The sequence below is a fragment of the Stenotrophomonas sp. YJH_SMC_130 genome (genome assembly GCF_059369035.1).
Window position 1 is genome coordinate 391,853 of record NZ_JCAFSH010000001.1, and the last position, 57,671, is coordinate 449,523.

Consider the following 57,671-nt stretch of genomic DNA (forward strand, 5'->3'; position numbering starts at 1 on the left):
CCACCGCGCCGCGTCCCTGCCGCGCACCCTGCAGCCAACGCAATCCCTGCCCCTGCAATCCTTCGCAGGTCACCGCCGCCAGCTGGAAGCGGACCAGGCCGGGGGCGATCCGCGCCCCCGGCAGGGCCGCCAGCACGCCATGTGCCTGCAGCAGTGCATCCACTTCCAGCAGGGCCGGAATGCCCTGCTGTGCCCGTTGCCGCAATCCCTGGCGCCAGCCCATGGCGTGCTCCTTACTTCAGGTCCGCGCCGAGCGCGTACCAGTCGACCCGGCGGGTCACCCACATCGCCAGCGCCAGGATCACGAACAGCAGCAGCGACCCCATCAGCAGTGCGTTGTTCTCCGACACCAGCAGGCCATACAACGCGCCGTACAGCACGGTCAGCAGGGCCGCGAAGCCGAGGCCGCGCTTCCAATGGCCCAGCACGTTGGCCAGGTACACCGCCTGCAGGCCGATACAGGCCACCGCCGAAACCAGGTAGGCCTTCCAGAACGCGACGTGTTCGGACAGGCTGATCAGCAGCAGGAAGAAGATTGCCAGCGCCAGGCCGACCATCAGGTACTGCAGCGGGTGGATGCGCAGCGACTTGATCAGCTCGAACAGGATGAAGCCGACGAAGGTCAGCAGCACGAACAGCACGCCGTACTTGGACGCACGGTCGGCCTGGGTGTAGGTATCGACCGGATCGACCAGCGACACCGTCACTGCCTGCGAGTCGACCGAACCTTCATTGCGCAGCTGCCGCTGTGCGTCGGAGGCCAGCGAGGACACCGCCCAGCGCGCGTCGAATCCCTGTGCATCAACGCGCCGCTCGTTGGGCAGGAACGCACCGCTGAACGACGGATGCGGCCAGCTCGAACGCAGCGCGATGTGGGTGTCATCGCCCACCGGCACCACCGACAGCATGCGGCTGCCATCCAGGCGCAGCTCCAGTTCAACGGTGCTGGCCGCCAGCGTGCCGCCCTGATCCGCAGCGAAACCGGCCACCGGCGCATGCAGGCCACGGCCGACTTCGCTGGCCACGCCGACGCCCGGCAGCAGGCGCAGCTGCTTGCCATCCACGCGCAGGTTCGGTGTACCGACCAGGCCGCGCACATCGGAAATTCCCACCGCCACATACGGCTGGCCATACGTGCGCCCCGCCTTCACCGGATAATCGTCAGCGGCGAAGCTCGCCTTCATCTGGCCGTTCCAGCTGTACACCGGCACCTTGAACAGGCCGACTTCGCGCTGGCTCGGCAGCATCTCACCGCCCACCTCCAGCGACGCCGGCATCTGCAGCCAGTGCCCCTCGGTGACCTGCACCTCGGTCTTCTTGACGCCCAGCGGGTCAACCAGTTCAACCTGCTTGCGTTCCACCCACGGCACCACCCGCACCGGGCCCACCAGCTGCTGCGTGCCCGCGCGGCTGTCGGCCACCCGCGCAAAGGCCTCGTCGCGGTACTGGCTGCGTTCGGTGATCACCCCGCGGATCATCATCAGCGGCACCAGCAACAACAGGATCAGCCCGCCGACAATGGCGAACCGCAGCAGCATCTTCAGGGATTTCATGGTCCATCCTCGTTGGAGAGGGCTGCAGGATGGACCGCTGCGGTGAGCAGGGTTTGTGGCGAATTTGAAGCGAGTGTGAAGTCAGCGGCGCGGGCGCTGGCCCGCAGCACCCAACGGCAGCCACAGGCTTGCCACCGTGCCACCGCCATCGCGGGCGTCGAGGCTGGCGCGTCCGTCATGCAGGCGAGCCACTTCCTGCACGAACGGCAGGCCCAGGCCGGAACTGCGCCGGCCGCTGCCGGGGCGGGCCAGCGAATAGAAGCGTTCGAACACCCGTTCGCGCGCGTAGTCGGGAATGCCGGCACCGCGATCCGCTACCTGCAGGCGCACGCCCGGCCCGTCCACCTCGGCCTGCAGCGCGATGTCCGCGCCGGGCGGTGAGAAAGCAATGGCGTTGTCGATCAGGTTGTGCAACGCCTGCCGCAGCAGATAGGCATCACCCTGCACGCGCAGGTCGGGCACGCTGCCGATGCGCACCTGCACGCCGGCCGCCTGCGCACGCACCTGCGCGGCCGCCGCCGCATCGGCCAGCAGCGTGGGCAGCGCGATCGGATCGCGGGTCTGCAGCCAGCCGTGCTGTTCCACTTCGGCCAGCGCCAGCAGCTTGTCGATCGTCTCGGTCAGCCGCTCCTGTTGATCAACGATGCTGCGTGCGAAATGCACGCGGTCGGCCTCCGGCAGCGGCTCCTGCAGCAGCTCGGCGGCACCGCGGATCGCCGCCAACGGACTTTTCATTTCATGCGTCAGCGACTGCACATACTGCTCGACGTAGGCCTTGCCCTCCAGCTTGCGGCGCATCGTTTCCAGTGCCTGGCCCAGGTCGCCGATCTCGTCGCGGCGACGCCGCGGCGGTGGCACCGGTTCGCCGGCGCTGACCGCCCGTGCATAGCGGCTGAGCTGGCCAAGGCCCGTGGTGAGCCACATCGTCACCAGCACGCCGACCAGCGCCGACAATCCGATCAGCCAGGCGCCGCGCTCGATGATGGCGCGCTGGCTGGCCGCAATGAACGGATCGATGCTGCGGTTGGGCTGGGCCAGGCTGAGCACGCCGATCAGGGTGCGGCCATCGGCCGGGTCGTATACCGGCGCCGCCACATGCATCACCGTATCGCCTTCTTCGCCTGGCACTTCCGGGCTGGAGCGGGCGCCGTACTCGCCACGCAGGGTGCGGTAGACATCGTTCCAGCGCGAATTGTCACGCCCCAGGTCGCGGCCCAGCGAGTCGTAGATGACGATGCCCTTGGCATCGGTGATGGTCACCCGGTAGTCCAGTGAGCGCTTGGGAAAGCGCCAGACCATCGCCTTCAGGTCACGCTGCCGCGCCTTGGCCAGGTTGCGGGTGAAGCTGCCGCTGCGGATGGTGCCGTCCTTGACATCGGCCGCCGCCATCTCGGCCAGCACGTTGGCGGCATCGACCAGGGTCGATTCCATCGCCTGGCGCACACCCGGCTTCACTTCGTTGACGAACACGCGCATCACGAAGAACGCGGCGATGCCGGTGATCAGGAAGAAGCCGAGGAACAGCTTCAGGACCAGGCGCATCGGCTAGACCTCCAGCGCGTAGCCGAGGCCACGGTGGGTGCGGATCGGGTCGTCGCTGGCACCGGCTGCGCGCAGCTTGGCGCGCAACGTCTTTACATGGGTGTCGACGGTGCGGTCGGCACTGTCGGCGCTGCTGTCCCAGCCGCGATCCATCAACTGGGCGCGACTGAGAATGGCGCCCGGCCGCTGCAGCAGCGCTTCCAGCAACGCGTACTCGTAGCGGGTCAGGTCCAGCGCGTGGCCGCGGAAGCGGATGCGCCGGCCTTCGCGGTCGATGGCGAAGGCACCATGTTCCTGCCAGCCCGCATCGGCGCCGGGGGCTGCCGCGACCGGTGCAGCGCGACGCAGGCGCGCACGCACCCGCGCCACCAGCTCACGCGGCGAGAACGGCTTGGTCATGTAATCGTCGGCGCCCAGTTCCAGGCCCAGCACGCGGTCCACTTCATCGTTGCGGGCGGTCAGGAAGATCACCGGCAGCTGGGCCGCCGGCCCGGGCTGCGCGCGCAGCCGCCGGCACACCTCGAAGCCGCCCAGGTCGGGCAGGCCCACGTCCAGCACCACCACGTCGATATCCCCGGCCTGCAGGCGCTTCAGGGCCTCGCCACCGAGCAGGCAGTGGCTGGCGGCATAGCCCTCGCTGCGCAGCGCATAAAGCACGGTTTCGGCGATGGCGGCTTCGTCTTCGACGACCAGGACATGGGCAACAGGAGCTGTCATGGCGCGCAGCATAGCCGCTGCGGCCGCCGCCCCGTACACTGCCGCCCATGAACTATCGCCACGCCTTCCATGCCGGCAACCACGCCGATGTGCTCAAGCACATCGTGCAGCTGGCCCTGATCGACAGCTTCAAGCGCAAGGACAGCCCGTTCTTCGTGCTCGATACCCACGGCGGTGCCGGCCGTTACCTGCTGGCCAGCGAAGAGAGCCGCAAGACCCTCGAGGCCGAGTCCGGGATCATGCGGCTGATGGCCCAGCCCAGGCTGCCGGAGGTGGTCGAGCGCTACCTGAAGGCGGTGCAGGCCGACAATCCGGTGGGCGCACTGACCAACTACCCGGGCTCGCCGCTGCTGAGCGCACAGGCCATGCGTGCGCAGGACCGCATGGCGGTCTGCGAGCTGCAGGAAGCCGAAGCGGCCACGTTGAAGGACCTGTTTGCCCATGACAGCCGCGTCGACGTGCGCCCCGGCGATGGTTACGCCCTGCTGCGCTCGCTGCTGCCGCCCAGGTTCAACGGCAGCAAGATCGGCCGAGGCCTGGTGCTGATCGACCCCCCGTACGAGGCCCAGGACGCCGAATACCAGAACATCCTGGCCGCCCTGGCCGAGACCCTGGCACGCTGGCCGCAGGCCACCTGTGCGGTCTGGTTCCCGATCAAGCAGCGCCGCACCATCCTGCACTTCCTGCGCAAGGCCACCGCCCTGCCGGTGAAATCGGCGATGACGATCGAGTTCCTGGTGCGCCCGGACGACTCGCCGCTGCGCCTCAACGGCAGCGGCATGCTGCTGCTCAACCCGCCGTGGCAGTTCGACCGCGTGGTTGGTCCGGCCCTGCCGGCGCTGCGCCAGCACCTGGGCGAACCCGGGGCCAGCACCCGCCTGGACTGGCTCAAAGCGCCCGAATAACGGCCTTCACGAGGCTGTACCGCCGTGAGCCTTTCGTTCACGGAACGCAGCCCCGGTGATGCCACAATCGATGGACCACCAAGGAATCACCCGGTATGGCCACTCGCAACCGCATGCCGCCCTGGCATGAGATCTTCAAGGCTCCCAGCGGCCACGAGCTGCTGATCCGCCCCATCCGCCCGGAAGATGGCGCACCGCTGCAAGCGGCATTCAGCCTGTTCGGGCCGGAAGAAATCCGTGATCGTTTCCTGCAGGCGGTGACCGAGCTTTCGCCGGAAACCACCCAGCGCCTGACCCACCCCAACCCCAAGACCGAGATCACCCTGGTCGCAGCCGAGTCCCTGCCCGCTGGCGAAGCGGTGGTCGGCGCGGTCGCCCGGGCCTCGATCATCCCCGGCACCCGTGAAGCCGAGTACGCGATCCTGATCAGCCGCTTCCTGATCGGGCAAGGCCTGGGACGGCAGCTGATGCGCAAGCTGGTGAAGTGGGGCCGTGGCAAGTACCTGGACCGCCTGTACGGCGACGTTGCCGCCGAGAACGAACCGATGAAGCAGCTGGCCGCGTCGCTGGGCTTCAAGCCGGTGCCGCACCCGACCGGCGCCGAAGGCCTGGTCCGGATGGTGCTGGAGCTGGACAACTGACGGATGCGCCGGGCCCTGCCCGGCCACGTCTCCCGGTAGTGCCAGCCGCTGGCCGGCATTCCGCTCCGCCAACGGCACATGAGGCTGCCGGCAACCGGCGGCACGACGCACAGGAGCCGGATCGGGCTTCTGCTAAAATCCGGGGTCCATGTCGCGTACCTCATACCCCGCCCCGCCGCTGCCGCGCGCCGGCCAGCTCCGCGCCTGGTGGCGCGCCCCCGCCTCGCCCACCGCACTGGCCTGGTACCTGGCCCAGGCAGCGCGCGTGCACGACGCTCCGCTGCTGGTGATCGCCCGTGACAACCACGGCGCCAACCAGCTCGAAGCCGACCTGCAGACCCTGCTCGGTGGTGACCCGGCCCTGCCGGTGGTCGCCTTCCCGGACTGGGAAACCCTGCCCTACGACCGCTTCAGCCCGCATCCGGACATCATCTCGCAGCGCCTGGCTGCCCTGCACCGCCTGCCCACGCTGAAGCGTGGCCTGGTGATCGTGCCGGTGCAGACCCTGCTGCAGCAGCTGGCCCCGCGCAGCTACGTCATTGGTGGCAGCTTCGACCTGAAGGTCGGCCAGCGCCTGGATCTGGAAGCTGAGAAGCGCCGCCTGGAAAGCGCCGGCTACCGCAACGTGCCGCAGGTGATGGACCCGGGTGACTTCGCCGTGCGCGGTGGCCTGCTCGACGTGTTCCCGATGGGCGCCGGCGAGCCGCTGCGGGTGGAACTGCTGGACGAGGACATCGATTCGATCCGTGCCTTCGATCCGGAAAGCCAGCGTTCGCTGGACAAGGTCGAGGCCGTGCACATGCTGCCGGGCCGCGAAGTGCCCATGGACGAGGCCAGCATCGCCCGCGTGCTGGCCACGCTGCGCGAGCGCTTCGATGTCGATACCCGGCGCAGCGCGCTGTACCAGGATCTGAAATCCGGGCTGGCGCCGGCCGGCGTCGAGTACTACCTGCCGCTGTTCTTCGAGCGCACCGCAACCCTGTTCGACTACCTGCCCAGCGGCAGCCTGCCAGTGGTCTGTGCCGGTGCCGGCGAAGCCGCCGAGGCGTTCTGGGCGCAGACCGGCGAGCGTTATGAGCAGCGCCGCCACGATGTGGAACGGCCGCTGCTGCCGCCGTCGGCGCTGTACCTGTCGCCGGAGCTGCTGCGCGAGCGCCTGAATGATGCCCCGCGCATCGAGGTATGGGCCGCCGACCACGCACGCATCGCCGACGCGCACGCGCTGGGCGACCAGCCGCTGCCCCCGCTGCCGGTGGCCGCACGCGAAGCCCCCGCCGGCGATGCGCTGAAATCCTTCCTCGGCCATTATCCGGGCCGGGTACTGATCGCCGCCGATTCGCCCGGCCGCCGCGAGGCACTGCTGGAAGTGCTGCAGGCCGCCGAGCTGAAGCCGCCGGTGGTGGCCGACCTGCCCAGTTTCCTCGCTAGCGATGCGCGCTTCGCGATCGCGGTGGCGCCGCTGGAAGATGGCTTCGCGCTGGACGATCCGCGCATCGCGGTGCTGACCGAGCGCCAGCTGTTCCCCGAGCGCGCCGGCAGCACCCGCCGCACGCGCCGTGCCGGCCGCGAGCCGGAGGCGATCATCCGCGACCTCGGCGAGCTGACCGAGGGTGCGCCGATCGTGCACGAGGATCATGGCGTCGGCCGCTACCGTGGCCTGATCGCGATGGACGTCGGCGGCATGCCCGGCGAGTTCCTCGAGATCGAATATGCCAAGGGCGACCGCCTGTATGTACCGGTCGCCCAGCTGCACCTGATCAGCCGCTACTCCGGCGCTTCGGCCGAAACCGCACCGCTGCATTCGCTCGGTGGCGAGCAATGGAGCAAGGCCAAGCGCAAGGCCGCCGAGAAGGTGCGCGATGTGGCCGCCGAACTGCTGGAGATCCAGGCCCGCCGCCAGGCGCGTGCCGGCCTGGCACTGCAGGTCGACCGCGCGATGTACGAGCCGTTCGCCGCCGGATTCCCGTTCGAGGAAACCCCCGACCAGCTGGCCGCGATCGATGCCACCCTGCGCGACCTGGCCAGCAGCCAGCCGATGGACCGCGTGGTCTGCGGCGACGTCGGCTTCGGCAAGACCGAGGTGGCGGTGCGCGCTGCATTTGCTGCGGCCAGTGCCGGCAAGCAGGTGGCGGTGCTGGTGCCGACCACGCTGCTGGCCGAGCAGCATTACCGCAACTTCCGCGACCGTTTCGCCGATTACCCGCTGAAGGTTGAAGTGCTGTCGCGCTTCAAGACCAGCAAGGAAATCAAGGCCGAACTGGAGAAGGTGGCCGCTGGCACCATCGACGTCATCGTCGGCACCCATCGCCTGCTGCAGCCGGACGTGAAGTTCAAGGACCTGGGCATGGTCATCGTCGACGAGGAGCAGCGATTCGGCGTGCGCCAGAAGGAAGCGCTGAAGGCGCTGCGCGCCAATGTGCACCTGCTGACCCTGACCGCCACGCCGATCCCGCGCACCTTGAACATGGCCATGGCCGGCCTGCGTGACCTGTCGATCATCGCCACGCCACCGCCGAACCGGCTGGCGGTGCAGACCTTCATCACCCAGTGGGACAACGCGCTGCTGCGCGAAGCCTTCCAGCGCGAACTGGCGCGCGGTGGCCAGCTGTACTTCCTGCACAACGACGTGGAGAGCATCGGCCGCATGCAGCGCGAGCTGTCCGAGCTGGTGCCGGAGGCACGCATCGGCATCGCCCACGGGCAGATGCCCGAGCGCGAACTGGAAAAGGTGATGCTGGATTTCCAGAAGCAGCGCTTCAACGTGCTGCTGTCGACCACGATCATCGAATCGGGCATCGACATCCCCAACGCCAACACCATCATCATCAACCGTGCCGACCGTTTCGGCCTGGCCCAGCTGCACCAGCTGCGTGGCCGCGTCGGCCGTTCGCACCACCGTGCCTACGCCTACCTGATCACCCCCGACCGTCGCGCGATCACCCCCGACGCCGAGAAGCGCCTGGAAGCGATCGCCTCGATGGACGAGCTGGGCGCCGGCTTCACCCTGGCCACCCACGATCTGGAAATCCGCGGCGCCGGTGAACTGCTGGGCGAGGACCAGAGCGGGCAGATGGCCGAGGTCGGCTTCAGCCTGTATACCGAGCTGCTGGAACGCGCGGTACGCAGCATCAAGCAGGGCAAGCTGCCTGACCTGGATGCCGGTGAGGAAGTGCGCGGCGCCGAGGTCGAGCTGCATGTGCCGGCGCTGATCCCGGAAGACTACCTGCCGGACGTGCACACCCGCCTGACCCTGTACAAGCGCATTTCCAGCGCGCGCGACAGCGATGCGCTGCGCGAACTGCAGGTGGAGATGATCGACCGCTTCGGCCTGCTGCCGGATGCAGCCAAGCACCTGTTCGCCATCGCCGAGCTGAAGCTGAAAGCCAATACGCTGGGCATCCGCAAGCTCGACCTGGGCGAGAACGGCGGCCGCATCGTGTTCGAGTCCAAGCCGAACATCGATCCGATGGCGGTGATCCAGCTGATCCAGAAACAACCGAACCTCTATGCCATGGAAGGGCCCGACAAGCTGCGCATCAAGCACCCGCTGCCGTTGCCGGAAGACCGCTTCAATGCGGCCCGCGCCCTTCTGACCACCCTCGCCCCGGGTTGATCGCCCCCCGAACACCCCGCACCGGTCCCCACCCGGTGCGGGCGGATGACCATGTTCCCTGACGCCGTACCCGCCCCCGACCTGCTGCACGCGCAGGCCTGCCTGATCGATGCCCTCTCGATGTCGCTGCAGATGCGCGACGCCTACACCCGCCACCACTGCGACCGCGTCGGCCTGCTCGCGCAGCGCCTGGCCACGCACTGCGATCTTGATGACGAGGCCCGTGCGCAGATCGGCCTGGCCGCGCGCTTCCATGACATCGGCAAGATCGGCATACCCGATGACGTGCTGCTGGCACCCCGCCGGCATACCGACGAGGAGCGCGCGATCATGCGCGAGCATCCGGTACGCGGCGAACACATCTTCCTGGCCACCGGCCGCAGCGACGCCTTGCCGGTGGCGCGGCTGATCCGCGCCCATCACGAGGCCTTCGATGGCAGCGGCTACCCCGATGGGCTGCGCGGCGAATCCATCCCGCTGGGCGCGCGCATCGTCACCATCGCCGATGCCTACGATGCGATGACCAGCGTGCGCCCGTATCGCGACGCGATGGAGCATGAGGCCGCATTGCGGATCATCGACGAGCAGGCCGGCGGGCTGGTGGATCCGTACGTGCTGCAACGCTTCCATCGCATGCTGGAGCGGGAACCGGCGCTGGCCTGAGATCGGCCGGGCAAACGAAAGGCCCGGCGTTCGCCGGGCCTTTCGCTCCACGCGTCACGGGTGATCGATCACCAGATCACCACACGCTTGTCGTCGGCGCGCACCATCGCATCACCCGCCTTGCACTGGAATGCAGCAGCGAACGAGGGCATGTTCGACGGCGCACCGTTGGCACGGAAATTGGCCGGCGCGTGCGGATCGGTGTTCAGGCGCACGCGCAGCTCGCCATCGGTAAAGTTGCGGCGCCACACGGTGGCCCAGTTCATGAAGAAACGCTGATCCTGGCTATAGCCGTCAACTTCGACATTGGCCTTCGGGTCTTCCTTCAGCGCCATCTGCAGCGCGTCGTAGGCCACGGTCAGGCCGCCCAGGTCGCCGATGTTCTCGCCCAGGGTCAGCTTGCCCTTCACGAATACGCCCGGCACCGACTCGTAGCCGTCGAACTGCGCGACCAGCTGGTCGGTACGCTCGGTGAAGGCCTTGCGGTCGGCGTCGGTCCACCAGTTGTCGAAGTTGCCGTTGGCGGCGAACTGGCTGCCCGAGTCGTCGTAGCCGTGCATCATTTCGTGGCCGATGACCGCACCGATGCCGCCGTAGTTCAGCGCCGGATCGGCCTTGGCGTCGAAGAACGGCGCCTGCAGGATCGCCGCCGGGAACACGATCTCGTTCTTGGTGGCGTTGTAGTACGCGTTGACGGTCTGCGGGGTCATGCCCCACTCGGTCTTGTCCACCGGCTTGCCGATCTTGTCCAGCATGTAGCGGTAGTTGAACGCACGTGCTGCCTGCATGTTGCCCAGGTAGCTGTCGCCGTTGGTCTGCAGGCCCGACCAGTCACGCCACTTGTCCGGGTAGCCGATCTTCGGGGTGAAGCTGGCCCACTTTTCCAGTGCCTTCTTCCTGGTTTCCTCGCCCATCCACGGCAGCTGCTCCAGGCGCGCCTTCAATGCCTGCGACAGGTTCTCCACCAGGTGCTGCATGGCCACCTTCGACTCGGCCGGGAACACGGCGTCGACGTACAGCTGGCCCAGGGCCTCACCCATGCCACCGTTGACCGACTCCAGCACGCGCTTCCAGCGCGGCTGCATTTCCTTCTGGCCACGCAGGGTGGTGCCGTAGAAATCGAAGTTGGCCTTCTCGAACTGGCTGCTCAGGTACGGCGCGGCATCGTCGATGGTGTGGAAGCGCAGGTAGGCCTGCCAGGTGCTGGCCGGCACGTCGGCGAGCATCTTGTCCATTTCACCGAAGAAGCCCGGCTGGGCCAGCGAGAACTTCTGCGCGGCCGGTACCTTCAGGGTGTCGAACAGCGCGGTCCAGCTGAAGTTCGGGGTCAGCCTGTCGGCGTCGGCGGCGCTGAGCGGGTTGTAGCGCTTGGCCGGGTCACGCATTTCGATGCGCGACATCGAGGCCTTGGCCAGGCGGGTTTCGAAGGCCATCACGGCCTTGGCCTGCTCGGCGGCCTGCGCCGCGTCCACGCCGGACAGGGTCAGCACCTGTGCGATGTAGGCCACGTAGGCGTCGCGGATCTTGGCCTGCGCATCGTCGAAGTAGTAGCCCTTCTCCGGCAGGCCCAGGCCGCCCTGGCCGACATAGGCGATGACGTTGGCCGAATCCTTGTAGTCGGCATTGGCGAACAGCGAGAACAACACGCCCTTGCCTTCGGCCTGGCTGTCGCGCAGGTACTGGGTGATGGCGGCGGTGTCGTTCAGCGCGGTGATCTTGTCCAGCTGCGGCTGCAGCGGCGCCAGGCCGGCGGCTTCGATCTTGGCCTCGTCGTTGCCGGTCTTCCAGATGTCACCGATCTTGGCTTTCACCGAGCCGGCATTGGCCTGGCTGGCGGCGGCCTGCTGCACCAGCGCGTGCTGCACTTCCAGCGAGCGCTCGCGCAGGATCTCGAAGCTGCCCCAGGTGGTCTGGTCGCCCGGCACCGGGTTGGCCTTCAGCCACTTGCTGTTGACGAAGCCATTGAGGTCGGTACAGGCCGAAATGGCCGGATCCAGGTCGGCGCTGTTGAGCGAGATCAGCGGCGTCTTGATCTGCGACAGGTCGAAGGCCGGCTTGGCGTCGGCACTGGCCGCCGGCGCGGTTTCGTTCTTGCCACAGGCGGCCAGCGAGGCAGCGATGGCGATGGTCAGGCCCAGCGGGACCAGGTTGCGGACGTTCATGAGGCTCTCCTGCGGGTAATTTCACAGGGTAGCCGGGGGCGTGAGGTTGGGGACCGGCCAAAGGTCACAGAGCCCACGGCGTAGCTCCCGCCGCGCGCCGGTATGCTCTGGCCTCTGCGATCACTGGACCTCATGACCATGGACGAACCTGCGCTGCTGCTGGCCCTCGACACCTGTGAGTTTCTGTTTCTTGCTGAGATTGGCGAGCCGGAAGCGAATCGTCTGCGCCTGGTCGTCGAGGAGGGCCGGGTGGTCGGTAAGCCCTCCCGCGTGGAGCTCGGTCATGGACGTTCAATCGATGACGTGCGTGCGATAGAGGTGGTACCCCACTCGCAGCGGTTTGAACTGATCTGGGACCACTACATCAGCTACGCCGTGCACAACGAGTCCTACCAGAGCTGGGACGACTCCGAAGCCTGGAGCGGCAACCTGTTCCGCCGCTACAGCCATTCGAAGTTCCTTGAATATCTGGGCCGTGCCACCTTCGCTGATACCCGTTACCCGGGCCCATTCACGCATTACCAGGTGATATGCCAGGACCACGTCATCGACATTGCTGCGTTGCAGTCGCCGAAGGTGCGCCTGCTGGATCCGTCGTAGCCGGAACATGCAGCCACCATGAAGTGGCTCTACCGGGTTGCGACAGCGTCAGCCGAGCGTGGGCTCGGCTCTACAAAAAGAAAGGCCGGCTTGCGCCGGCCTTCTGCTTCTTATTTCGCCTTGCCCTGGTTGGCTACGGCTTCGGCGGCCTTGCGCGCCGCTTCCGGGTCGCCGAGGTAGCGGAACGACTGCACGGTCAGGTCATCGTTCAGTTCGAACAGCAGCGGGATGCCGGTCGGGATGTTCAGCTCGAGGATTTCCTCGCGCGAGACGTTGTTGAGGTACTTGTACAACGCACGCAGCGAGTTGCCGTGGGCGGTGACCAGCACGGTCTTGCCGTCCTTCAGCTGCGGCGCGATGGCGTCGTGCCAGTACGGCAGCACGCGGTCCAGGGTGGTGGCCAGCGATTCGGTGCCCGGCAGCGCGTTGCGGTCCAGCCCGGCGTAACGGCGGTCATGGATCGGGTGGCCCGGATCTTCCAGGTCCATCGGCGGCGGCGGGATGTCGTACGAACGACGCCACACCTTCACCTGCTCTTCGCCGTGCTTGGCAGCGGTCTCGGCCTTGTCCAGGCCCTGCAGGCCGCCGTAGTGGCGCTCGTTGAGGCGCCAGGACTTGTTCACCGGCAGCCAGTCCTGCTCCAGCTCGGCCAGCGCACCCTGCAGGGTGTGGATGGCGCGCTTCAGCACGGAGGTATGGGCGACGTCGAACTGCAGGCCTTCCTCGCGCATCAGGCGACCGGCGGCAGCCGCTTCCCGTCGCCCCTGCTCGGTCAGGTCGACATCGACCCAGCCGGTGAAGCGGTTGTCCAGGTTCCACTGGCTCTGGCCATGGCGCAACAGTACGAGTTTACGGGTCACTGCAGGGTCTCCAACGCGAGGAAAGGCAGGCCGCCATTGTAGCCCCGGTGGCCGCTCACCGTGCCGTGGCGCCGCGCATGCGATGCTGGAGCCAATGAATACGGTGATCGACCCCGGGCGCTGGGAAGGCAGCGTCACCGCTGCCCGCGCGCAACAGCTGCAACTGGCCGCCCGCGTGGAACGCCAGGACCGCCTGCCCCGTGACGTGCGCTGGCTGGCCGGGCTGGACGTCGGCTTCGAGGACAACGGTGCCATTACCCGCGCCGCGGCGGTGCTGCTGGATGCAAGGACGCTGCAGCCCGTGGCGCAGGAGATCGCGCGCATCCCCACGGTGATGCCCTATATCCCCGGCCTGCTCAGCTTCCGCGAGCTGCCGGCGCTGCTGGCCGCGCTGGCGCTGCTGCCGCGGGCACCGGACGTGGTGTTCGTCGATGGCCACGGCATCAGCCATCCGCGCCGGCTGGGCGTGGCCGCGCATCTGGGCGTGGTCACCGACCTGCCGAGCATCGGCGTGGCGAAATCGAAACTGGTGGGAAGGTTCGTCGAACCGGGCGCCGAGGCCGGCGCGCATACACCACTGCTGGACGGCGAAGAGCAGCTGGGCTGGGTGCTGCGCAGCAAGGTTCGCTGCAAGCCGCTGTTCGTGGCCGGTGGCCATCGGATCAGTGCCGATACCGCGCTGGGCTGGGTGCAGCACACCCTGCGTGGCTATCGGCTGCCGGAGCCAACCCGGCTGGCGGATCGGCTGGCCTCGCGGCGGGACGAATAGCTGCGCCGGGCGTCTCCCGGCGCGCGCGTCATCTTCGATCAACGATGCACATGGCCACGATGGCCCTGCGCGTCCTCGCCGTGGTCGTGGCCTTCATGGCCCTCGTGTCCGCCGCCCTTGGCCGGCGCCGGCCCGCCACAGGCTTCGCCGCAGTGGTCCGCTTCGATCTGCAGTGTCACGTGCTCGATACCGAAGTCATCATGCAGGCGTCCGCCCAGCTCACGGCGCAGCGCATCGGCATCGGTGCCCTCGCGCATCACGATGTGCGCGGTCAGCGCCGGGGTGCTGGAAGCCAGCGCCCACACGTGCAGGTCATGCACGTCCAGGACTGCGGCGTGGCCGGACAGGCTGTCGCGCACCCTGTCCACGTCCATGCCCTTGGGCACGCCTTCCAGCAGCACGTTGATCGCTTCACGCATCAGCACGTAGGTACGCGGCAGCACCCACAGGCCGATCAGCACGGCCAGGATCGGGTCGATCGGTTTCCATCCGGTCCACTTGATCAACAATGCGCCCGCAATCACAGCCACCGAGCCGAGCATGTCGGCCCACACTTCCAGGTAGGCGCCCTTCACGTTGAGGCTCTCGCCACTGCCCGCCTGCAGCAGGCGCATCGAGATCAGGTTGATGACCAGGCCCGCAGCCGCGATCACCAGCATGCCGGAGGAGGCGATCTCCTGCGGCTGGCGGAAGCGGCCGACCGCCTCCCACAGGATGTAGGCGGCGACCACGAACAGCATGGCACCGTTGATCATCGCGCCCAACGCTTCCAGCCGTGCATAGCCGTAGGTGCGGCGCGCATCCGGCGGGCGCCGGCTCAACCGTACCGCGACCAGCGCGATCATCAGCGCCAGCGCATCGGTGGCCATGTGCGCGGCGTCGGACAACAGCGCCAGGCTGTTGGTCCAGAACGCGCCCACCACTTCGACGACGAGGAAGGTGGTGGTCAGGCCGAGTGCCCACCACAAGGGTTTCTCGTGGCGGATCTGGGATGGCAGGTGATCGTGGTCGTGGCCCATGGCAACAGCTCCTTTGCGATGCGGTGCAGGCTACGCCGTGCTGGCGGGGGAGACTATTACGGTGTTTATAACATTGCAGGCCACACGAGCCCTCGTCGGGCATGGCCCGGCGAGGGCTGCAGACCGACGCCGGCCTGCGGTCAGAAGCCGAAGCGAAGGCTGGCCCAGTAGGCCCGGCCCGGTTCGTTGTAGGTCGCCGCACCGGCATCGCTGCTGTTGGCCTCGCGGAACAGGCGCTTGTCGGCCAGGTTGTTCACGCCGAAGCCGAAGCTGACCGTCTCGGTCACCTTGTAGCGCGCGCTCACGCCCCAGATGTTGTACGCGCCACGATCCTGCAGCGCGATCGATGCATCGCAGCTGCCGGTGCAGCGCGGGTCGTTGTTGATGTTGGTCGTGGCCGGTTCCTGCTTGCCGTAGAAGGTGCCGGTCAGCAGTACGGACAGCCTGTCGGTGGCTTGCCAGTCCAGCATGGTGTTGATCGTGTACTTCGGAATCACCGACAACGGCTGGTGCGTGGTCTTGTTCTCGTTTTCCACCATGTAGGTGAAGTTGTTGCTCCACTTCAGGCGGTTGCCCTGCTCGCCCAGCAGCGGAATGACCAGGTTGCCTTCCAGCCCCTGCACGATCGCCTTCGGCGCGTTCTCCCAGCGGAAGATGCGGCCCTTGGTGTCGGCGGTCAGCCCGATCTGGGTGTAGCCGGCCTGGATCTTGTCCTTGTAATCGTTGTGGAAGTAGGTCAACGACGCCTGCCAGCCGCTCTGCGGTGCCCATTCGATGCCCAGTTCCTTGTTCAGGCTGGTTTCCGCCTTCAGGTCCGCGTTGCCGCGCATGTAGCAACCGGCGCCCAGGCTCGGCAGCGCATTGGGGCAGCCGTTGCCGCGGGTGTAGTAGAGATAGTCCGGATTGGACTGATACAGGTTCGGCGCCTTGAACGCGCGGGCAATGCCGCCCTTCACCCCCCAGTCGCTGCTGATGCGGAACTGCGCGTTGAGGCTGGGGCTGGTGTTGTTGCCGAACTGGCTGTGGTGGTCGAAGCGCAGGCCCGGGGTAACGATCCAGCGCTCGCCCAGGTAGATGTTGTCTTCCACGAACACCGCCGTGGTCTGCGCATCGGCCTTGCCGCGCGCACGATCGGCCGACAGCCCCGGGATGCCACCGCCGCTGCTGCTGGACTGGCTCATCGAGTACGGGTCGGTCAGGCGGCTGTCCAGGTATTCAAAGCCCAGCGTCCAGATGTTCTCGGCGCCGCCCAGCGTGGTCGGAAAGCTCACTTCGCCATCCAGCTGGTAGTTGCGCAGGCGCGAGGTCGACCAGTCGGTGCCGTTGAAGCTGCCCTCCGGGCCACCGGCCAGGCCTTCATTGATGCGTGAGTTGTTCACCGCCTCCACCGCGGCGGTCACCCGCGAGGTCACATCGCCCCAGCGGCCACGATGGGTGACCGCGCCGGTGTTGCGGTACATGCGGTTGGTTTCCGCCTTGCCGTCGGCCAGCGCAGCCAGATCGATGCCGGTCGAAGTACCCGTGGTGCTGACCGCGCGGTCGCCGGCGTAGATGTTGCCCTGGCGGCTGGTGCCGGCTTCGAACTCGACCACCTGGTCGGCGGTCACGTCCCAGCGCAGCAGCGCGTTGATGTCGCGGTTCTTGACGCCCTCGCGGCCAGCCGGTGGCACTGCGTTCGGCTGGGTGGCGTACCGGCGGTTGAGATCGAGTGAATCGGCGTCGGTCTTGTTGAGGTTGCCGTACAGGCGGAACGACAGCGTGTCGGTCATCGGCCCACTCAGCTGCAGGCCGACGCGCTCGCTGCCACCTTCGGCGCTGTGTTCGGGCACCAGCCCGTACAGGTCGACGGCACCGGTCAGGTCGCCGGTCGGGCGCTTGGTGATGATGTTGACCACGCCACCGGAAGCACCGGAGCCATAGCGTGCCGCCGCCGGGCCGCGCAGCACTTCGATGCGCTCGATCATCTCCGCCGGCACCCAGTTGGTGTCGCCGCGCGTGTTGCGCTCGCCACTGCGGCCCATGCGCACGGCATCGCGCGCACCGATGCGCTTGCCGTCGACCAGGATCAGGGTGTTTTCCGGGCCCATGCCGCGCAGGTCGATCTGGCGGTTGTTGCCGTACTGGCCCGAGGCGCTGTTGCCGGTGAGGTTGACGCCCGGCATGGTGCGCAGCAGTTCGGCGATGTCGTTGGCCGGTGGGCGCCTGGCGATGTCCTCGGCGGTGATCGTCGAGGTACCCAACGCCTGGCGGGCAATCTGCGAGGCGGTGACGTGCACCGTGTCGATATCGGTGGCGTCGGCTTCAGCCTGGGCGGTCAGGGCGCTGCCCGCCAGCAGGGCGGCAACGGCGAGCGCCAGCGGGCGCGGCGAGAGGACAACGGCAGGAGACATGATCTGGACCTTCTGGCAGGGCAACGTGGCCTCTGGCAAAGGGCTTGAGGCAACGACGAGGGGGAGGCGGAGCGTCGCTGCAGTCGCCTGCGGCCCGATCCGTGCGCGCATTCTCCCATCAATGCGAGTGATTCTCAAATGCGTTCGCTCATTGATACCGCAGGCGTGATGTGGCCTGCGTGCCGGACGACCCTGCATCGCGCTTAAACTGGCCGGCTTGCCCACCATCAACCGCACGCCACCGCGGCCGATACCCGTGGTTTGCCGTACGCAGTCAGAGATCGACGTGGAACCACCCCAACTGGACGATGCCAGCCAGCCGCTGGCCGAGGCCTGGCAGCACTGCCTGCAACAGGCCGGCCCGGCCGCCACCGCGCTGCTGCACGCCGCCGCAACCGATGCCCCGCCGGCGCTGGCCCAACGCTTCTACGAAGTGCTGTTGCAGGACGGGCGTGCACGCCGCTTCCTGTCCCACGATCAGGTCAAGCAACGCCTGCAACCGGCCATGCAGCGCTGGCTGGTGCAGCTGCTGACCACTGATGCCGACGGCATTGCCGCCACCGTTGCCTCGCAACGCGTGATCGGTGATGTGCATGCCCGGGTCGGCATTCCGGTCGACCTGGTCACCCGCGGCGCGCGCGTACTCAAGCACGAGCTGTTCGTGCGCCTGCGCGACGACGCGCCCGACAGCGCCACCGCGTTCGCCGCCATCGACTGCCTCAGCGCGATCATGGACATCGCCATGGAAGGCATGACCCTGGCCTACACCCATGCACGCGAGCGCTCCACCCGTGCCGATGCTGCCTATCGGCTGTTCTCGCTGGTGCAGAATGTCGGTACTGAACGCGAGCGCCAGCGTGCACTGCTGCTGGACTGGGAGAACGCCCTGCTGTACGCACTCGCCGGCCACGTGCAGGCCAGCGAAAGCGCCAGCCTGGCGAGCTCGGAATTCGGCCTGTGGTTCACCCACAAGGGCATCCCCAGCTTCGGCGATAGCAGCGAAACCCAGCAGGTCGGCCAACTGATGGCCCGCATCGACGGCAACCTGCAGCGGGCAAGCCATGACACCCCGGCGCAACGACTGGCGGTGCTGCCGGCCATCCGCGAGGACCTGGCCGCCATCCGTACCCTGATGACGCTGTTGTTCGAACGCATCGGTGAACTGGATGCCGGCAGCGATGCCCTGACCAACCTGCTCAACCGCCGCTTCCTGCCTACCGTGCTGCGCAGGGAGATCGAGCTGGCCACGCGCAACCGCACGCCGTTCTCGCTGCTGCTGCTCGACCTGGATCACTTCAAGGCGATCAACGACGGCCACGGCCACGATGCCGGCGACCGCGCGTTGCAGCACGTCGCCGGCCTGCTCGGCCAGCTGACCCGCGGCAGCGACTACCTGTTCCGCTACGGCGGCGAGGAGTTCGTGGTGGTGCTGGTTGCCGCCAGTGAGTCACAGGCCACGGTGATCGCCGAGAGCCTGCGCCGGCAGATCGCGCAGTCGCCAGTGGCACTGGCCAACGGCCAGGCTCTGTCGCTGACTGCCAGCATCGGCGTGGCCGGCCATGATGGCCACCCGGACTACGAGCGGTTGATGGCACGTGCCGACGCGGCGATGTACGAGGCCAAGCGCAGCGGCCGCAACCGCGTGGTGGTGGCCAGCGCGGACCTGCAGGAAGCCCCGGGGCGGCGCGCGTTGCAGCGCTGAACTGGCGGAAATGAAAAATCCCGGTGGCGGGTAGAGTCGACTGTTAGTCGACTACCGCGCGCAGCGCGGAGCTTTTCGCCGTCGGAACGAGGAGCAGTCGACTAACAGTCGACTCTACCGATTCGCGCGCCAGCCGCTGCTTTCACCGCCCGCCTCCGCCACGCTGCCCACCACAGCAGCGCCAGCAGCGCGATGCCGGCGCCCAGCAGGCACACGGCAGGCCAGCCGTGCCGGGCCTGCATCCAGGGCCCGGCAGCCGCACCGACACCACTACCCACCGCATAGAAGAGCATGTAAAGCGCCACCAGGCGTCCATGCTGCTCGCCCGGCGCGCGCAGCAGCAGCGCCTGGTTCGAGACATGCAGCGCCTGCCCACCCAGATCGAGCACGATCACGCCCAGCAGCAGCAACGACAGCGACTGCGGCAGGCCCAGCAGCGGCCACCACGCGACCAGCATCAACAGCAGCGCGCCAAGACTGACCCGATCGGCAAAACCGCGGTCCATCCAGTGCCCGACCCGCGACGCCATCAATGCACCTGCCACCCCGGCCAGGCCGAGCGCACCGATGGCCGCAGTGGACCACTGCAGCGGTGGGGCCGACAGCGGCAAGGGGGCCGCCGCCCAGAACACGTTGAGTCCGGCAAACAGCAGCAACGCCAGTGGACCGCGCTCGCGCAGCGTTCGATCCCGGCGCAGCATGCCCAGCATCGAGCCCAGCAGCTCATGCCAGCGTGGAGGGACCGACGGCACCGGTACTGCGGGCAAGCGCTGCCACAGCAGCGCCGCCAATGCCGCCATCACCACCGCGGACAGCAGGTAGACCCTCTGCCAGCCAAAGGCCGCCGCCACCGTACCAGACAGCACGCGCGCCAGCAGCAGGCCGATGAACACTCCGCCCTGCACCACGCCAACCATGCGACCGCGCTGCTCGGGCGGTGCCAGCGTGGCGGTGTAGGCGATCAGGCCCTGGGTCAGCGCCGTGCCCAGCAATCCGGCCAGCAGCATGCCAGACAACAGCCAGCTCGCCGTGCGCGACGCCGCCAGCCACAACAGGGCCAGCACCAGTGCGATCAGCTGCAGCCGCAGCAGGCGTCGCCGGTCACCGCGGTCCGCCAGCGGCAGCAGGCCAAGCAACGCCAGCACGCTGCCGGCCTGGGTGGCAGCCAGCACCGCGCCGGCCACGGCCCGGTCCAGTGCAAAGGCGCGTGCAAGCTGATCCAGCAGCGGCTGCGCGTAATAGACGTTGGCAACGCTGGCGCCGGCGGCAACCGCAAGCAGCACCAGCAGGGGGCGTGGAATCGGCATGGCATTCGTCATCTGGTTTCATATTGAAACCGGATGCAGGCTAGCCACTTTGGTTTTAAACTGCAACCACATAGGACGGAGACCGCCATGCACGCAGACAGCCCCTGCCCCGTTGCCCGCAGCGCCGACCTGCTCGGTGATCGCTGGGCACTGCTGGTGATCCGCGATGCCTTCGACGGCGTCAGCCGCTTCGGCGACTTCCAGCGCAGCCTCGGCGCGGCGCGCAACATCCTCAGCGATCGCCTGCGCAGGCTGGTCGAGGCCGGCATCCTGCAACTGCAACCGGCCTCCGACGGCTCGGCCTACCAGGAATACGTGCTCACCGCCGCGGGCCAGGCGCTGTTCCCGGTGCTGGTCGCGCTGCGCCAGTGGGGCGAACGCCATCGCTTCGCTGCCGGTGAGGCCCATTCGCAGCTGATCGAATCCAGCACACGTCGCCCGCTGCCGTACATGCAGCCGCGCGGGCGCGACGGTCGGCCCCTGCAGGCCGCCGCCACCCGTGTGCGCAAGCTCAGGGACGACGGGCACAGCGCCTGACCCGCCCATTCGCGCACACCGCGACCCGGCCGCGCCGGTTAGCATCGGATGTTTCCACCGCCGGACACCGACGATGTCGCGCTATCGCCCTTCCCTGATGACCGCCCTGCTGCTGCCGTTGCTGGCCTGCAGCGCCGGAACCACGCAGGCGCGCGAGGTGGCCGCGCCCGCCGACCACGTGCAGGCCGATGGCCCTTATGTGTTCCGCCAGGGCGACCAGGTGCAGGCCCAATGGATCTGCGCCGACATGGTCGAATCGCGCACGCTTGCCTCCGGGGCAACAGGGACCGATATCGCACCGCGCTGCGGCTACGAACACACCGTGCACGTGGCTGCGCCGAATGCAGCCTCGGTGTCGGTGCTGCCGGCCACACCGCGCATCGTCGCGCTGTCCGACATCCACGGCCAGTACGGGTTGCTGGTGCGCCTGCTGCGTGCCCACCACGTGATCGACGCGGAAGATCGCTGGGCGCTGGGCAAGGACACCCTGGTCATCGCCGGCGACGTGTTCGACCGCGGCCCGCAGGTGACCGAGGCGTTCTGGCTGCTCTACGGCCTGCAGCAGCAGGCGGCCGCCGCCGGTGGCGCCGTGCACTTCGTGCTCGGCAACCACGAAACCATGGTGCTGTACGACGACCTGCGCTACGTCAACCCGAAGTACCTGCGCAGCGCCCAGCTGCTGGGCCGCAGCTACCCGCAGCTGTATGGCGCCGACTCGGTGATCGGGCAGTGGCTGCGCACCCGACCGGTACTGCTGAAGATCGGCGATACCCTGTTCCTGCACGGCGGCATCTCGCCCGAGGCGGTGCAGCTGGCGCTGGACCCGGCACGCACCAACGCGGCCTACCAGGCCTCGCTGGGCCTGCCCAAGGCCGAAGTGAAGGCCGACCCGGCCACCGCACCGCTGTATGACGGCAAGACCAGCCCGATCTGGTACCGCGGCTATTTCGATGGCCGCCTCGACACCGCGGGTGTGCAGGCCGTGCTCGACCGCCTGCAGCTCAAGCGCATCGTGGTCGGCCATACCTCGATGCCACACGTCAGCAGCTTCCACGGCGACCGCGTGATCGCCATCGACAGCAGCATCAAGAACGGCGAGAACGGCGAACTGCTGTTCATCGAGGAGGGCAAGCTCAGCCGTGGCCTGCTGGATGGCTCCCGGATGCCGCTGGCGCTGGGTGAGCCGGGGCTGCAGGACTGAATGGAGGGACAGCGTGACGGCGCCGGGAGGTCCCGGCGCGCTCCACCTTCACCCGGTTTGCGGCTACCCTTCGGCAGCCGAGAGGCCCGCCCCGTCCAGCCGGTGGGCCTGACCGTTACAGGAGCCCCGCGCATGCGCGTTCTGATTGCTGAAGACGACCCGGACATCGCCTCCGGCCTGTGCGCCTCGCTGCGCCGGCAGGGGCACGTGGTCGACCACGTCGACAACGGTGCGCACGCCGATGCAGCACTGGGCTCGACCCAGTATGCACTGCTGGTGCTGGATCTGGGGCTGCCGCAACTAGATGGCCGCGACGTGCTGCAACGACTGCGCCAGCGCGGCGATGGCCTGGCGGTGCTGGTGGTGACCGCGCGTGACGGCCTGGCCGAGCGGGTGCGCGTGCTCGACCTCGGTGCCGACGACTACCTGGTCAAGCCGTTCGCACTGGATGAATTCGAAGCCCGCGTGCGTGCACAGCTGCGGCGGGTCACCAGCAATGGCAATCCGGACCTGCGCATCGGCCGCTTGCGCCTGGACCTGGCCGGGCACCGCGTATGGATCGACGACCAATCACTTGAACTGACCGCACGCGAGTTCGGCCTGCTGTCGGCGCTGGCGGTGCGTGCAGAGCGCATCGTGTCACGCGCGCAGCTGGTGGAAGCGCTGTGCGACTGGGGCCAGGACCTGACCGACAACGGCCTGGACATCGCCCTGCACCGCCTGCGCCGCAAGCTGCAGCCGGGCGGCATGGGCATCCGCACCGTGCGCGGGCTGGGCTACATGCTGGAAGACGCGCAGGACGGCAGCGCGCCGTGATCAGCGGCCCCCCCAGCCTGCGACGGCGCCTGCTCGCCTTCCTGGCGTTGCCGATGCTGGGCCTTCTCACCTTCAATACGATCCTGGCCTATTACGTTGCGCTGGACTATTCCAACCGCATCCACGACCGCAACCTGATCGACGACACGCACTCGTTCGCACAGATGCTGAGCACCATGCCGGTGACCAGCGACCTGTCTCCGCAAGCACGCTTCCTGATCGAGTACGAACCCGACGGCCATCGCTATTTCAACGTCGACAGCAGCCGCCAGGGGACGCTCAGCGGCAATGCAGATTTCAGTGCCTACGCGCCTTCGCAGGAATGCACCGGCGTGGACCCCACCCTGTACGATGGCATTCTCAACGGCCAGCCGGTGCGCATGGCCACCGTCTGCACGCGTGCGATGAACGATCCGCAGGACCAGCTGGCGGTGACGGTGGCCGAAAGCATGGCCGAACGACGCCAGCGCGCGCGAGAGATCCTGATGATCATCATCCCGCTGATGACCATGCTGGCGCTGGGCACTGCCGCGCTGGTCTGGTTCGGGGTGACCCATGGCCTTCGCATCCTGACCCCGCTGAGGACCCGCCTGGCACAGCGCCGAGGCGAACTGGCGCCGATCTCCGACGCCGACGTGCCGGAGGAAATCCAGCCACTGATCAGCACCATCGACGATCTGTTTGCCCGCCAGGCGGAAATGATCACCCTGCAGAACCGTTTCATCGCCGACGCCGCGCACCAGCTGCGCTCGCCGTTGGCCGGCATGGCCCTGCACGTGGACCAGGCACTGGCGCATGGCGACCCGGACACGGTGCGCGAGGCACTGCAGCACATCCGCCGGCTCAACCAGCGCACCGCGCGGGTCAGCACCCAGCTGCTGGCGCTGAGCCGGGCCCAGACCGTGCCGGAGACGGTGGAGGTACTGGACCTGTGCGAACGGGTGCCGCAGTGGGTCGGTACACGCGTGCCTGAAGCGATCCGCGATGGCATCGATCTGGGTTACCGCGGCAGCCCCCAGCCGCTGCGCGTGCTCGGCAACGGTGCCCAGCTGCAGGAAGCACTGGACAACCTGATCGACAATGCGCTGCGCTATGCCGGCCGCGATGCGACCGTTACCGTCGGCGTGCACGCGCTGGATGACAACGACGTCGAACTGTACGTGGAGGACAACGGGCCCGGCGTACCCGAGGACGTGATGCCGCGGCTGGGCGAGCGCTTCTTCCGCGCCCCCGGCACCACCGCCAGCGGCACCGGCCTGGGCCTGGCCATCGCCCACGAGGCGGTGGAGCACTTCGGCGGGCGCCTGACCTTCCTCAACCGCCCCGGCGGCGGGCTCAAGGTCGCCATCACGCTGCCGCTGCTGAAGGGCCCCTGACCCGGACCGGGGCGCTGAAAGGCTGGCGAAAATCGCGGTTGCGATCCTGACCCTCCCCACTGCCGTCCCGGAGCCGCCAGGTGACCGACTCGCACGACTTCTTCCTCCCCGGTGGCCCGCAGGGCGTGCTGCTGGTCCACGGCCTGACCGGTACCCCGGCGGAAATGCGCATGCTGGGCAAAGGGCTGAACAACGCCGGCTTCACCGTACACGGCGTGCAGCTGCCCGGCCATTGCGGCACCGTGGATGACCTGCTGGCGACCACCTGGGAACAGTGGTACCAGGGCGTGGAAGATGCGGCGGCAAGCCTGCGCGGCAAGGTCGACCAGCTGTTCGTCGGTGGCCTGTCGATGGGCGCGGTGCTGTCCCTGGCACTTGCTGCTCGACGACCGGACTGGGTGTCCGGCGTCGGCGTGTATGGCGCCACGTTCCGCTACGACGGCTGGAACATACCCGCCGTCGCCCGCCTCTCGTTCCTGCTACCGTGGTTCAAGCGCTTCAACATCGGCCGCGACCGCATGTTCATGGAAGAACCGCCGTACGGCCTGCGCGACGAGCGCCTGCGTGCGCAGGTCAGCGCCGCCATGTTGTCCGGCGACAGCGCGGCGGCAGGCCTTCCGGGCAATCCCTGGCATGCGCTGGCTGAGATGCGTGCGCTGAGCAACTGGACCCGCCGCCACCTGCACCAGGTCACCGCCCCGTGCCTGGTGATGCACGCCCGCGAAGACGACGTGGCCAGCATGGGCAATGCCGAACTGGTGATGTCGCGGGTCAGTGGCCCGAAGGAACTGGTGGTGCTGGAGGACAGCTACCACATGATCACGATCGACCGCGAACGCCGCGAGGTGATCCGCCGCAGCGCGCGCTTCTTCACCGGGATCGGTGAACACAGCGGCGTCCTCAAGGCGGTGGCCTGAGATGGGGGCACTTGCCACGCTGCTGTGGCTGGCCAATGTCGTGCTCGATACCGGTGGCCAGCTCGCCTTCAAGGCCGCCGCCAGCGACCCGCAGGAGGGCGAGGGACTGCAGCGCTGGAAGCACATGCTCAGCCGCCCCTGGCTGTGGATCGGCATCGCCTGTTACGTGCTTGAATTCGTCGCCTGGATCGCGTTCCTGTCACTGGTTCCGCTGTCCAAGGGCGTGCTGCTGGGCTCGATCAACATCGTGGCGCTGATGATCGCCGGCCGCATCCTGTTCCGCGAGAAGCTCACGCCATTGCGGGTGACCGGGATGCTGCTGGTCACAGCAGGCGTGGCGGTGGTGGGGGCCGGCTCATGAGGCGCCTGTATGTGATCGGCTTCCCCCTGCTGATGGCCTTCGACACCCTGGCCCAGCTGTGCTTCAAGTACGCCGGCGATGCTGCGCTGCCGGTCGAGGCCAACACCACCTGGCTGCTGCGCGTGCTGTCGCAACCATGGGTGTACGGCGCCATCCTGGGCTACGTGGGTGCGTTCTTCACCTGGATGAGCCTGCTGCGGCATGCGCCGATCGGCCCGGCATTCGCGGCCTCGCACCTGGAAGTGATCAGTGTGCTGCTGCTGTCGGCCTGGCTGCTGAAAGAGCCGCTCACCCTGCACCACCTGGTCGGTGCGGTGCTGATCGTGGCCGGCATCGTCTGCCTCGGCCGCGCGGAAGCGGACGACCCGCACAGCCCCGCCGAAAGCACCTCGTGAGCGGGCTGCGATGAGCCTGTTCGCGCGCGAACTGCCACCGACCGCCGGCCTGCCGATGCAGGCCAGCGACTTCCTTCCCGGTGGTGGTGACCTGCGCGGGATCCTGGCCAACCAGCTGGGCACGCCGCCGCTGCAGCTGACCTGTTCCGGCACGCACGCGCTGCTGATCGCCCTGCGCACCCTGCGCAAGCGCGCGCCCAGGCGCGACACGGTGATCATGCCGGCCTACACCTGTCCGCTGGTGCCGATCGCGGTGCACAGCCTCGGCCTGCGCGTGCAGCTGTGCGATACCCGGCGCGGCCACTTCGACTTCGATCCCGGCCAGCTCAAGCGGTTGGCCGATGCGCGTACGTTGGCCATCCTGCCGACCCACCTCGGCGGTCGCATCGCCGATGTCGAACGGGCCTGCGACATCGCGCGCGGCGCCGGCGCCTGGGTCATCGAAGATGCCGCACAGGCGCTGGGCGCACGGGTGGGCAACAGCAGTGTCGGCCTGCGTGGCGACATCGGATTCTTCAGCCTGGCCGCCGGCAAGGGGTTGAGCCTGCACGAAGGCGGCCTGCTGGTCAGCCGCGATGACGAACTGCGCGCCGAACTGGCCGAGCATGCCGCCGAACACGTGCGCTTCAACCTGCGCTGGGAGCTGCTTCGCAGTGTGCAGCTGCTTGGCCTTGCCGCCTGTTATCGCCCCTCGCTGCTGTCGCTGGTGTACGGCAATCCGCTGCGCAACGCACTGCAGCGTGGCGATCTGGAAGACGCGGTCGGTGATGTTTTCCCGCTGGACATACCGCAGCACCGGGTCAGCCGATGGCGGCAGAACATCGGTGCCCATGCCGCGCGGCGATTGCCGGCGTTCCTGCAGGCCGGGCGCCTGCGCGCACTGCAGTTGCGCGTGCAGCTGGCACAACTGCCGGCGGTGGAGGTGGTCGATGGCCTGGCCGGTAGCGGCGGCACCTGGCCGATGCTGATGCTGCTGCTGCCCAGCCAGCGCGCGCGTGACGCCGCACTGGACACACTGTGGCCGCGCGGCCTCGGCGCCAGCCGTATGTTCATCCGTGCCCTGCCCGACTACGCCTACCTGCGTGGCATCGTGCCGCAGGAGGACGTGCCCAATGCACGTGACTTCGCCGCACGCATGCTCACCCTTGGCAACAGCGCCTGGCAGACCCGTGAGGAGACGGCCGAAATACTGCAGGTCCTGGCCCGTGCCTGACCCGCACGTGCATGCATGGCCTGCGCGCCGCGCATTCATCCATGCATCTTCCTGAACGCTTTCCCAGCCCGTAAAAAAAGCCTTTCAACAGGAAAGGAACGAGAAAGGCGGCCTGCCTACATTGAGCCTGCCCCGGCATCGTGCCGGACGCTTCTTTCATCGACGGACCTGCCCATGCGCTGGAGCATCCTGTGTGACTTCGACGGCACCATCAGCCTCGAAGATGTCATCGACTCGCTGCTGGAAAAGTACGGCCAGCCGGGCTGGCAGGAACTGGAAGACCAGTGGAAGGCGGGAAAGATCGGCTCGCGTGAATGCATGCAGGGCCAGGTGCGGCTGCTGAAGCTGGACCCGGCCACGCTCGATGCCCATCTGGACCAGGTGCAGATCGATCCGGGCTTCGCCGCCTTTGTCAGCCGTGCCGGACAGCTGGGCGTTCCGCTGCGCATCGTCAGTGACGGCCTGGACTATGCGATCCATCGCATTCTCGCCAACCACGGCCTGGCGCAGCTGCCGGTGGTGGCCAACCACCTGCGCTGGTGCGATGACCACTGGGAACTGGAATCGCCCTACCAGGCCGAAGGCTGCCGCAGTGGCACCTGCAAATGCACCTGCGCCGCGCAGGCGCGCGCCAACGAAGCACCGCGCGTGCTGATGATCGGCGACGGCAGTTCGGATTTCTGTGTATCCGAAGATGCCGACTTCGTGTTCGCCAAGCGCCGCCTGATCACCCATTGCACCCATGCCGGCATCGAGCATGCCGCCATCGACACCTTCCACGACGCAATCGCACTGCTGCCGCGCTTGCTCGATGGCAGCCTGCTGCAGCCACGTCGTCTCGACGCCAGCCCGCAGCCCGCCGCACTGCCCCTGCTGCTGGCCACCGCCTGAGCACTCCCTTCCAGGCGCGCTCCCCTGTTACCCCTTTCGAACGTCCTTCACGGAACCGAACTGCATGAACATTTTTGACAAGAACGCCGCCGCCGCTGCCTCCGATGCGCAGCTGCTGGCCGACGAAGCCCGCTACAGCTCCTTCGGCGATACCGTCCACTACGTCGATCCGCCTAAGATCTTCCAGCGCGGCGAAGGCAGCTACATGTTCGACGGCGCAGGCGTGCCCTACCTCGACCTGCAGATGTGGTACTCGGCGTGCAACTTCGGCTACAGCAACAAGCGCCTGAACGATGCACTGAAGGACCAGATCGACACCCTGCCGCAGGTCGCCAGCCAGTACCTGCACCCGACCCGCGTGCAGCTGGCCAAGACCATTGCCGTGGACATGCACGAGAAGTTCGGCCTCGACGGCCGCGTGCACTTCAACGTTGGCGGTGCGCAGGCCATTGAAGACTCGCTGAAGATCGTGCGCAACGCGCGCGGCGGCAAGAGCCTGATGTTCGCCTTCGAGGGCGGCTACCACGGCCGCACCCTGGGTGCGTCGTCGATCACCTCCAGCTACCGCTACCGCCGCCGCTACGGCCACTTCGGCGAGCGCGCGATGTTCATCCCGTTCCCGTACCCTTTCCGTCGCCCGAAGGGCATGACCCCGGACGAGTACTCCGACCACTGCGTGTGGCAGTTCGAGCGGCTGTTCGAAAGCGAGTACAACGGCGTGTGGGATCCCAAGGTCGGCCAGGCCGAGTACGCCGCGTTCTACGTCGAGCCGATCCAGGGCACCGGTGGCTACGTCATCCCGCCCCGCAACTTCTTCACCGGCCTCAAGCGCGTGCTGGACAAGTACGGCATCCTGATGGTTGTCGATGAAATCCAGATGGGCTTCTGGCGCACCGGCAAGCTGTGGTCGATCGAGCACTTCGGCGTGACCCCGGACGTGCTGGTGTTCGGCAAGGCGCTGACCAACGGCCTGAACCCGCTGTCGGGCCTGTGGGCGCGCGAAGAGCTGATCAACCCGACCGTGTTCCCGCCGGGCTCCACCCACTCCACCTTCAACTCCAACCCGCTGGGCACCCGCCTGGGCCTGGAAGTGCTGAAGCTGGGCAAGGAAATGGATTACGAGCGCACCGTGCCGGAAAAGGGCGCGTACTTCCTCGACGGCCTGCGCGGCCTGCAGAAGCGCCACCCGGAAATCGGCGACGTCGACGGCCTGGGCCTGGCGCTGCGTGCGGAAATCTGCCAGGCCGACGGCTACACCCCGAACAAGGAGCTGCTGGACCGCATGGTCGACATCGGCCTGGCCGGTGACCTGCTGCACGACGGCAAACGCATGGGCCTCGTGCTCGACGTGGGTGGCTGGTACAAGAACGTGATCACCTTCGCGCCGTCGCTGGACATCAGCTACGAAGAGATCGACCTGGCGATCACCCTGCTCGACCAGGCGCTGACCAAGGCCAAGGGCTGAGGTCGATGCACTGCCGGTTCCCGTGCCGATGGAAATGACGTCACGCGCATCCAGCACCGCGCTGGAACCGGCCGCGCTACTGGAGGGCTTCCTGGCCCACCCGCCGCTCGGATTCGAGGCGGGCCGCCTTCCCAGCGGCCTGCCGACCTTCCGTGCCCCGTTGGACCTGACCACCACGATGGACGACGAACTGCGCGGCAGGCTGCTCGGCCTGCCGCTGTCGCGCCTGTGGCGGCCTTGGATCACCTGGAAGACGCGCTTCGTCGGTGCCACCAGCACCGAGTACACCCCGTTGCCGGCGCACGTGGCGCCGGAGGCGCTGGCCGAGGACGTGACACGTCACGCGATCGGCGATACCCGGCTGCTGGTGGTGAAGGACCTGGCGATCGATTCACCGCTGCTGGACGACGCCGCCAACGCACACAGCGGCGCCTTCCTGCAGGCGCTGCTGGCACGCGGCTTCGTCGAACTGGAAGGCATGCCGCTGGCCTGGGTGGCGATCGATTTCGATTCGCTCGAGGACTATCTCGGCCGCCTGTCATCCTCGCGCCGCAAGAACATCCGTCGCAAGCTGCGTTCGCGCGATGACCTGCAGATCGACTGCATCGCCACCGGCAACCCGGCCCTGGCCGACCCGCACCTGCAGGCCGAACTGTACGCGCTGTACCTGGGCGTATACGCGCAGAGCGCGGTGCATTTCGACCAGCTCGACCTGCCCTATTTCCAGTACCTGCTGGCCGACAGCCAGGGCCAGGGACGGATGTTCCTGTACCGCCACCAGGGCCGGCTGATCGGCTGGAACCTGTGCTACGTGCATGCCGGCAAGCTGGTGGACAAGTACATCGGCCTGGCCTATCCGCAGTCGCGCGAGCACAACCTGTACGCAGTCAGCTGGATGCACAACCTCGAGTACGCGCAGCAGCACGGCCTGAGCCACTACGTGGCCGGCTGGACCGACTCGCGGATCAAGGCCGAACTGGGTGCGCGCTTCACCTCCACCCGGCATGCGATCCATGCTGGTTCCCCGTTGCTGCGCGCTGCGCTGCGCAGGCTGGCACCCTATCTGCAGGGCGAACCTGATGGAGGCGGTTGAATGATGCCGTTGCGTTCCCCGCTGATCCTGGACCTGGACGGTGGCGTGCTGCCGCTGCCACAGGCGCAGACCCTGGCCCTGCCGCAGTGGCATGACCCGCTGCGCTTTGCCTGCAGCAATGCCACCCTCGACCGTTTCGCCGCTGACGTGCTGGCACCGCTGCCGGCCCAGCTCGGAACCGTCATGCTCGGCAGTGGCGACTTCCACCACCTGAGCCTGCCACTGCTGCGCCGCATGCATGGGCAGGCCCCGTTCCAGCTGGTGGTGCTGGACAACCATCCGGACAACATGCGGTTCCCGCTCGGCATGCACTGCGGCTCGTGGGTGAACGCCGCCAGCAAGCTGCCGCAGATCTCGCACATCCATGTGCTCGGCATCACTTCCAGCGACATCGGCCCCGGTCATGCCTGGGAGAACCACTGGCGACCGCTGATGGGTGGACGCCTGACGTACTGGTGCATGGACGTGGACGTGGGCTGGGGCCACCGCCTCGGCATGGGCCGTGCGTTCCGACGCTTCGAGCACCCGGAGGCACTGGTCGCCGCGTTCGCCGCCGAGCAGGCCGCATCCCCACAGCCGACCTACCTGTCGATCGACAAGGATGTATTCGCCGAGGACGTTGCGCGCAGCAACTGGGACCAGGGCCGCTTCCAGCTGGAACACGCACTGGTGGTGATCGAAGCACTGCGCGCCGGTGGCCTGGTCGGCAGTGACATCACCGGCGAAGTCTCGCTGGCGAACTACCAGAGCCGCTTCAAGCGCTGGTTGTCGTCGCTGGATGGCCAGCCGGACATCAGCGCCGATGAACTTCCCGTCTGGCAGGCACGGCACCAACAGGTGAACCGCGAACTGCTGGCGGCGATGGCCGCCGTGCCGACGGCCTGCTGACCGCGTCGGTAGGGCCGGCCGCTGGCCGGCAATGCCAACCAAGGTTGGCATCTACCAGCGCCGGGTAGAGCCGAGCCCACGCCCGGCTGGCGCCTTCTGTAGAGTCGAGCCATGCTCGCCTGAGGGGACCGCGAACAGCAGCCGAGCATGGCTCGGCTCTACACTGGGTTCCCACCTCGGAGCCGCCGCCATGCCCCAGACCGTCATCCCGCAACTGCGCATGCGCCATGCCGATACCACCCTGCCGTTCTACGTGCAGGGGCTGGGTTTCGTGGTCGACTGGGAACACCGCTTCGAAGCCGGTTTGCCGTTGTTCGCCCAGCTCACCCGCGATGGCCAGACGATCTTCCTCACCGAGCACAGCGGTGACTGCGAGGTCGGCAGCGCGGTGTACTTCATCGTCGACGACGTCGACAGCGTGTACCGCGCCTTCAGCGCCGCCAGCGTGCCGATCGAGCAGCCACCGCATGACACCGACTGGGGCAGCCGCGAAATGCTGCTGCGCGACCCCGACGGCAACCGCCTGCGCTTTGCCACCCACCTGGACTGAACAACGCGGGCTTGAGGCAAATATACGAAACATATACGATTCGTATATTCCCTGCTCCAGGACCGCCAATGGGCATCGTCAACATCGATGACACCCTGCACGACCAGCTGCGCCGTGCCTGCACCGTCTCCAGCCGCTCGATCAACGCCCAGGCCAACTTCTGGATCCGGGTCGGCATGCTGTGCGAAATGAACCCCACGCTGAGCTTCCAGGACATCGTCGCCAGCGAACTGCGCGCCGCCGGCGTGCAGCCACAGGCGCTGGCACCCGGACGGGCCTGACGTGGCGGTGATCAAGCAGCCGCACGAAATCGCGCTGATGGCCGAATCCGGGCGCCTGCTGGCGCAGGTGTTCGCCGCGCTCGACCGGCTGCCGCTGCAGGGCCGCAGCACGATGGAGATCAACGAGTTCGTCGAACGCATGATCGTCGATGAACTGCAGGCGCGGCCGGCCAGCAAGGGCCAGTACGGCTTCCCGTATGTGCTCAACACCTCGATCGACAACGTGGTCTGCCACGGCGTTCCCAGCACCACCGACGTGCTGCGCAATGGCCAGATCGTCAACCTCGACATCACCCTGGAGAAGAACGGCTACATCGCCGACTCCAGCACCACCTACCTGGTCGGTGAGGTCGACTACGCCGCGCGCAGGCTGGTGCAGACCGCCTACCAGGCGATGTGGAAAGGCATCGCTGCGGTGCGCCCCGGCGCGCGCCTGGGCGATATCGGCCACGCCATCGCCCGCCACGCGCGCAGCCACGGCTACAGCGTGGTGAAGGAATACTGCGGCCATGGCATCGGCCAGGAAATGCACGAAGAACCGCAGATCCTGCACTACGGCCATCCCAACACCGGCAGGGTGCTGGAAGAAGGCATGGTGTTCACCATCGAGCCGATGCTCAACCAGGGCAAGCCGGCCATCCGCCAGCAGCCGGACGAATGGCCGGTGTACACCCGCGACGGCAAGCTGTCGGCGCAGTTCGAGCACACGGTGGCGGTCACCCGCAACGGTGTACGCGTACTGACCCTGCGCCCCGGCGAAGCGCCACTGTGCGTGGTGGACGCGGCCTAGAGCGGACGCAACAGCAGTAGCGTGGCCAGGCAGAGCATGAACATCGCCACGCCTGCATCCAGCACCCGCCAGGCACTCGGCCTGCGGAACACCGGCTGCAACAGGCGCGCCCCATAGCCGAGCGAGCAGAACCAGGCCACGCTGGCCACGCAGGCCCCGGCGGCGAAGGCCCAGCGCAGATCGCCCGGGTAGCGCGTGGACAGGCTGCCCAGCAGCACCACCGTATCCAGATAGACGTGCGGGTTGAGCAGGGTGAACGCCAGGCAGGTCAGCAGCACCTTCCGTCCGCTGCCCCCCTGCGCCTCGGCGGCGGCCAATACGCTACCACCGCGCCACGCGCGCAGGCCGGCCCGCAGGCCATACCAGAGCAGGAACGCCGCGCCACCGAAGCGCAGCCCCTGCAGCAGCAGCGGCCACTGCAGCACCAGCGCGCCCATGCCACCGACGCCGGCCAGGATCAACGCGGTGTCCGCGCCGGCGCAGGCCAGCACCACCCTGCCCACATGCCGCTGCTGCAGGCCCTGGCGCAGCACGAAGGCATTCTGTGCGCCGATGGCGATGATCAGGCCGGCACCTGCGAACAGGCCGGCGGCGGTAGCGGCGATCCACATCAGGACAGGCCAGGCAGCGAGGGGACGCGCAGGGTGCGGCCACCGCCCCTGTTTAGACAATCTGATTTTTCTTTATCCTGTGCAGGAAAACTGAAGGGGCACCGGCATGGATCTGGTACATCCACAATTGGCCGCATTCGCTGCGGTGCTGGAAGAAGGCAGCTTCGAGGCCGCGGCACGCCGCCTGTCGATCAGCCCATCAGCACTGTCGCAACGGATCAAGGCGCTGGAAGACAGGCTCGGGCAGGTCCTGGTGGTGCGCCAGGCACCCTGCCGACCGACTGCCGCGGGGGAAGCGCTGCTGCGCCGGGTACGCCCGATGCAGGCGCTGGAAGCCGAGGCGCTGGCCGAGCTGCTACCCGAGCGTGGCAACGACGCTGCGCGTACGCCCATCCCCCTGGCGGTCAACGACGACTCGCTTGATACCTGGTTCGTGCCCGCCGTCGCCGACCTGCACCAGCGCCATGGCTACCTGTTCGACCTGCGCATGGACGACCAGGACCACACCCTGCAGTTGCTGCGCGATGGCAGCGTGCTCGGCGCAGTGACCGCCGAAAGCCAGCCGGTGAAGGGCTGCAACGTGTACCCGCTCGGCGCCATGCGTTACCACGCGATCGCTTCGCTCGGCTTCGCCCGCCAGTACTTCAACGATGGCATGCAGGCCGCGGCCCTGGCGCGCGCACCGATGCTGGTGTTCAACCGCAAGGATGAACTGCAATGGCGCTTCGTGCGGCGCCTGACCCGCGCGCGACTGCAGCCGCCGCTACACTACCTGCCCTCTTCCACCGGTTTCGTCGAAGCCGCCGCGTGTGGACTCGGTTGGGGCATGGCCCCGGAAACCCTGGTCGCGCCCGCCGTGCGCGCCGGCCGCGTGGTGGTACTGGAACCCCGCCGCTGGCTGGATGTGCCGCTGTACTGGCAACATGCCGCCGTGCGCTCAAGCACGCTGCAGCACATCACCCAGGCGCTGCGCACTGCAGCCAGCGGCACCCTTCGTTGAGGACAATCCGATGACCGCAGACTCGGGCTTCACGCCGCGCGCACTACCGTTTGCGCACTTCTTTACCACTGGGACGGCATGGGCGTGATCGGCCGACGTACAAGGATGCACCGCGCGAAGGCCGCGCTGGCGCTGGTGCTGGCGACCTGCCTGCCAACCGCTGCGTCCGCGCAGAACAGCAACGAAGCCCCCGCATTGGACTGGGAACAGGCACGCCAACGCCTGGAGCAGGTCTCCGATGCGCTGGCGGCCGCTGATGCAGCGGTACGCAACAAGCAGGACCTGCAGGACGCCACGCGCCTGCTGCGCCTGCCGGAGATCACCGGCGAAGTGCGCCGCCTGCAGTTCCAGAAGACCCTGACCCTGCCACTGGGTTCGCTGGCGCCCGTGGCTGAAGCCTTCGGTATCGATTCGCCGCTGTCGTTCACCGAGCGCGACTGGCGTACACGCCCGGTAGTGACCGCGGTGCTGCCGCTGTACACCGGCGGCGTGATCCCGGCCGCGCAACGTGCGGCCAGCGCCGCCCATGAGCAGGCCAACGCCGAGCGCGAGGCGCAGCGCCAATCATTGACCGTGCAGCTGGCCCAGGCCTACTTCGGCCAGCGCCTGGCCGAGCAGGCGGTGGACGTGCGCCGCGACGTGCGCGACGGCCTCAACCGCCACCTGTCCGATGCAGAAAAGCTGGAACGCGAGGGCTTTGCCACCCGCGCCCAGCGCCTGCAGGCCACCGTGGCCCGCGACAAGGCCGAGCGCGAATACCAGAAGACGGTGAACGATCTGGCTACGCTGAAGGCCGCGCTGGCCACGCTGCTGCGCAGTGGTGGCGAGGTGCAACCGGTGTCGCCGCTGTTCGTGCAGCGCGTGCCGCTGGAACCGGTGGCCAGCTTCGAGCGCACGGCGCAGGCGCGCCAGCCGCAGATCGCGCGCTTGCGGGCGATGGTGGCGCAGGCCGAACAGGGCGTGCGCGTGCAGCAGGCCAAGCTGAAGCCGCAGATCTTCGCCTTCGGCCAGTACGACTTCCGTCGCCGCGACGAGATGCTGACCGACCCGGACTGGGCGTTCGGCATCGGCCTGAAGTACACCTTCCTGTCGCCGAACTCGCGGCCGGCGCAGATCAGCGCCGCGCGTGCGCAGCAGGAGCAGGCCGAAGCAGGCCTGCGCGAGGCCGAGAACCAGGTCGCACTGGGCGTGCGCAAGGCCTGGAACGAACTGGAAACCGCGCGCCAGCAGTTCGTGCTGCTCGACAGCAGCATCGCCCAGGCGCAGGAAAACCTGCGCCTGCAGGAGCTGGCGTTCCGCGAAGGCCAGGCGACTTCGCTGGATGTGATCGACGCGCGGCTCGGCCTGGGTGGCGCCCGCGTCGAGCGCGCACAGGCCGCCTACCAATACGATATTGCGCTGGCACAGTTGCTGGAGGTCAGTGGACAGATGGACCGTTTCGAAGAGTTCCGGCGGCGTGCGGACGAGGTGATCGACCATGAGTGATGTGCTGCACGACGATGCGACGACGCCCCCGGGCAAGCGGCGGCTGGGACCGATCCTGCTGGTGGTCCTGCTGGTCGCGGTGGTGCTGGGCCTGTGGCTGGCCTGGCGCAGCCCGGCCGACCAGATCCAGGGCATGGCCGATGCGGACACCATCAACGTGGCTGCCAAGATCACCGCGCGCGTGGCCGAACTGAAGGTACGCGAGGGCGACCGCGTGCAGCCCGGGCAGGTGCTGTTCCTGCTCGACAGCCCCGAAGTGGCTGCCAAGGAACAGCAGGCGCACGGCGCATTGGCGGCTGCGCAGGCGGTGGCCGACAAGGCCGACGAAGGCGCGCGCAGCGAAGACATCCGCGCCGCCGAAGCGAACTGGAAGCGGGCCGAAGCCGGCGCGACACTGGCCGAAGCCACCTACCGGCGCGTGCAGAACCTGTTCAACGAAGGGGTGATGACCCGGCAGAAGCGCGATGAAGCGCATGCCCAGGCCACCAGTTCGCGCGAACTGGCCCGCGCCGCCCGCGCGCAGTACGACATGGCACTGGCCGGCGCACGCGAGCAGGACAAGCGTGCCGCGCAGGGCCAGGTGCAGCAGGCGCAGGGCGCGGTGGCCGAGGTCAACGCCGCGCGAGCCGAAGTGGAAGGACGCGCGCCGGTGGCGGGCGAGATCAACAAGCGCATGGCCGATCCGGGCGAGCTGGTGCCGGCCGGCTATCCGGTGTTCACCCTGGTCGACATCGACCGCATGTGGGTGGCGATGAACCTGCGCGAATCGCAGATGCAGGGCCTGAAGGTCGGCAGCAAACTGCAGGGAAGCGTGCCGGCGCTGGGCCTGGATGGCGAGTTCGAGGTCTACTTCATCAATCCGGCCGGCGACTACGCAACCTGGCGTACCACCCGCCAGTCGTCCGGCTATGACGTCCGCAGCTTCGAGGTGCGGGTGCGCCCGGTACGCCGCATCGAGGGCTTCCGCCCCGGCATGAGCGTGCTGTTCGCATGGCCCCAGCACTGAGCCCGGACCGCAACGGCTTCGCCGCTTCGTGGCGGCGCGAGCTGCAGTCGCTGCGCGGCAACCGTGCCGACCTGCTGCTGGTCACCTTGCTGCCACTGCTGATGCTGGTCGTGATGGCATGGATGTTCACGCCGTCGGTGATGCGCGATATCCCGATTGCTGTGGTCGACCTTGACCACAGCAGTGACAGCCGCCTGCTGCTGCGCATGCTCGACGCCAGTCCCGGCGTACGCGTCGCCAGCCAGCCAGCGGACCTGGAGGAGGCACGATCGCAGCTGCGCAGCCTGGACGTGTTCGCCATCGTGCTGGTGCCGCGCGATGTCACCCGGCAGGCGCTGCGTGGGCGCCAGGGCACGGTGTTCGCCTATTACAACGCCACCTACATGACCACCGGCCAGTCGGCGTCGCGCGACATCGGCGACGCGGTTTCCGCATGGAACGCACGCCTGCTGCGCGAGCGCATCGGCCTGCAGGTCGGCCCGGGCAAGCTGCGCGCGGCGCCGATCGCGGTGCAGTCGGACATCCTCTACAACCCGGCGCGCAGCTACGAACTGTTCCTGCTGCCACTGATCTTCCCGGCGGTGCTGTCACTGGTACTGGCACTTGCGGTGGCCGGCAGCCTCGGCCGCGAGATCCGCGATGGCACCCTGCCCGCCTGGCTGGCTCGCACGCCGTGGTCGGCGATTGCCGGCAAGGTCGCGCCGTACCTCCTGCTGTTCTCGCTGTATGGCGCGCTCGGCATCGGCTACCTGGCGTGGCTGCGCGGCGATGGTGTGGCCGGCAGCGTGCTTCTGCTGCTGCTCGCGCAGCCGTTGTTCTACCTGGCCACGGCCGCCTACGCGCTGTTCTTCGTCGGCGTCACCCGCGACATGGGCACCGCGTTGTCTGCGGTCGGTCTGAGCATCGGCACCGCACTGGCGTTCTCCAGCGCTACTTTCCCGGTGCTGGACGGGCCGTTGTTTACCCGCGTCTGGCACCAGCTGCTGCCATTGAGCGCCTACATCAAGCTGCAGACCCAGCAGCAGTTCATCGGCGCGCCGCTGCAGGTTTCGGCATGGCCGCTGGCTACGCTGCTGTTGATGACGGTGGTGGCCGGTGGCATCGGCGGCCTGCGCCTGATCGCCTTTGCACGCACGCCTGCCGCCGCACAATCCGCAGGGGCTGACGCATGAGCATGCTCTGGCGCAGCCTGCGGCAGACCCTGATGGCGGTGCTGTGCGACCGCTACGCGATCGTGGTGATGGTCGGTGCGGTGATCCTGTATTCGTTCTTCTATCCAGCCGCCTACCGGCACCAGGTGGCCGGCAACCTGCCGGTGCTGGTGGTGGACGAAGACCATAGCGCGACCAGCCGCGAGCTGCTGCGCAAGCTCGACGCACTGCGCGTTGCGCGCGTGGTCGGGCAACCGGCGGACGTCGACAGCGCACGCGAGCAGCTCGAAGCCGGCCACGCCGAAGGCATCGTCGTGATCCCGGCCAACCTGGAGCGCGACATCCTGCGCGGCCATCCGGCCAAGCTGGTATTGCTTGGCAACGGTGCCTACCTGGGCCGCGCCAGCTGGGTGCTGGGCAGCGTAGCTGATGCGCTGGGTGCGTTCGGGCGTGATGCGGTGGTCGGCCAGGCCGCCTTCATGGGTGCGCCGCAGGCACCGCCGGTCACCCTGGTGCAGCGCCCGCTGTACAACACGCAGGAAGGCTATGGCAGCGCCATCGTGCCCGGCGTGGCCGAGCTGATCGTGCACCAGACGCTGTTGATGGGCATCGGCGTTCTGCTCGGCGGCCGCCGCCTCGCACTGGGCCGGCGCCTGCGCTTCGACCTGCCGACGCTGGCCGGCATGGCGTTGGGCTTCGGCCTGATCGGCCTGTTCGGCCTGTTCTGGTACGCCGGTTTCACCGCCTGGGTGCAGGACTATCCGCGCGGCGGCAACCCGATGGGCCAGCTGCTGGGCGGCACCTTGTTCATCGCCACCACCGTGGCCTTCGGCCTGTTCGTCGGCAGCTTCTTCCGCACCCGCGAGCGCGCCTTCCAGTACATCATCGCCACCTCCATCCCGCTGTTTTTCCTGGCCAACCTGTCGTGGCCGGCGGTGATGACGCCGCAACCGCTGGTCTGGCTGGCACAGCTGCTGCCGACCACCTCGGGCATCAATCTGATGGTGCGCCTGAACCAGATGGACGCCCGCCTGGCCGACGTCAGACACGAACTGATCACCCTCACCGTCCTGCTGCTGCTCTATGGCAGCCTCGCCACCTGGCGCCTCCTCGCCAAAAAGGGGACGGAGGGAATTAAGTCGTAAGCGGCCTGTTCAAGCGGCGCGGCATGGCCGCTTTGATCCAAGGTTCAGGGGTCCGGGGCGTACCAGAACGGGATGCGGAACGCGCGGCGCCGTCCGGCCCCCCGCTCGCCGCCTGCAGCATTCCACACCAGCTCCAGGTCATGGCGTCCGGGTGCGAGTCCCCGGGTAGGCAGGTACCCCACCAGGCCCCGCATATCCAGGTCACGCCGCTCCATGGGCACGAAGCCATGCAGGTCGACCGGGGTGCCGTCCAGCTTGACCAGCCAGAGCCGGGAAAGGCACTCCACTGCGGCATTGGCGGCCTGTTGCCCGGTGGCCTCATTGCGCGCGTCCGGAAGTGCGGTGCAATGCTGGCGCGCCAGCGGATTGTCGCGTTGCGGGCGATGCGGAATGAACAAACGAAGCTGCGCACCGCTGATCGTGTCCGACGGGATCATCGGGTACGGCAGCAGCTGGTCATGCGCCGAACGCATCGATTCGTAATGCGCACTCAGCATGCCGTGCTCAACCGCCGCTTCCGTGACGATCTGGTAACGGTTGAACAGCGAGAACTTCAACGACGCCATCACCTGCACGGCCGCCAGCAGCATCGCTACCAGCACCGCGAACAGGTAGGCCGCCATGAACGAGCGCGAGCGCAGGTTGCTCTGCATGGTCAGCTGCATGGTCTGCATCAGGCGCAACAGCGGAACCCGTTGCAGTGCCGCCAGCATGCCCTGCAGCAGTCGCTGCGGTCGCTCATGGGGCTGCCCGCGCGCCTGCCGCCGCGCCACGATCTTTTCCAGGATCCCGGGGGTAACAGCCAGCGCCAACATTGCGGCCAGCACGGTGCACAGGGCGAGCATGGCGACATGATCGGCGCCACCGGACAGCGCGCCGATCACCATCGACACACCAAGCGTCAGGACGGCCAATACCAGCGTGCCCGCCAATGTCTGTACGGCAAGCAGGGTGGTCGAGAACAGCATCGTCGCCAGCCGGTCGGCACGTTCGATGCTGCCATCTAGGCCTCCGTCCCGGGCCTGCAGGAAGGCGCGCGTGACCGCCCCCATTCTTGGCAGGCGCCCCCAGTCAATGCCATCGGGGAAATGCGACCTGAGGCCGATCAGCCCGATCCAGTAGCCGCGCACCGTGAGATGGATGATCAAGGCCACTGCCAGCACATAGCACATGCCGACACTGATGCTGAAACCGAACCAGAGCATCTGGAAGTACATGCCTTCGGTGTGCAGGCTGCTGCGCGCCCAGGCGTCGAACAGATAACCCGGCACGGCCAGCAGCGCGAACGCCAGCAGGCCCGAAATGAAGAGCTCGAGTTCATCGGTGCGATCACGCACCCGATGGGAATGGGCAGTCGCTTCCGGTATCGGGTCGTGCCTTGCGAGCGGTGCCGGTTGGGGAGCTGGAGCCGATTCGTTCACTGGACATTCATCCGTTGAGTCGGCGCAGTATAGGCACGACGCCGGAGTCAGCGATACAGGTCCGGAACGAAGAACGCCGGCGCGGGGCCGGCGTTCGAGTACTGCGATGTGTAAGGGGGAACGGGCGCTGCCGGCAACCGATCAACGATAGACGCGCTCGCAACGGCGCTCGACCACGCGGTCGCCGTTCTTCTGCTGGCTGTTGCCCTGGATCTGGCGACCGGCCGCACCACCGGCCACGGCACCGGCCACGGTAGCGAGCTTCTTGCCATTGCCGCCGCCCACCTGGTTGCCCAGTAGGCCGCCGATCACTGCGCCCGTGGCCGTACCCGCAATGCGGTTCGGATCGCGCGAGTTGCGCTGCACTTCCACGTTCTTGCAGACCACACGGCTGCCGTCGTTGAACTTGCGTCCCTCATCGCGCGGGCCATACGTCTGCGCGCCGGCCACCGACGAAGCCGCCAGCAGGGTGCCCAGCACAAGCAATCGGGTCGAGGTCTTCATGGCCATCTCCTGAGTTCCGGTATGGCGCAAGTCTCCTCCTGCGGTTGGCAACCGGAAGTGAAATGCGCGTGTCCGCCACCTCATCGGCCATAGCGCGTTCAGGAAGAAAATCCGCGCCCATCACGATCAGCCGTCGTGATGGGCGCCGTCTCCCTAATGGCGCGCCACGCCCCTAGAACTCTTCCCAACCACCGGCATTGGCCGCCAGTGTCGGCTCGATGCGCGGCGACAGTGCCGCCGGCCTGCGCACCGGAGTAACCGTCGCGGCCACCGCAGCCAGGGCCGGACGCACGGGTGCAGCCGCGGTTGCCGCACCGGTGCGGAACACCGATACCGCCTCGGCCAGCAGGGTGGCCTGCTCCGCCATGGAGCGTGCCGCCGCGCTGGCTTCTTCCACCAGCGCCGCATTCTGCTGCGTGGTTTCGTCCATCTGCACCACCGCCTGGTTGACCTGTTCGATGCCCGAGCTCTGCTCCTGCGACGCGGCAGAGATCTCGGCCATGATGTCGGTCACGCGCTGCACCGACGCCACGATCTCGCCCATCGTAGTGCCTGCCTGGCGGACCAGCGCCGATCCATCGGCGACCTTGCCGACCGAATCCTCGATCAGGCCCTTGATCTCCTTGGCCGCACCGGCCGAGCGCTGTGCCAGCGTGCGCACCTCACTGGCCACCACCGCAAAGCCCCTGCCCTGTTCACCGGCACGCGCGGCTTCCACCGCCGCGTTCAAGGCCAGGATGTTGGTCTGGAAGGCGATGCCGTCGATGACGCTGATGATCTCGGCGATCTTCTTCGACGAGGCTTCGATGGCCGACATCGTGGTGACCACCTGGCCGACCACCTCGCCGCCCTGCGAGGCGACACCGTGCGCGCCGATCGCGAGCTGGTTGGCCTGGCGGGCGTGCTCGGCGTTCTGCTTCACGGTGGAGGTCAGTTCCTCCATCGACGCCGCCGTCTCTTCCAGGTTCGCCGCCTGCTGCTCGGTGCGCCGCGACAGATCGGTGTTGCCCGAGGCAATCTCGCCTGCCGCCAGGTTGATGCTGGACGCGCTGGACTGGATGCGGCCGACAATCTGCTTGAGCTGATCGACGGTGGCATTGCAGTCATCGCGCATGCGGGCGAACACGCCGCGGAAGTCACCCTGCATGCGCACGGTCAGGTCACCGCGCGAGATCGCCTGCAGCAGCGTCGACACCTGCACCAGGTTCTCGTCGGTGGTCTGCATCAGGCAATTGAGCCCTGCCACCATGTCGCGGAAATCATAGGCGAAGCGATCTTCATCGCCGCGCAGGCTGAAGTCGCCTGCCGCGGCCGCTGTCGCCAACCGGCGGATCTCGCTGTTGATCGCCGACAGGCTGGTCTTGGTCTCGTCCATTGCCTGGGTGATCGCCGCCTTCTCGCCCGGCAGCGGATCCATGTCCACCGACAGGTCGCCCTGGGCGTAGTGCTTCATCACTTCGATCAGCCGGTTCTGCACCTGCACATGCGAGCCGACCAGCGCATTCGTCTCGTGCACCATGCGCCCGTAGTCGCCGGGGAAGGCACTCTCGTCCATGCGATAGCTGAGGCTGCCGGCATCGTGCTGACGGGCCAACTCGCCCTGCGCCGCCATCACCGACTGCAACTGCGCCTGCATGCGCTGCATCGACCTGAGCAGCTGCGTCACCTCATCGTTGCCGGACGCGTCGATGCTGTTGTCCAGCCGCCCGTTAGCGATGCCGTCGGCCAGCCTCACCGCGCCTTCCAGTGGGCGGGTCAGGCTGCGGGTGATCGCCCACGCGGCAAGCGAGCCCAGTACCAGGCTCAGCACGCCGAACACGATCGACAACGTGCCGGTCCAGGATTCGGTTGAACGGTATTCCTCGCGGCTGCGCGCGGTCAGTGTCTCCTGATGCCGCAGCAGGGTCGAGATCGTCTCGTTCCATGCGGTCGCCAGGCCGTGCTCGGCGAGCAGCTCCTTGGCCGCACCGTCAAAATCACCCGCCTTCATGCGCTCGTGCAGATGCTGGGTGGAGGCGTCGGTGGCCTTGCGTGCCGCGTCGATCTTCGCGACCAGGGTATCGCCGGTGGCGTCGCGCGGAATCTTGATGTACTTGGCCCAGATACCGTCGTAGGTCTGCGACAGTTCCTGCGCCTTCTGATAATCCTTGTCGAAATCCTCGCCGCGCTTGATCACCATCAGCCGGCGGTGCATCAACACCGCGTTGTTGGTATCCAGCATCTCGTTCAACAGCCGCATCTTCACCATGTTGACGTCCACCACTTTCGAGAACTGGGCGGACTTCAGATGGTTTCCGTACAGCGCCAGGCCGACGATGGCCACGATGAACAGCAGCAGCAATCCAAACCCGGCACCCAGCCGGGATCCCACTCGGAGGTTGCGTAAGGCGAGCATCTCAATTCCCTTGATCATGGCCGTATGATCGATGGCGGCGCAGGCAAGGGAAACTTGATAGGGCGATATTATTATATCGATCCAAAACTCTGGAACTGTGCAGACAGGTGTGAAAGCGGGCGACCCACGAGGGCGTTATATCCAGAAGGCATATCGCCACGTGTACCGAGAATAGGATAAGGCCGGGGCCTGCCGCCCCGCTATCTGGCATTACAGGGCAACAGGCCCCGGGAAGACCAGAGCCTTCCCGAGACTTGCCGCATAGACGCTCTCGAACTGGAAGGAGAGCACAAACTGGAACTCGCACGTCGCGGCGTAACGCTTGATGAAGTGGCATATTTCCTCCCAGGCGCTTTTAAACCCGGGGGGACGTCGGTGGTTCGGGTCCAACTTGCTGCCGATGAAGTAAGCGGCATAGGGCGCCAGCGCACCAACTACTCCTGCGCACCAAAAATTGGACCCAACAAAGAGACGACATGGCCCTAGCTACTAACTCCCCAGCCGTCACCCTCATAAGATAGTGGCGGGGCGTACTCCCCATCCCGAATCACCGGACACCAACCCATGCTGGCATAGAAGAACTGCAGATCAATAATATCATAGAGACCCAAACTCACCGGCCGAATCGTGATAAGCCCTCTCGCATAATGAGAGTACTTCCCGCCGGCGCCCGCAACCGCCCGCAGCGCCAGCTCCCGACGATCCCACTCCTCCATAACACCTGTGACTTCAGGACTGCTGTCGAAGATGACAACTTCAAAGCAATCAGCCACTTTACACAAGCACGGAATTCGCTCCTGATTTATCAGACCCTCAGAAGCAAGATTATCTGGAAAGCTAACCCTCAATTTCATTTTTGCACTCCCCTCGGAACTACAACATCACCTGAGAAATTTCTCTCGAACGTGGACAATGCACTGAAGTAATGAACACCATGAGGATCTCGAATAGCTACAACCTTGACACCGGCGCGCTCTGTCACACCATCGACCACGACAAAATGGGAGAACGTGGAACCTCCACTTGACAGGATCGCAAGATAAGCAGCCATCTCTTCGGTCTTCGTCATGACCGACGATTGATCGATAGCACACTGCATGTAGATGTCAGGGTGAAGAGATGATACATAGCCCCGCATCAAGCTCAACGTCGAAGATAGACCTCCAAAGTTGCCTCGAGGTTTCGCCGACTCTCGTCCATGAACCATCGATCGAGACCCTTGTCCATCACCTCTCCGACGGCTGTCATACCCGAAGCGAGGGCGACATTTTTAAGCTGACGATAAGCAAATTCTGCGTCCGCTCCCGGCGTGGGTCCAGCGACCCTGTCCTCAACCGCAACACCGTACTGTTCCCAGTATTGATCGACACGAGTCGCCCACTCGTGCTTCCAGTCGTCCTCTGAAGTAGCTGGAGAGGAGCGCATGCTCAGCTCAACAGCAGCACCGTACGCAAGCAGTTCACGGTCGCGTTATGCGTTCAACTCGTCATACGCACGTGTCACAGAGTCCTTGCAGGCTCGGACATCGCCCCCTTCTCCATCACACGCGGCCCGCTCGGACTCCATGAGTTCGATTTCCTGCCTGCCCAGCCAGTTGCCCGCATGGGTGCTGGCAATCGCCTCGCCCACCAGGGTTCAAGTGGCCGGCATCGACCTGGTAGCCGCCATTGCCCCAAACAGGCCGCTCTGCTGGCCGACACCCTAATAGCTGCCGCTGGCCTTTCCTGCACTGGCTGCAATAGCCATCGGAATTCCACTAGTAATAATCAGATGATGCCTGATTTTAATATTCAACACTACGTCTACCAGCTGAATTGATGAAGCGCCCATGCTACCTCGCTGTCAGTCCCCGCTCGTGACAATCGCATGCGGCAAGTTGCCCTGGGCAAATCGGGGAGCGCGGAACGCAAGCGATCAGTCATTCAAAGAACTCAGTAACCCCCTCCACTTCATACCCAAACCTTAAACTCCCGTCCGGATAGCAAACAACAAACCGCCCCTCCAGATCAGGGACATCACTGAAGTGATCTCCAACCAGCCACAGCGCCCGCATCAACGATGCTGCAATCATCAGCAGGGCCGCAGTCTGGATTAGCCATTTCCCAGCTCATTCCGGCACAGCATTGAGCGAACGTACTCAGCCGATCCCGGAGTTCTTTCTATATACTTGAGACATGCCATACCCAGGTATCGACTAAACTCTTCATCACTAACAATCACAACGTCCGGGTCATACTTGAGCCCATATGAAAATTCCACCCCAGAAAAGTGATCATCCACGTCGAAGCTACTATTATCTGGGAATCTACAGTCAACATCATCGGTGCCAAAACCCCAGCCCCTTGATAAACACTCGAGCATCTGAATAAACACTCCCGAAGAATAAATCCAATCAAAGTAAGCAAAAACCACCCAATCAGAATCCCTCTTATCCATCCAAGATCCAAACAACTGATCACTCATACCAACCTCACTTAGGGTGGAAATTTTTAACTACACCGGCATCATCGATGTACACAACGAAAGAGACGCCTCCCGCATTGGACTCATATATCCTCTTCCCCGCAGCAACAGCGTCCTTGTAACCCTTCACAGCAGCTTCCTGGCCGAGCACCAAAACCTTCCTATCTGACATTATAGGATGCGATCATCGGTCGCCGTGGCACCACGCAACGCGGTATCGCCCCCGGCCTTCATCGAGATGTTATTGCGCGCCTCGCATCTTCTGCAGGCGATCATTGGGATTTCGAGCCGCGTCGACGTTGATGATCGGATCGATCAACGGGGACTTCGCCCCCCACCCGTAGAACCGATCCCACTCAGCTTCACGTAGTACCCAACCCTTGTGAATCACCCTTGCCGCAATCGCCAGTGGTTGAAATCCCCTAAGAGATCAAGCCTAAGCCCTCACGGAGCGGCGATTCCCTTCCAGATCAGACAATGGAACTCCCCAAAGGGCCGCGCGCATCATCAGTGAAAAATCTAGTGTCCAGATCCTGCGCCGGCTCCATCCCTCCAAACACAGTGCGCGCTTCACTCAGCAACTTCAATTGCTGGAAATGCCGATGCAGCATAGGCATGGCCACGGCAACATTCGACCAATCCATGTCGAATGAAAAATCGAAAATTATCGTCCCGTCAACCTTAAAGACACGAATCAACAACGCTGGAATATAGACGGCAGATCCCAACCTAAAACCATTGATCATCTGGATCATGCAAGAGCTGCATGGGAAGCCGTCGACACTTCCTGCAAGCCAGTCGCCAATCGCTATCGGCTCGCCATCCAGCTCGGTCCGCGAGACGGAATCAGCCATGCGACCGATCGATTCCAGCACCGCGGACAGAACGCATCATTCATCAATAGCTCCCCCTCAGATCCCGTCAGCGACCGAATGGGTCAAGACCCTTGTCCATGTTTCGGATTCATCCTCCTTCGTCCGACGTCTCCGCCCCCAGCAGCACTTAGATCTACGGACTGAAATAACTACCATCTTCCAGCTTCCAGACAAAACCGCTAGGAACCCATCCATATCCAGGCTTGGCAACCCAGAACATGTCCGGATCCCAGTCCAACTCAGGCGGCCACGCCGCCATGAAACGCTCAATCTGCTCATTAACGGTACCACCCCAAAAACCATTCACATCTTCGAGCCTGGCCCTCCCCTCCCTCAAAACAGCACCCAACCCCCACCGGAAGAACTGCTTCCTTTCTTCAAACGAAAGACCCGGAAGATAGTCAAAACTATTCCACCAGATCACATCAACATCAAGAAGCTCCACCCTACCAATAAATTCCCTTGCATCAAGATCACCCAACCAGTTATTGATCACTTGAACTTAATCTCCACTCTTTTTGCCCTGATCCCATTCGGCGACATTATATCTATAGTCCACTTCGCACCAGTAACATTGCTCGAACTAGAACCATTTCTTAAATTTATACTCACACCATCCTTTCTGGTGAGAGTATAGACCTCAGCACTCGAACCCCTGATCATAACCGACTTAGGGAGGGGCAATGAATCAACACCACCCAATTGCATGAAATAGCTCTTTACAAGATTATCAGACGCCCCTTGAAATATTGGCGCATTAATACTATTTACGGGATCGGCGCGCATGAATTTCCCATCAATCGTTATTGTAAAATCCTTTGGCCTCAATGCAGGATCCGCAAACTTTGATATTATATCATTCATTAGATTGTTAGAATGAGCAACCGGATCACGACTTATTACCCCGCCGGAAATAAGACCCGTACCATTGATGTTGTCTGGCAGCATATTTACCGGCAACATCCCTTCAGACGCTAAATCCTTAGCCGTGTTACGCCCAGCGTTCTGACCAGAAGTCTCAACAACGTCTCGCAACGCACTTTTTCCTGCTGCTCGCGCAACAGTACTACCGCCAGCATATGCAGCAGTCGCGATGTCGACCACGGTCATAAATCGGGCATCGAATGCGTCGACACCGACCACCTCGAGGCCGGTCACGGGATTTATCCCTGTCCATGCACCCACGGTTTGCCCAAGCCCAATCAACGTATTCGCGAGAATTCGAGGACTGGTTCCGCTCCCCGGGATGAAGCGATCCATTAATGCGGAATTATCCAGTGCAGCATCTGCAAACAGATGCAAGGCACCCAGCTGAGTGGGTCTCATCCCAGGTTGCGTAAAGACTACGGACTGGATATCTTCCCCATGCCTCTGCCAATAGCGATTTTCAATCGCCGCCATCGCAGCGGGAGTGATTGCATACCCCTGTGCGACCAAGGCCTCTCTTGCCGCATTTACAAATCCGGCGTGATCGACATCGCGCTCATGGGAAAGATTCTCCAGCTTTCGTTGAACACTGCAACTCGCCTCGTCCCCATTCTTGCAACCTACTTTCGCTTCGTCGTACTGACGCCCTTCCTTCCTACTAAGCCAGTTGTTCTCAACCGAATTCTTGGCAATCCCCGCATTCAATGCGATCCCAGCCAGATCCTGCCCCGACAGCCCACCCGCCAGCGCTCCCACCGCTTGTGAAAGCGCCAGAACTGCCTCCCTTTGCTGCGGGCTGAGATTCGCGGGGTTGCCGCCGAACAAGGTGTCCGTCAGCAACTTCGCCGCCAACTCACCACCACCGGCCGCCAACGCCCCACTCCCCGCCTTGCCACCATTGGCCTCAGCCAACAGCGCGCCCAGCAGCGCGTGCGACAGCATCTGCATGGCCTCGCTAGGCACAGCACTCTGCTTGTTCGGGTCAAACGTCTTGCCGATCAGTTCAGCCGCATACGGCGCCAGCGCATTGGAACCCAGCTGACCCAGTCCCTGTCCTTCAACACCACCGACCAACGCGCTGGTCACTGCGCCGAGCGCGCGACCATAGACGCCATCAGGGGCCCACTTCTGCTGGGTCACCAGCGCATCGGGGTAGGATGCATCGAACGCGACAAGGCGCTTGAACTGCTCATCGGGAAGAAGCGCGTCGAACGCCCGTCTCTCTTCGGGACTCATCGGCTCCCGATACTTGTCCGTGATCTTTTTCGCATCCGCACTGCCAATATCCCAGGCAATCTGCTGGCTGGTGGCCATCACCGTCCCCGCCGCAGCCGCCATCGCCTGCTGGTCCGCCAGCAACTTGCTCGCATCCGGCAATGCATCCAGCGCACGATGTGCCCCACTGGCATCGGTGTTGATGCCCAGCTCCGCCGCCGACGTCTGCTTGCCACCGATGGTGATGTTGCCCTCGGTCAAGGTGGCAAGGGTGGAGCTGCTGTCGCTGCCCTTTTCCATCATCGGCAGGCCCGGACCACCTCGGGGTGCGGCCGTTCCCGGCTTGGGCGCCCAGCCATCCATCTGCCCGCCCGCACCACCACTGATGCTGCCGGAGCTGGCCGTGTAGTCCATGTGGTTCTGCAGGTCGGTGAACGTCAGCGAGCCCGCAGTCAGTTCACTGTTGCCTGCATTAGTGCTGGCAATCGCCCCGCCCACCAGGTTCACGTGGCCGGCATCGACGTGGTACCCGCCATTGCCGGCAAACAGGCCGCTCTGCTGGCCGACACCCTGATAGCTGCCGCTGGCCTTGCCAGCGCTCGCATACCCGTCGGCATTCCACGCGGTACCGAACGACACCTGCACGCGGCCACCCACCTGGCTGTTCCTGGACATGCTCTCGGCAATGTCCTGCAGCGACTCGATCGTCAGCGTGCCGCCGGTCTTGACGTCGATGCGATCAGCGGTCGCCGTGGCGCCACGCAGCGTGGTATCGCCCTCGGCCTTCATCGAGATGTTCTTGCCGGTCAGCGTGGTGTTCTGCCAGGTGCTGCTCTCGGCATTGGCCTTGCTGCTGCCAACACTGGCTTCGGCGTACACGTACACGCCGGTCTGCGCGCCCACCGAGACGCCCACGCCGACTTCGGCGCCGGCATTGCTGCTCTTGCTGCGGTCGGCCACATTCGCCTTGCCTGCTTCCAGCAGGATGTCGCCGGCCGAATCCAGGCTGAGGGTGTTGCCTGCACTCAGGTTGCCCTGCACCACATGGATGTCGCCCTGGGTGCTGGTGAGGTTGACGTTGCCGCCGCCCTGGATGGTGGAGCCACGCGAAACCATGCTGCTGCCATCTGCACTGCTGTTGGCGGTCTTGAAGCCGATGCCTGCTTCAGCACGGAACAGTTCGCCACTGCCGCCACGGCCGGACAGTGCCGAGATCGCACTGGCTGCCTGGTACGCGTTGGCGCCCGCCGCCATGCCCTGCATCTTCTGCAGGCGGTCATCGGACTGACGTGCCGCGTCCACGTTGTTGATCAGGTCGATCAACGGCGACTTCACCCGCGCGAACACGCCGATCTTCAGGTCCTTGTCGCTCTGCGAGTAGTGGCCGCTCTCGTCGGCGGTCAACAGCTCGATCTCGGCGGCGGTGATGTTCACATCCTTGGCGGCCACCACGTTGCTGGCCGTCTGCGTGTACTTGCCCCCGGCGGTCAGGTTCACGCTGCCGCCAAGGCTGCCGATGCTGCTGGCCACCTGTGACACCTGCGCGCTGTCGTCCTGGTGCTGCTCGCGGTGCCAGCCGGAGAACTTCTCTGTATCCGATATCTGTACCGTGCCGATCGCCTTGCTGTCCGACGTATTGGCGTTGCTGACCGTATCCTGCCCGCTGCGCACCAGCAGATCGCCGGCCGCACGGATGCTGACGTCCTTCTCGGCGGCGATGTTGGCCGCGGTCAGGCTGATGTTGCCTTCGGTGGTGGCCATGCGCACGCCGCCGCCAACGGACAGCTGCGTGCCAGTGATGGTGTCACTGCTACCGCTGCCCTGACTCTGCGAGTTGTTGGTACCGAACGGCAAGCCGCTGGTGTTGTTGGCAAAGCCCCAGCCCTTGCCATGGCTGCTGCTGTCGCTGCGCTCGGTGTTGTGGGCCACGTCGAACACGATGTCCTGGGTGGCCAGCAGCACAGCGTTGCCCTCGGCCGACATCTGTGTGCCCTGGCTGAGGATCGAGCCGCCGTTGGCAATCAACGTGAGATCGCCGCCTGCAGCCAACTGGCTGACGCGGGCATCACTGGTCGAATGGCTCTGTTCGCTGTTGGTGCGCTGGCTGCCGGCAGTCACCACGGTCGACGTGGTGGCCGCGCGCAGGCCGGAGGCGGCGCCTTCGGCGGTGCGGGTGATCCGCCCCATCGCCGAGCCACTATCGGCCATACCGTCGGTGGTCGAATCGCGGGCGCTGCGGTAGGCCTTGGTCGGGTCGTAGGTCACGCCCACCGAGAAGCCGCTGGACTTGCTGGCCTGACTGGATTGGCTGTCCGTGGTGTCCTGTCGCGCCAGCAGCGCAATCTCCTTGCCCACCAGTGTCAGGTTCTCGCCTGCGGCGACGTCCGACGCCTCGATCGTCAGTGTGTTGCCAGCATTGATCAGCACATTGCCGTCGCGCGAGGCGATCGCCGATCCCACCTGGGTGGTGGATTGCTCGGCGCGGGTGCTGCTGTTCTTCGCGCTGCTGTAGCCGACCGATGCCACGCCGTTGCCGAAGCCTCCGGTAACGCCGGATTTCTTTTTGCTCTCGCTGGACTCACTGCTGTGATGGTCCTCGGCGGCAGTGATCAGCACATTGTTGCCAGCCCCCAGAATCACGTTGCCGGTGGCATCGACCACCGCACCTACCGCAGTCAGATCGCGTCCAGCCGTGATGTTGATACGCTCGCCCTGGATCGCCGTGCCGATGGCATAGCTGTCGCTCGCGTCGACGCTGCGCGTGGTGGTGGTACTGGAGAGCGTCTTCTTTTTCTTGTCGTAGCTGTCCAGGCTGTAGTCGTGCGTCTCGTTGGCCGAGAGCAGGTTGACGTCGCGGCCCGCAGCCACGCTTACCGCGCCGTCATTGCTGTCGACCAACGCGGCTGTCAGGTTCACATCCCGGCCCGCGTTCAGCAGCAAATCTTCCCCGGCCTGCAATGTACTGCCCCGCACGGTCTCATCACTCTGGCTGATCTGCAGCGAGCTGCGCTTGCCCGCGTTCGCAAAATCCCGGCTCTCGCTGTCCACCAGCGCCTGGCTGTTGATGTCCCCACCGGCCTGCAATGCCAGACCGCCCGCCGCCTTGATCTGCGCGGCTGCCAGGTTGATGTCCTTGCCGGCCGCCAGCACCACATCGCCAGCGCCCTGCACTGACGTGGCAGCGTGTGTCGTCCTGCTGCTGCGCTGATGGTTGCGTTCATCGAAGGTGGCGTCGCGGCGTTCCTCCAGCGCAATCGCGCCAACATCCAGAGTGCCGCCTGCGGCCAGCTGGGTCAGACCGTCGGCGCCGGCGTTGCGGATCTGTGCGGCCTGCAGGCTGATGTCACCACCGGCCACCACCGACAGCATGCCGTCGCCACTGGGATTGGTTACATACAGACCGGCGACCCGATCGATGCGGTTGGTCTCGTACTGGTAGGTGCCACCGCCCTGCTGTGTCTCCACCGTGGAGGCCACCGTGACATTGCCCGCAGCCTTGACCGACAGCGCATCGCTAGCCGTCACGGCGGCACCGACAACGCGGATGTCCTTGTCCGACGACAGCCCGACGTACTGGCCGGAAATGCTGCCGCCCAGATGCTCGATGTTGCCGGCATCGATGGTCACCAGCTTGCGCCCGGCGATGTTGCCGGTGTTGACCAGGCCATTGCCCAGTTTGATATCGACATTGGCGCCGGCCAGCAGTGCACCGTTGCCGTCCAGGTCGCCCGGGCGCAGGCGCAGGTAGACCTGCGGCACCAGCGCGGTGGTGGTGCTGCCATCGACCAGGGTGACGGTCTGCTCGACCAGCCAGACGATGTCGCTGGTCAGCTGTGCCATCTGCGCTTCGGTCAGCGCCACGCCGGGGCGAAGGCCCCATTCGCTGGCGACCGTGGCACCGGCCTCCAGCAGCGCGCGGTACCGCGCCTCGTCACTGGCGTAGCCGTCGAGGAAGCGGCGACCGGTCAGCTGGCCGATCTGCTCGCGCACCAGCTTCTGCTCGTAGTACCCATCACCCAGCCGCTTCTGCACGGTATCGGGCGAGTAGCCCATCTGGCCCAGCAGGTGGTCCGAACTCAGCCAGGTCTTGTGGTCGGTGAAGCGCGGATCGGTCTCGACCAGATAGTGGCCGCCGTTGGGATTGACGTTGAACAGGCTGGCGCTCGGCGCGCGCGTGTCCGGTGCACCCATCGCGATGCGATCCGGCGATCCTCCACTGGCTGCGACCACGCGCGGCCCGGACGTACCGGTGTTGCCGCTCACGCCGCCGACGCTGCTCCCTTGCTGGGTACTGGCACCATCGGCCGCCTGTGCCAGCGCGCGTTCGGCACCGGTGCCGGCGGACTGGCCCGGCCCCTGCGCACCGCCATGACCCGGCCCATCCGGCAGCGCCGTGGGCCCCTGCACGTTGAGGTTGGCCATGGCCGAACCGTTCTGCACGTTCGGCGCGTTCCGTCCCTGGTTGAGGTTGCTCAGGTCACCGACGTCGATGCTCAACGAGCCGCCGCTGACAATGCTGCCGCCAATCTTACCGGTCACCTCGGAAATGGCCGGAGCACTCCAGGTCATCACATCCCCGCCGAAGGTGTGGCTGACGTTGGAGAACTGGTGCGTGCGATACAGCGTGGCCGCCAGGTTCTCCACCTTTGCCGCGCCGGTCAGGCCGATGATGTCCAGATCGCCGCCGGCGGCAATGCTGCCGTAGTGGTTGCGCAGGTCATCGCTGCGGATGCGCATCGCACCGCCTGACCGGATGACCGCATCGGCACCGACGCTCGGCTGCAACACATCTTCGGTCACGGTGCGCGTGGCCAGGCGATACTGCTCGTTGGCACTGGTGGAGTTGCCGCCCGCAAACTGTGGGCTGGTCAGAATGCGGTCGGGATCGTAGTCCTTGTAGGTCCACAACTGCACGCAGTTGGTCGTACAGGTGCCATACGCTGACGAGTAGGTGAGTTTGTCATCGACGTAGCGGAATGGCGGCGAATCGGGATGCAGGGTGGCCAGCTCGGCAAACGGATCGTCGGCACCAGCGGCAACCTGGTCCGGATTGACCTGGTTGTCCTGGCGGCCGACGTAGTACATCACCACCGTGCCGTCCTGCACGTTCAGCCGCGCACGCTCACCCAGCGCGGCATACAGCCCACCGCGCCCGAAGAAGTAGGCACTGGTCTGCGCGGTCAGTCGTACCACCGCACGGTGCACGGTGAAGCCATCCGGCGTGATGTGCGGCGTGTCTTCGAGGATATCGGCTGGGTCGAGGTAGTACACCTCGTGCGCGGAATAATGGCTGGTGCTGCGAATGTCCTCGGTGCCATTCTTGCCGTTGCGCCACCAGGCGGGTCGCTCCATGCGCACCGGAGCGTTCAAGGTGGTGGTCTGTGTGATGACCACGTTCTCGCGGATGTTGTTGACCACCTGCGCATCGATGGACAGGTTGCCGGTGACATCGATGACCGAGCTGATGTTGTCGATCCGCCCGGCAATGCCGCTGGCGATGCGATCGGCACTCAGCGTGCCGCCAATGGCAGCATCACCGCCGCTGTAGATCAGGCCCTTGCCGGTGTTCTGCAGCTCGCGCACGCCCAGGTCCAGGCGCTCGCGTGCAGCCACGGTGCCGACGCGGGTGGCACCACCGGCCTCTTCGGCGCGGTTCTTCAGCACGCCGGTGGAGATCGCCACGCGATCACCGTAGATGCGCCCGGTGCCGAGATTATCGATTTCGCCGGCCTCCAGGTGGGTCAACGCGCCATCGATCAGGCCGCGGTTGGTCAGCTGTCCACGGGCGTTGAGGTGGGTCGTGCCCTGGCTGGAGATCTCGCCTGACGCGGCATTGGTGATGTTCTGGGCGTTGAGGTCGAGGTTGCCACCGCGCACCACACCCTGGTTGTCGAGGTCGCCGGACAGGTTCAGCGACAGCGTACCGTTGGCGATCCATTCGCCACGATGGCGCATGCCCTGCTGCAGGGTGAGGCCGAGGTCCCGCTGCGCATGCACCTGGCCGTCTTCGCTGAGCGCACGTGCGACCAGGGTCTGGCTGCCATCGGCGCGCAGCAGGCCGCCGCTGTTGCCGACGTTGTCCGCCTGGCTGTCCAGGTTGCCGCCGGTGCTGATCACGCCGCCGGTGTTCTGCAGCTGGCCGTTGATCTGCAGCCGCGCACCGCCATCGGTGACGATCTGGCCTTGGCTGTTGTCCAGCCACTGTGCACCGAACTGCAGCTGGCCCGCCTGCAGGCCACGCGTGCCGTCGCCGCCACGGGTGTTGCGGTTGTCCACGCTGGCGGCCGTGAGGGTCAGCAGCTGGCCGGCCGCGATCGCGCCGTCGGCGTTGTCCAGGTGCCCGCCCAGGGTCAGGTCGAGGTTGCGCCCGGCCTGCACGCGACCACTGGCATTGGCCAGGCTCGCCGCCTGCAGCGACAGTTTCGCGGTGCTGGCAAGTGTTCCACCGGAACTGTTGTCGACGCGGGCCAGCAGCAAGCGCGCATCGCCTTGTGCATTGACTGCGCCGCCACGGTTGTCCAGCACGCCACCATCCAGCTGCAGCTTCCCGGCCGCCAGCAATCCACCGCTGCCGGCGGTGGTGCGGTTGTCGATGTCCTGCCCGGCCGTGTTGATGGCCAGGTCGGCCGCCGACTGCACGCGACCGCCCTGGTTGTCCATCGCGCCACTGCGAACGCTCAGCGCGCCCTTCTGCGTGCCCAGCGTGCCGGCGCGGTTGTCCAGCCGCTGGCCGCGGGTATCGATGTCCAGCTGGCCGCCCAGCAGCGTGCCGCGCTGGTTGAGCAGGCCGTTGCCCTGCAACTGCAGCCGTTCGCCGGCCTGCATCGCGCCGTCGCTGTTGTCCACGCCTGCCGCCGTGGTCACCGCCAGGTCCTGGCCAGCGACCAGGGTGCCGTGGCGGTTGTCGAGACTGCCGGCGCCGAGGGTCATCGTGCCGGTGCTGGACAGCAGGCCCTGCTCGCCATTGTCGAGGCGACCGTCAACGCCCAGCACCAGCGCGCTGCCGCCCGCATGCACGGTGCCGCCCTGGTTGCCGAGGCTGGCCGCGGTGACCGTGCCGGCACCGCCGAGCAGGATGCGGCCCTTCTGGTTGTCCAGCGCCTGGCCGATCGCCAGCGTGGAGTGACCCGCGCCTGCACCCTGCAGCGTGCCCTGTGCATTGATCAGCTGCTGCGCGGTGACAGCCAGCGCGCCATTGCTGGCCAGCGATCCACCGCGATTGTCCAGCACACCCTGTACGCGCAGGCGCAGCGCGTCTTCACCGGTTGCGGTGAGCGTGCCACCGGCGGTGGTCAGGGTATCGGCGCTGATGTCGACGCGGCGCGCCGAGGTGGTTGCCGCGATCAGATCGAGGTTGGCGCCGTCCAGCGCGAAGCTGCCATTGCTGAGCACGCTGCCGCCGTTGCCCAGCAGGGTCTTCGCCGAGACCTGCAGCTGGCCGCTCCCCGCGTGCTGGATCCTGCCTGCACGGTTGTCCAGCGCCTGTGCCAGCAGGGCCAGGTCGCCATTGCTGGCCAGCGTGCCACCGGCATTGCCCAGCGTCGTGGCCTTGATGCGACTGGCGCCTTCGCCGCTGGCGATGATGCGGCCACCGGCGTTGTCGAGCGTAGTGGCCTCAAGGTCGAGACGATCGGCGCCCAGCGTCGCGTCACGATGATCCACGTCGCCAGCACGCAGGGTCAGCGTGGCCGAGGAGACCAGCGTGCCCTTGCTGCCGTCCAGGCGGCCGGTGGTGATGTCCAGGCCCTGGTTGCCGGCCTGGCGGATGCTGCCGCCACTGTTGTCCAGCCGTGCGGAAGTGACCGTCAGGCGATTGGCATTGCTGGCGATCGTGCCTTCGTGGTTGTCCAGCGCAGCGACGATCTGCAGCGTGCTGTCAGCCGTTCCGGCGCCGCTGAGCGTGCCCGTGCGGTTGATCAGTTCACCAGCCTGCACATCCAGTGCCCCATTGCCGGCGATCGTGCCGCCACTGTTGTCCACGCCCTGCGCCACGTGCAGCCGCAGCGCGTCGCTGCCGGTCGCGCTGAGGTTGCCGCCAGTGTTGTCCAAGCGCTGCGCATCGATGGCAATGCGCTCTGCCTGGGTAGTGCTGCCGGCCCCCAGCAGCAGGTCGCCGCCCTCAAGTTCCAGCGCCGACTGGCTGAGGATGCGGCCGCCCGCACCCTGCAGGCTGTCGGCGCGGATCTGCAACGTACCGCCGCCGGCGTGTTCGATTGCACCGCTGCGGTTGTCCAGGCTTGCCGCCTGCAGCCGCAG

At 66.2% G+C, this 57,671-nt stretch carries 46 protein-coding genes (2 of these 46 running past the window's edge); 27 read left to right on the forward strand and 19 right to left on the reverse strand.

The genetic code is table 11. From position 1 onward, the window contains the following. The 4 genes from AC5P5V_RS01910 to creB form a co-directional block, all read right to left on the reverse strand. Positions 1 to 223, reverse strand: the 5' portion of a protein-coding gene (locus tag AC5P5V_RS01910; protein ID WP_134968791.1) for a hypothetical protein. It extends 188 nt beyond the left edge of the window; 223 of the gene's 411 nt are visible here — the first part of the coding sequence; the start codon lies at positions 221 to 223; the stop codon falls past the left edge of the window. A 10-nt stretch (positions 224 to 233) separates the two neighbouring features. Further along, the gene (creD, locus tag AC5P5V_RS01915) at positions 234 to 1,553 is read right to left on the reverse strand and encodes a cell envelope integrity protein CreD (protein ID WP_134968792.1); all 1,320 of its coding nucleotides are present in this window, start codon (positions 1,551 to 1,553) and stop codon (positions 234 to 236) included. Between the two features lie 81 nt (positions 1,554 to 1,634). Continuing rightward, positions 1,635 to 3,095, reverse strand: a complete 1,461-nt coding sequence (gene creC / locus AC5P5V_RS01920; protein WP_065197072.1) for a two-component system sensor histidine kinase CreC — start codon at positions 3,093 to 3,095, stop codon at positions 1,635 to 1,637. Between the two features lie 3 nt (positions 3,096 to 3,098). After that, positions 3,099 to 3,824, reverse strand: coding sequence for a two-component system response regulator CreB (gene creB / locus AC5P5V_RS01925; RefSeq protein WP_072166850.1), 726 nt, complete (start codon positions 3,822 to 3,824; stop codon positions 3,099 to 3,101). Positions 3,825 to 3,859: 35 nt separating this feature from the next. Here creB and AC5P5V_RS01930 point away from each other — a divergent pair, with 35 nt between their 5' ends. The 4 genes from AC5P5V_RS01930 (at position 3,860) to AC5P5V_RS01945 (ending at position 9,634) form a co-directional block, all read left to right on the forward strand. Beyond that, complete coding sequence (locus AC5P5V_RS01930) at positions 3,860 to 4,717, forward strand: 23S rRNA (adenine(2030)-N(6))-methyltransferase RlmJ (RefSeq protein ID WP_134969473.1); 858 nt, start codon at positions 3,860 to 3,862, stop codon at positions 4,715 to 4,717. Between the two features lie 95 nt (positions 4,718 to 4,812). Next, on the forward strand, positions 4,813 to 5,358 hold the full coding sequence (locus AC5P5V_RS01935; protein WP_004150340.1) for a GNAT family N-acetyltransferase: 546 nt from the start codon (positions 4,813 to 4,815) through the stop codon (positions 5,356 to 5,358). Between the two features lie 148 nt (positions 5,359 to 5,506). Next, a complete protein-coding gene (gene mfd, locus AC5P5V_RS01940) occupies positions 5,507 to 8,971 on the forward strand; it encodes a transcription-repair coupling factor (RefSeq protein WP_061479524.1) in 3,465 nt (1,154 codons plus the stop codon). Between the two features lie 45 nt (positions 8,972 to 9,016). Next, a complete protein-coding gene (locus tag AC5P5V_RS01945) occupies positions 9,017 to 9,634 on the forward strand; it encodes an HD-GYP domain-containing protein (protein WP_061479525.1) in 618 nt (205 codons plus the stop codon). A gap of 68 nt (positions 9,635 to 9,702) precedes the next feature. On the opposite strand, the gene AC5P5V_RS01950 is transcribed toward AC5P5V_RS01945, so the two are convergent. Beyond that, complete coding sequence (locus tag AC5P5V_RS01950) at positions 9,703 to 11,796, reverse strand: M13 family metallopeptidase (protein WP_134967862.1); 2,094 nt, start codon at positions 11,794 to 11,796, stop codon at positions 9,703 to 9,705. Positions 11,797 to 11,934: 138 nt separating this feature from the next. On the opposite strand from AC5P5V_RS01950, the gene AC5P5V_RS01955 reads away from it, so the two are divergent. Beyond that, entirely contained in the window at positions 11,935 to 12,396 is a 462-nt protein-coding gene (locus AC5P5V_RS01955) for a hypothetical protein (protein WP_231352623.1), read from the forward strand. A 110-nt stretch (positions 12,397 to 12,506) separates the two neighbouring features. Here AC5P5V_RS01955 and gpmA read toward each other — a convergent pair whose 3' ends face one another. Then, positions 12,507 to 13,256: a 2,3-diphosphoglycerate-dependent phosphoglycerate mutase gene (gpmA, locus tag AC5P5V_RS01960; RefSeq protein ID WP_014036448.1), complete on the reverse strand. Its 750-nt coding sequence runs from the start codon at positions 13,254 to 13,256 to the stop codon at positions 12,507 to 12,509. A gap of 94 nt (positions 13,257 to 13,350) precedes the next feature. Here gpmA and nfi point away from each other — a divergent pair, with 94 nt between their 5' ends. After that, positions 13,351 to 14,025 carry a deoxyribonuclease V gene (nfi, locus tag AC5P5V_RS01965; protein ID WP_134967860.1) on the forward strand — a complete coding sequence of 225 codons (675 nt, stop codon included), beginning with the start codon at positions 13,351 to 13,353 and terminating at the stop codon, positions 14,023 to 14,025. Between the two features lie 38 nt (positions 14,026 to 14,063). Here the strand turns inward: nfi and AC5P5V_RS01970 are convergent, their stop codons facing one another. Then, positions 14,064 to 15,044 carry a cation diffusion facilitator family transporter gene (locus AC5P5V_RS01970; RefSeq protein WP_065179784.1) on the reverse strand — a complete coding sequence of 327 codons (981 nt, stop codon included), beginning with the start codon at positions 15,042 to 15,044 and terminating at the stop codon, positions 14,064 to 14,066. Between the two features lie 140 nt (positions 15,045 to 15,184). Continuing rightward, positions 15,185 to 17,434, reverse strand: coding sequence for a TonB-dependent siderophore receptor (locus AC5P5V_RS01975; RefSeq protein WP_134967859.1), 2,250 nt, complete (start codon positions 17,432 to 17,434; stop codon positions 15,185 to 15,187). A gap of 286 nt (positions 17,435 to 17,720) precedes the next feature. Here AC5P5V_RS01975 and AC5P5V_RS01980 point away from each other — a divergent pair, with 286 nt between their 5' ends. After that, positions 17,721 to 19,136: a GGDEF domain-containing protein gene (locus tag AC5P5V_RS01980; protein WP_231352622.1), complete on the forward strand. Its 1,416-nt coding sequence runs from the start codon at positions 17,721 to 17,723 to the stop codon at positions 19,134 to 19,136. Between the two features lie 101 nt (positions 19,137 to 19,237). Here AC5P5V_RS01980 and AC5P5V_RS01985 read toward each other — a convergent pair whose 3' ends face one another. Continuing rightward, positions 19,238 to 20,455, reverse strand: coding sequence for an MFS transporter (locus tag AC5P5V_RS01985; RefSeq protein WP_404830562.1), 1,218 nt, complete (start codon positions 20,453 to 20,455; stop codon positions 19,238 to 19,240). Between the two features lie 75 nt (positions 20,456 to 20,530). On the opposite strand from AC5P5V_RS01985, the gene AC5P5V_RS01990 reads away from it, so the two are divergent. The 15 genes from AC5P5V_RS01990 (at position 20,531) to map (ending at position 33,217) form a co-directional block, all read left to right on the forward strand. After that, positions 20,531 to 20,980: a winged helix-turn-helix transcriptional regulator gene (locus AC5P5V_RS01990; protein WP_134967858.1), complete on the forward strand. Its 450-nt coding sequence runs from the start codon at positions 20,531 to 20,533 to the stop codon at positions 20,978 to 20,980. A 73-nt stretch (positions 20,981 to 21,053) separates the two neighbouring features. Next, positions 21,054 to 22,181 carry a metallophosphoesterase gene (locus AC5P5V_RS01995; RefSeq protein ID WP_134967857.1) on the forward strand — a complete coding sequence of 376 codons (1,128 nt, stop codon included), beginning with the start codon at positions 21,054 to 21,056 and terminating at the stop codon, positions 22,179 to 22,181. Between the two features lie 132 nt (positions 22,182 to 22,313). Beyond that, positions 22,314 to 22,997, forward strand: a complete 684-nt coding sequence (locus AC5P5V_RS02000) for a response regulator (protein ID WP_005415779.1) — start codon at positions 22,314 to 22,316, stop codon at positions 22,995 to 22,997. Next, positions 22,994 to 24,373 (forward strand): sensor histidine kinase, encoded by a 1,380-nt coding sequence (locus AC5P5V_RS02005; protein WP_061479534.1) that lies wholly within the window; start codon positions 22,994 to 22,996, stop codon positions 24,371 to 24,373. Before AC5P5V_RS02000 ends, AC5P5V_RS02005 begins: the two co-directional genes overlap by 4 nt. An 80-nt stretch (positions 24,374 to 24,453) precedes the next feature. Continuing rightward, complete coding sequence (locus tag AC5P5V_RS02010) at positions 24,454 to 25,290, forward strand: alpha/beta hydrolase (RefSeq protein ID WP_134967856.1); 837 nt, start codon at positions 24,454 to 24,456, stop codon at positions 25,288 to 25,290. Position 25,291: 1 nt separating this feature from the next. Continuing rightward, on the forward strand, positions 25,292 to 25,651 hold the full coding sequence (locus AC5P5V_RS02015; protein ID WP_021202495.1) for an EamA family transporter: 360 nt from the start codon (positions 25,292 to 25,294) through the stop codon (positions 25,649 to 25,651). Then, positions 25,648 to 26,046: a DMT family transporter gene (locus tag AC5P5V_RS02020; RefSeq protein ID WP_032954032.1), complete on the forward strand. Its 399-nt coding sequence runs from the start codon at positions 25,648 to 25,650 to the stop codon at positions 26,044 to 26,046. The genes AC5P5V_RS02015 and AC5P5V_RS02020 overlap by 4 nt, the downstream gene beginning before the upstream one ends. Positions 26,047 to 26,056: 10 nt before the next feature. Continuing rightward, positions 26,057 to 27,259, forward strand: a complete 1,203-nt coding sequence (locus AC5P5V_RS02025) for a DegT/DnrJ/EryC1/StrS family aminotransferase (protein ID WP_061479535.1) — start codon at positions 26,057 to 26,059, stop codon at positions 27,257 to 27,259. 174 nt (positions 27,260 to 27,433) lie between these two features. Continuing rightward, positions 27,434 to 28,150, forward strand: coding sequence for an MtnX-like HAD-IB family phosphatase (locus tag AC5P5V_RS02030; RefSeq protein ID WP_061479536.1), 717 nt, complete (start codon positions 27,434 to 27,436; stop codon positions 28,148 to 28,150). A 64-nt stretch (positions 28,151 to 28,214) separates the two neighbouring features. Beyond that, complete coding sequence (locus AC5P5V_RS02035; RefSeq protein ID WP_061479537.1) at positions 28,215 to 29,615, forward strand: aspartate aminotransferase family protein; 1,401 nt, start codon at positions 28,215 to 28,217, stop codon at positions 29,613 to 29,615. A 28-nt stretch (positions 29,616 to 29,643) separates the two neighbouring features. Continuing rightward, entirely contained in the window at positions 29,644 to 30,708 is a 1,065-nt protein-coding gene (locus tag AC5P5V_RS02040) for a GNAT family N-acetyltransferase (protein ID WP_134967855.1), read from the forward strand. Between the two features lie 3 nt (positions 30,709 to 30,711). Then, positions 30,712 to 31,596 carry an arginase family protein gene (locus tag AC5P5V_RS02045; RefSeq protein WP_134967854.1) on the forward strand — a complete coding sequence of 295 codons (885 nt, stop codon included), beginning with the start codon at positions 30,712 to 30,714 and terminating at the stop codon, positions 31,594 to 31,596. Positions 31,597 to 31,786: 190 nt separating this feature from the next. Beyond that, positions 31,787 to 32,146 (forward strand): bleomycin resistance protein, encoded by a 360-nt coding sequence (locus AC5P5V_RS02050; RefSeq protein ID WP_061479539.1) that lies wholly within the window; start codon positions 31,787 to 31,789, stop codon positions 32,144 to 32,146. Between the two features lie 68 nt (positions 32,147 to 32,214). Further along, a complete protein-coding gene (locus tag AC5P5V_RS02055) occupies positions 32,215 to 32,427 on the forward strand; it encodes a ParD-like family protein (protein WP_006425741.1) in 213 nt (70 codons plus the stop codon). 7 nt (positions 32,428 to 32,434) lie between these two features. Continuing rightward, a complete protein-coding gene (gene map / locus AC5P5V_RS02060) occupies positions 32,435 to 33,217 on the forward strand; it encodes a type I methionyl aminopeptidase (RefSeq protein WP_134967866.1) in 783 nt (260 codons plus the stop codon). On the opposite strand, the gene AC5P5V_RS02065 is transcribed toward map, so the two are convergent. Further along, positions 33,214 to 33,828 carry a LysE/ArgO family amino acid transporter gene (locus AC5P5V_RS02065; RefSeq protein ID WP_134967853.1) on the reverse strand — a complete coding sequence of 205 codons (615 nt, stop codon included), beginning with the start codon at positions 33,826 to 33,828 and terminating at the stop codon, positions 33,214 to 33,216. The genes map and AC5P5V_RS02065 overlap by 4 nt on opposite strands. A gap of 106 nt (positions 33,829 to 33,934) precedes the next feature. Here AC5P5V_RS02065 and AC5P5V_RS02070 point away from each other — a divergent pair, with 106 nt between their 5' ends. The 5 genes from AC5P5V_RS02070 to AC5P5V_RS02090 all read left to right on the forward strand — a co-directional run bounded on the left by AC5P5V_RS02070 (position 33,935) and on the right by AC5P5V_RS02090 (position 39,615). Then, complete coding sequence (locus tag AC5P5V_RS02070) at positions 33,935 to 34,828, forward strand: LysR family transcriptional regulator ArgP (protein WP_231352620.1); 894 nt, start codon at positions 33,935 to 33,937, stop codon at positions 34,826 to 34,828. A 78-nt stretch (positions 34,829 to 34,906) separates the two neighbouring features. Continuing rightward, complete coding sequence (locus tag AC5P5V_RS02075; RefSeq protein WP_235643116.1) at positions 34,907 to 36,313, forward strand: TolC family protein; 1,407 nt, start codon at positions 34,907 to 34,909, stop codon at positions 36,311 to 36,313. Next, positions 36,306 to 37,319, forward strand: coding sequence for an HlyD family secretion protein (locus tag AC5P5V_RS02080; protein ID WP_072166865.1), 1,014 nt, complete (start codon positions 36,306 to 36,308; stop codon positions 37,317 to 37,319). Before AC5P5V_RS02075 ends, AC5P5V_RS02080 begins: the two co-directional genes overlap by 8 nt. Continuing rightward, positions 37,304 to 38,491: an ABC transporter permease gene (locus tag AC5P5V_RS02085; RefSeq protein WP_005415762.1), complete on the forward strand. Its 1,188-nt coding sequence runs from the start codon at positions 37,304 to 37,306 to the stop codon at positions 38,489 to 38,491. Before AC5P5V_RS02080 ends, AC5P5V_RS02085 begins: the two co-directional genes overlap by 16 nt. After that, on the forward strand, positions 38,488 to 39,615 hold the full coding sequence (locus tag AC5P5V_RS02090) for an ABC transporter permease (RefSeq protein ID WP_134967851.1): 1,128 nt from the start codon (positions 38,488 to 38,490) through the stop codon (positions 39,613 to 39,615). Before AC5P5V_RS02085 ends, AC5P5V_RS02090 begins: the two co-directional genes overlap by 4 nt. Positions 39,616 to 39,659: 44 nt before the next feature. On the opposite strand, the gene AC5P5V_RS02095 is transcribed toward AC5P5V_RS02090, so the two are convergent. The 9 genes from AC5P5V_RS02095 to AC5P5V_RS02135 all read right to left on the reverse strand — a co-directional run. Next, entirely contained in the window at positions 39,660 to 40,952 is a 1,293-nt protein-coding gene (locus AC5P5V_RS02095) for a hypothetical protein (protein WP_181357848.1), read from the reverse strand. Positions 40,953 to 41,177: 225 nt separating this feature from the next. Beyond that, complete coding sequence (locus AC5P5V_RS02100) at positions 41,178 to 41,546, reverse strand: glycine zipper 2TM domain-containing protein (protein ID WP_005415760.1); 369 nt, start codon at positions 41,544 to 41,546, stop codon at positions 41,178 to 41,180. Between the two features lie 166 nt (positions 41,547 to 41,712). After that, positions 41,713 to 43,935 (reverse strand): methyl-accepting chemotaxis protein, encoded by a 2,223-nt coding sequence (locus tag AC5P5V_RS02105; protein WP_134967865.1) that lies wholly within the window; start codon positions 43,933 to 43,935, stop codon positions 41,713 to 41,715. Between the two features lie 482 nt (positions 43,936 to 44,417). After that, positions 44,418 to 44,789: a hypothetical protein gene (locus tag AC5P5V_RS02110; protein ID WP_231352618.1), complete on the reverse strand. Its 372-nt coding sequence runs from the start codon at positions 44,787 to 44,789 to the stop codon at positions 44,418 to 44,420. After that, a complete protein-coding gene (locus AC5P5V_RS02115; protein WP_134967849.1) occupies positions 44,786 to 45,004 on the reverse strand; it encodes a hypothetical protein in 219 nt (72 codons plus the stop codon). The genes AC5P5V_RS02110 and AC5P5V_RS02115 overlap by 4 nt, the downstream gene beginning before the upstream one ends. Before the next feature lie 1,022 nt (positions 45,005 to 46,026). Beyond that, a complete protein-coding gene (gene cdiI / locus AC5P5V_RS02120; protein ID WP_141239355.1) occupies positions 46,027 to 46,398 on the reverse strand; it encodes a ribonuclease toxin immunity protein CdiI in 372 nt (123 codons plus the stop codon). 470 nt (positions 46,399 to 46,868) lie between these two features. After that, a complete protein-coding gene (locus tag AC5P5V_RS02125) occupies positions 46,869 to 47,252 on the reverse strand; it encodes a Cdi1I family immunity protein (protein ID WP_134967848.1) in 384 nt (127 codons plus the stop codon). Positions 47,253 to 47,406: 154 nt separating this feature from the next. Continuing rightward, positions 47,407 to 47,769 carry a DUF596 domain-containing protein gene (locus AC5P5V_RS02130; RefSeq protein ID WP_134967847.1) on the reverse strand — a complete coding sequence of 121 codons (363 nt, stop codon included), beginning with the start codon at positions 47,767 to 47,769 and terminating at the stop codon, positions 47,407 to 47,409. Continuing rightward, positions 47,766 to 57,671: the 3' portion of a hemagglutinin repeat-containing protein gene (locus AC5P5V_RS02135; RefSeq protein ID WP_495215806.1), read on the reverse strand. Its footprint extends 2,679 nt past the window's final position; only the last 9,906 of its 12,585 coding nucleotides appear in the window; its start codon lies off the right edge, out of view — the gene reads right to left on this strand; it ends in the stop codon at positions 47,766 to 47,768. Before AC5P5V_RS02135 ends, AC5P5V_RS02130 begins: the two co-directional genes overlap by 4 nt.

What these genes read in the sequence shown, in the direction of transcription:
- creC (WP_065197072.1), bottom strand. Translation starts at nt 3,095, where the DNA reads ATGCGCCTGGTCCTGAAGCTGTTCCTCGGCTTCTTCCTGATCACCGGC.
- creD (WP_134968792.1), bottom strand. Translation starts at nt 1,553, where the DNA reads ATGAAATCCCTGAAGATGCTGCTGCGGTTCGCCATTGTCGGCGGGCTG.
- AC5P5V_RS02105 (WP_134967865.1), bottom strand. Translation starts at nt 43,935, where the DNA reads ATGCTCGCCTTACGCAACCTCCGAGTGGGATCCCGGCTGGGTGCCGGG.
- creB (WP_072166850.1), bottom strand. Translation starts at nt 3,824, where the DNA reads ATGCTGCGCGCCATGACAGCTCCTGTTGCCCATGTCCTGGTCGTCGAA.
- AC5P5V_RS02085 (WP_005415762.1), top strand. Translation starts at nt 37,304, where the DNA reads ATGGCCCCAGCACTGAGCCCGGACCGCAACGGCTTCGCCGCTTCGTGG.
- AC5P5V_RS01995 (WP_134967857.1), top strand. Translation starts at nt 21,054, where the DNA reads ATGTCGCGCTATCGCCCTTCCCTGATGACCGCCCTGCTGCTGCCGTTG.
- cdiI (WP_141239355.1), bottom strand. Translation starts at nt 46,398, where the DNA reads ATGAGTGATCAGTTGTTTGGATCTTGGATGGATAAGAGGGATTCTGAT.
- AC5P5V_RS02055 (WP_006425741.1), top strand. Translation starts at nt 32,215, where the DNA reads ATGGGCATCGTCAACATCGATGACACCCTGCACGACCAGCTGCGCCGT.
- AC5P5V_RS02045 (WP_134967854.1), top strand. Translation starts at nt 30,712, where the DNA reads ATGCCGTTGCGTTCCCCGCTGATCCTGGACCTGGACGGTGGCGTGCTG.
- AC5P5V_RS02125 (WP_134967848.1), bottom strand. Translation starts at nt 47,252, where the DNA reads ATGGCTGATTCCGTCTCGCGGACCGAGCTGGATGGCGAGCCGATAGCG.
- AC5P5V_RS01975 (WP_134967859.1), bottom strand. Translation starts at nt 17,434, where the DNA reads ATGTCTCCTGCCGTTGTCCTCTCGCCGCGCCCGCTGGCGCTCGCCGTT.
- AC5P5V_RS02050 (WP_061479539.1), top strand. Translation starts at nt 31,787, where the DNA reads ATGCCCCAGACCGTCATCCCGCAACTGCGCATGCGCCATGCCGATACC.
- AC5P5V_RS02100 (WP_005415760.1), bottom strand. Translation starts at nt 41,546, where the DNA reads ATGGCCATGAAGACCTCGACCCGATTGCTTGTGCTGGGCACCCTGCTG.
- mfd (WP_061479524.1), top strand. Translation starts at nt 5,507, where the DNA reads ATGTCGCGTACCTCATACCCCGCCCCGCCGCTGCCGCGCGCCGGCCAG.
- AC5P5V_RS01950 (WP_134967862.1), bottom strand. Translation starts at nt 11,796, where the DNA reads ATGAACGTCCGCAACCTGGTCCCGCTGGGCCTGACCATCGCCATCGCT.
- AC5P5V_RS02090 (WP_134967851.1), top strand. Translation starts at nt 38,488, where the DNA reads ATGAGCATGCTCTGGCGCAGCCTGCGGCAGACCCTGATGGCGGTGCTG.
- AC5P5V_RS02110 (WP_231352618.1), bottom strand. Translation starts at nt 44,789, where the DNA reads ATGAAATTGAGGGTTAGCTTTCCAGATAATCTTGCTTCTGAGGGTCTG.
- AC5P5V_RS01930 (WP_134969473.1), top strand. Translation starts at nt 3,860, where the DNA reads ATGAACTATCGCCACGCCTTCCATGCCGGCAACCACGCCGATGTGCTC.
- AC5P5V_RS02000 (WP_005415779.1), top strand. Translation starts at nt 22,314, where the DNA reads ATGCGCGTTCTGATTGCTGAAGACGACCCGGACATCGCCTCCGGCCTG.
- AC5P5V_RS02025 (WP_061479535.1), top strand. Translation starts at nt 26,057, where the DNA reads ATGAGCCTGTTCGCGCGCGAACTGCCACCGACCGCCGGCCTGCCGATG.
- AC5P5V_RS01955 (WP_231352623.1), top strand. Translation starts at nt 11,935, where the DNA reads ATGGACGAACCTGCGCTGCTGCTGGCCCTCGACACCTGTGAGTTTCTG.
- AC5P5V_RS02015 (WP_021202495.1), top strand. Translation starts at nt 25,292, where the DNA reads ATGGGGGCACTTGCCACGCTGCTGTGGCTGGCCAATGTCGTGCTCGAT.
- AC5P5V_RS02020 (WP_032954032.1), top strand. Translation starts at nt 25,648, where the DNA reads ATGAGGCGCCTGTATGTGATCGGCTTCCCCCTGCTGATGGCCTTCGAC.
- AC5P5V_RS01970 (WP_065179784.1), bottom strand. Translation starts at nt 15,044, where the DNA reads ATGGGCCACGACCACGATCACCTGCCATCCCAGATCCGCCACGAGAAA.
- AC5P5V_RS01985 (WP_404830562.1), bottom strand. Translation starts at nt 20,455, where the DNA reads ATGACGAATGCCATGCCGATTCCACGCCCCCTGCTGGTGCTGCTTGCG.
- nfi (WP_134967860.1), top strand. Translation starts at nt 13,351, where the DNA reads ATGAATACGGTGATCGACCCCGGGCGCTGGGAAGGCAGCGTCACCGCT.
- AC5P5V_RS02115 (WP_134967849.1), bottom strand. Translation starts at nt 45,004, where the DNA reads ATGACGAAGACCGAAGAGATGGCTGCTTATCTTGCGATCCTGTCAAGT.
- AC5P5V_RS02080 (WP_072166865.1), top strand. Translation starts at nt 36,306, where the DNA reads ATGAGTGATGTGCTGCACGACGATGCGACGACGCCCCCGGGCAAGCGG.
- AC5P5V_RS01945 (WP_061479525.1), top strand. Translation starts at nt 9,017, where the DNA reads ATGACCATGTTCCCTGACGCCGTACCCGCCCCCGACCTGCTGCACGCG.
- AC5P5V_RS01990 (WP_134967858.1), top strand. Translation starts at nt 20,531, where the DNA reads ATGCACGCAGACAGCCCCTGCCCCGTTGCCCGCAGCGCCGACCTGCTC.
- AC5P5V_RS02040 (WP_134967855.1), top strand. Translation starts at nt 29,644, where the DNA reads ATGGAAATGACGTCACGCGCATCCAGCACCGCGCTGGAACCGGCCGCG.
- AC5P5V_RS02030 (WP_061479536.1), top strand. Translation starts at nt 27,434, where the DNA reads ATGCGCTGGAGCATCCTGTGTGACTTCGACGGCACCATCAGCCTCGAA.
- AC5P5V_RS02065 (WP_134967853.1), bottom strand. Translation starts at nt 33,828, where the DNA reads ATGTGGATCGCCGCTACCGCCGCCGGCCTGTTCGCAGGTGCCGGCCTG.
- AC5P5V_RS02075 (WP_235643116.1), top strand. Translation starts at nt 34,907, where the DNA reads ATGGGCGTGATCGGCCGACGTACAAGGATGCACCGCGCGAAGGCCGCG.
- AC5P5V_RS02035 (WP_061479537.1), top strand. Translation starts at nt 28,215, where the DNA reads ATGAACATTTTTGACAAGAACGCCGCCGCCGCTGCCTCCGATGCGCAG.
- AC5P5V_RS02070 (WP_231352620.1), top strand. Translation starts at nt 33,935, where the DNA reads ATGGATCTGGTACATCCACAATTGGCCGCATTCGCTGCGGTGCTGGAA.
- AC5P5V_RS01935 (WP_004150340.1), top strand. Translation starts at nt 4,813, where the DNA reads ATGGCCACTCGCAACCGCATGCCGCCCTGGCATGAGATCTTCAAGGCT.